Annotated in this window: 38 protein-coding genes and 1 pseudogene (1 of these 39 running past the window's edge); 12 read left to right on the top strand and 27 right to left on the bottom strand. The window is 70.7% G+C overall.

Annotated elements, in window-relative coordinates:
- Positions 1 to 242: 242 nt before the first annotated feature.
- Both ACI2L1_RS20070 and ACI2L1_RS20065 read right to left on the bottom strand, forming a co-directional pair.
- Complete coding sequence (locus ACI2L1_RS20070) at positions 243 to 425, bottom strand: hypothetical protein (RefSeq protein ID WP_404740672.1); 183 nt, start codon at positions 423 to 425, stop codon at positions 243 to 245.
- Positions 426 to 624: 199 nt separating this feature from the next.
- Positions 625 to 900 (bottom strand): hypothetical protein, encoded by a 276-nt coding sequence (locus ACI2L1_RS20065; protein ID WP_007380750.1) that lies wholly within the window; start codon positions 898 to 900, stop codon positions 625 to 627.
- 196 nt (positions 901 to 1096) lie between these two features.
- On the opposite strand from ACI2L1_RS20065, the gene ACI2L1_RS20060 reads away from it, so the two are divergent.
- The gene (locus tag ACI2L1_RS20060; RefSeq protein WP_404740671.1) at positions 1097 to 2512 is read left to right on the top strand and encodes a protein kinase; all 1416 of its coding nucleotides are present in this window, start codon (positions 1097 to 1099) and stop codon (positions 2510 to 2512) included.
- Positions 2513 to 2557: 45 nt separating this feature from the next.
- Here ACI2L1_RS20060 and ACI2L1_RS20055 read toward each other — a convergent pair whose 3' ends face one another.
- From ACI2L1_RS20055 to ACI2L1_RS20015, 9 genes are all read right to left on the bottom strand, one after another.
- On the bottom strand, positions 2558 to 3376 hold the full coding sequence (locus ACI2L1_RS20055) for an RNA methyltransferase (RefSeq protein ID WP_069761407.1): 819 nt from the start codon (positions 3374 to 3376) through the stop codon (positions 2558 to 2560).
- Positions 3377 to 3440: 64 nt separating this feature from the next.
- Positions 3441 to 4682, bottom strand: a complete 1242-nt coding sequence (cobA, locus tag ACI2L1_RS20050) for a uroporphyrinogen-III C-methyltransferase (RefSeq protein WP_404740670.1) — start codon at positions 4680 to 4682, stop codon at positions 3441 to 3443.
- A 167-nt stretch (positions 4683 to 4849) separates the two neighbouring features.
- Positions 4850 to 8881, bottom strand: coding sequence for a nicotinate-nucleotide--dimethylbenzimidazole phosphoribosyltransferase (cobT, locus tag ACI2L1_RS20045; RefSeq protein WP_404740669.1), 4032 nt, complete (start codon positions 8879 to 8881; stop codon positions 4850 to 4852).
- A 378-nt stretch (positions 8882 to 9259) separates the two neighbouring features.
- Entirely contained in the window at positions 9260 to 10471 is a 1212-nt protein-coding gene (gene cbiE, locus ACI2L1_RS20040) for a precorrin-6y C5,15-methyltransferase (decarboxylating) subunit CbiE (RefSeq protein ID WP_404740668.1), read from the bottom strand.
- Between the two features lie 94 nt (positions 10472 to 10565).
- Positions 10566 to 11201 (bottom strand): GNAT family N-acetyltransferase, encoded by a 636-nt coding sequence (locus ACI2L1_RS20035; RefSeq protein ID WP_404740667.1) that lies wholly within the window; start codon positions 11199 to 11201, stop codon positions 10566 to 10568.
- A 155-nt stretch (positions 11202 to 11356) separates the two neighbouring features.
- Positions 11357 to 12187 carry a MetQ/NlpA family ABC transporter substrate-binding protein gene (locus ACI2L1_RS20030; RefSeq protein ID WP_404740666.1) on the bottom strand — a complete coding sequence of 277 codons (831 nt, stop codon included), beginning with the start codon at positions 12185 to 12187 and terminating at the stop codon, positions 11357 to 11359.
- A 66-nt stretch (positions 12188 to 12253) separates the two neighbouring features.
- The gene (locus tag ACI2L1_RS20025) at positions 12254 to 12988 is read right to left on the bottom strand and encodes a methionine ABC transporter permease (protein ID WP_404740665.1); all 735 of its coding nucleotides are present in this window, start codon (positions 12986 to 12988) and stop codon (positions 12254 to 12256) included.
- Positions 12985 to 14016, bottom strand: a complete 1032-nt coding sequence (locus tag ACI2L1_RS20020) for a methionine ABC transporter ATP-binding protein (RefSeq protein WP_404740664.1) — start codon at positions 14014 to 14016, stop codon at positions 12985 to 12987. The genes ACI2L1_RS20025 and ACI2L1_RS20020 overlap by 4 nt, the downstream gene beginning before the upstream one ends.
- A 320-nt stretch (positions 14017 to 14336) precedes the next feature.
- On the bottom strand, positions 14337 to 14987 hold the full coding sequence (locus ACI2L1_RS20015) for an HAD family hydrolase (protein WP_404740663.1): 651 nt from the start codon (positions 14985 to 14987) through the stop codon (positions 14337 to 14339).
- Positions 14988 to 15056: 69 nt separating this feature from the next.
- Here ACI2L1_RS20015 and ACI2L1_RS20010 point away from each other — a divergent pair, with 69 nt between their 5' ends.
- Together ACI2L1_RS20010 and ACI2L1_RS20005 are read left to right on the top strand one after the other, a co-directional pair.
- Positions 15057 to 15416 (top strand): hypothetical protein, encoded by a 360-nt coding sequence (locus ACI2L1_RS20010; protein WP_404740662.1) that lies wholly within the window; start codon positions 15057 to 15059, stop codon positions 15414 to 15416.
- Complete coding sequence (locus ACI2L1_RS20005) at positions 15397 to 15822, top strand: hypothetical protein (protein ID WP_404740661.1); 426 nt, start codon at positions 15397 to 15399, stop codon at positions 15820 to 15822. The genes ACI2L1_RS20010 and ACI2L1_RS20005 overlap by 20 nt, the downstream gene beginning before the upstream one ends.
- A 94-nt stretch (positions 15823 to 15916) precedes the next feature.
- On the opposite strand, the gene ACI2L1_RS20000 is transcribed toward ACI2L1_RS20005, so the two are convergent.
- The 3 genes from ACI2L1_RS20000 to ACI2L1_RS19990 form a co-directional block, all read right to left on the bottom strand.
- Positions 15917 to 16414, bottom strand: coding sequence for a GNAT family N-acetyltransferase (locus ACI2L1_RS20000; protein WP_404740660.1), 498 nt, complete (start codon positions 16412 to 16414; stop codon positions 15917 to 15919).
- Positions 16415 to 16459: 45 nt separating this feature from the next.
- Entirely contained in the window at positions 16460 to 16966 is a 507-nt protein-coding gene (locus tag ACI2L1_RS19995; protein ID WP_404740659.1) for a sigma-70 family RNA polymerase sigma factor, read from the bottom strand.
- Positions 16967 to 17041: 75 nt separating this feature from the next.
- A complete protein-coding gene (locus ACI2L1_RS19990; RefSeq protein WP_404740658.1) occupies positions 17042 to 18211 on the bottom strand; it encodes a glycerophosphodiester phosphodiesterase in 1170 nt (389 codons plus the stop codon).
- A gap of 308 nt (positions 18212 to 18519) precedes the next feature.
- Here ACI2L1_RS19990 and ACI2L1_RS19985 point away from each other — a divergent pair, with 308 nt between their 5' ends.
- Entirely contained in the window at positions 18520 to 19254 is a 735-nt protein-coding gene (locus ACI2L1_RS19985) for a lysophospholipid acyltransferase family protein (protein ID WP_404740657.1), read from the top strand.
- A 79-nt stretch (positions 19255 to 19333) separates the two neighbouring features.
- Here the strand turns inward: ACI2L1_RS19985 and ACI2L1_RS19980 are convergent, their stop codons facing one another.
- The 4 genes from ACI2L1_RS19980 to argH all read right to left on the bottom strand — a co-directional run bounded on the left by ACI2L1_RS19980 (position 19334) and on the right by argH (position 24028).
- Positions 19334 to 20857, bottom strand: a complete 1524-nt coding sequence (locus ACI2L1_RS19980; protein WP_404740656.1) for an MFS transporter — start codon at positions 20855 to 20857, stop codon at positions 19334 to 19336.
- Positions 20854 to 21420, bottom strand: coding sequence for a TetR/AcrR family transcriptional regulator (locus ACI2L1_RS19975; RefSeq protein WP_404740655.1), 567 nt, complete (start codon positions 21418 to 21420; stop codon positions 20854 to 20856). The genes ACI2L1_RS19980 and ACI2L1_RS19975 overlap by 4 nt, the downstream gene beginning before the upstream one ends.
- A gap of 82 nt (positions 21421 to 21502) precedes the next feature.
- On the bottom strand, positions 21503 to 22474 hold the full coding sequence (locus ACI2L1_RS19970) for an aldo/keto reductase (RefSeq protein WP_404740654.1): 972 nt from the start codon (positions 22472 to 22474) through the stop codon (positions 21503 to 21505).
- Positions 22475 to 22603: 129 nt separating this feature from the next.
- Positions 22604 to 24028 (bottom strand): argininosuccinate lyase, encoded by a 1425-nt coding sequence (gene argH, locus ACI2L1_RS19965; RefSeq protein WP_404740653.1) that lies wholly within the window; start codon positions 24026 to 24028, stop codon positions 22604 to 22606.
- Positions 24029 to 24226: 198 nt separating this feature from the next.
- Between argH and ACI2L1_RS19960 the strand changes: the two genes are divergently transcribed.
- Together ACI2L1_RS19960 and ACI2L1_RS19955 are read left to right on the top strand one after the other, a co-directional pair.
- Positions 24227 to 25123: a hypothetical protein gene (locus ACI2L1_RS19960; RefSeq protein ID WP_404740652.1), complete on the top strand. Its 897-nt coding sequence runs from the start codon at positions 24227 to 24229 to the stop codon at positions 25121 to 25123.
- A 131-nt stretch (positions 25124 to 25254) separates the two neighbouring features.
- A pseudogene (locus ACI2L1_RS19955) lies at positions 25255 to 25842 on the top strand (pyridoxamine 5'-phosphate oxidase family protein).
- Between the two features lie 33 nt (positions 25843 to 25875).
- On the opposite strand, the gene ACI2L1_RS19950 reads toward ACI2L1_RS19955, so the two are convergent.
- Complete coding sequence (locus ACI2L1_RS19950) at positions 25876 to 27321, bottom strand: sensor histidine kinase (RefSeq protein ID WP_404740651.1); 1446 nt, start codon at positions 27319 to 27321, stop codon at positions 25876 to 25878.
- A complete protein-coding gene (locus ACI2L1_RS19945; protein WP_404740650.1) occupies positions 27318 to 28058 on the bottom strand; it encodes a response regulator transcription factor in 741 nt (246 codons plus the stop codon). The genes ACI2L1_RS19950 and ACI2L1_RS19945 overlap by 4 nt, the downstream gene beginning before the upstream one ends.
- 150 nt (positions 28059 to 28208) lie before the next feature.
- On the opposite strand from ACI2L1_RS19945, the gene ACI2L1_RS19940 reads away from it, so the two are divergent.
- The 5 genes from ACI2L1_RS19940 to ACI2L1_RS19920 all read left to right on the top strand — a co-directional run bounded on the left by ACI2L1_RS19940 (position 28209) and on the right by ACI2L1_RS19920 (position 33099).
- Positions 28209 to 29558 (top strand): ferric reductase-like transmembrane domain-containing protein, encoded by a 1350-nt coding sequence (locus tag ACI2L1_RS19940; protein ID WP_404740649.1) that lies wholly within the window; start codon positions 28209 to 28211, stop codon positions 29556 to 29558.
- Between the two features lie 10 nt (positions 29559 to 29568).
- On the top strand, positions 29569 to 30027 hold the full coding sequence (locus tag ACI2L1_RS19935) for an FMN-binding protein (RefSeq protein ID WP_404740648.1): 459 nt from the start codon (positions 29569 to 29571) through the stop codon (positions 30025 to 30027).
- Positions 30028 to 30105: 78 nt separating this feature from the next.
- Positions 30106 to 31488 (top strand): ferric reductase-like transmembrane domain-containing protein, encoded by a 1383-nt coding sequence (locus ACI2L1_RS19930; protein WP_404740647.1) that lies wholly within the window; start codon positions 30106 to 30108, stop codon positions 31486 to 31488.
- 29 nt (positions 31489 to 31517) lie between these two features.
- Positions 31518 to 32306 (top strand): FMN-binding protein, encoded by a 789-nt coding sequence (locus tag ACI2L1_RS19925; protein WP_404740646.1) that lies wholly within the window; start codon positions 31518 to 31520, stop codon positions 32304 to 32306.
- A gap of 55 nt (positions 32307 to 32361) precedes the next feature.
- Positions 32362 to 33099 carry an FAD:protein FMN transferase gene (locus tag ACI2L1_RS19920; protein ID WP_404740645.1) on the top strand — a complete coding sequence of 246 codons (738 nt, stop codon included), beginning with the start codon at positions 32362 to 32364 and terminating at the stop codon, positions 33097 to 33099.
- Positions 33100 to 33169: 70 nt separating this feature from the next.
- Here ACI2L1_RS19920 and ACI2L1_RS19915 read toward each other — a convergent pair whose 3' ends face one another.
- The 6 genes from ACI2L1_RS19915 to ACI2L1_RS19890 form a co-directional block, all read right to left on the bottom strand.
- Entirely contained in the window at positions 33170 to 33715 is a 546-nt protein-coding gene (locus ACI2L1_RS19915; RefSeq protein WP_404740644.1) for an arginine repressor, read from the bottom strand.
- Positions 33716 to 33737: 22 nt separating this feature from the next.
- Positions 33738 to 34934 (bottom strand): acetylornithine transaminase, encoded by a 1197-nt coding sequence (locus tag ACI2L1_RS19910; RefSeq protein WP_404740643.1) that lies wholly within the window; start codon positions 34932 to 34934, stop codon positions 33738 to 33740.
- Entirely contained in the window at positions 34934 to 35833 is a 900-nt protein-coding gene (gene argB / locus ACI2L1_RS19905) for an acetylglutamate kinase (protein ID WP_404740642.1), read from the bottom strand. Before argB ends, ACI2L1_RS19910 begins: the two co-directional genes overlap by 1 nt.
- A complete protein-coding gene (argJ, locus tag ACI2L1_RS19900) occupies positions 35830 to 36981 on the bottom strand; it encodes a bifunctional glutamate N-acetyltransferase/amino-acid acetyltransferase ArgJ (protein ID WP_404740641.1) in 1152 nt (383 codons plus the stop codon). Before argJ ends, argB begins: the two co-directional genes overlap by 4 nt.
- A complete protein-coding gene (gene argC / locus ACI2L1_RS19895; RefSeq protein ID WP_404740640.1) occupies positions 36978 to 38006 on the bottom strand; it encodes an N-acetyl-gamma-glutamyl-phosphate reductase in 1029 nt (342 codons plus the stop codon). Before argC ends, argJ begins: the two co-directional genes overlap by 4 nt.
- A gap of 65 nt (positions 38007 to 38071) precedes the next feature.
- On the bottom strand, positions 38072 to 40693 hold the full coding sequence (locus ACI2L1_RS19890; RefSeq protein WP_404740639.1) for a YfhO family protein: 2622 nt from the start codon (positions 40691 to 40693) through the stop codon (positions 38072 to 38074).
- A 231-nt stretch (positions 40694 to 40924) separates the two neighbouring features.
- On the opposite strand from ACI2L1_RS19890, the gene ACI2L1_RS19885 reads away from it, so the two are divergent.
- Positions 40925 to 41347: a carboxymuconolactone decarboxylase family protein gene (locus tag ACI2L1_RS19885; protein WP_404740638.1), complete on the top strand. Its 423-nt coding sequence runs from the start codon at positions 40925 to 40927 to the stop codon at positions 41345 to 41347.
- 4 nt (positions 41348 to 41351) lie between these two features.
- On the opposite strand, the gene ACI2L1_RS19880 is transcribed toward ACI2L1_RS19885, so the two are convergent.
- A protein-coding gene (locus ACI2L1_RS19880; RefSeq protein ID WP_404740637.1) for an alpha-L-arabinofuranosidase C-terminal domain-containing protein crosses the window boundary here: on the bottom strand, positions 41352 to 41691 show its final stretch. The gene runs 2138 nt beyond the window's last position; 340 of the gene's 2478 nt are visible here — the last part of the coding sequence; its start codon lies off the right edge, out of view; the stop codon is at positions 41352 to 41354.

Below are 41691 nucleotides of genomic sequence, written 5' to 3'. Positions count from 1 at the left end.
CGCACGCGCTACACAAGCCCCCACCGAACCGAAACAGGCCGCCGCAGGCACATAGGGGCGCGGGGAACTGCGCAAAACGCCCGCCCCCACCCACCCCGCACAGGCCACCGCAGGACATGGCAATGCCGGCGCAGCTCCCCAGCTGCGCCGGCATTTTTGCCGTCCGCCGCACCCCCGTCCCCACGGGGTTTCATGGGTGGATGTCCCCGCCCGGACCGCTCTTCCGGGCCTGAGGTCGCCGCTCAGCGCCCCAGCATCACTCCCACGGACGACGCTTGTGTGGTCACTGTCTCCCAGCCGTCGAAGACGACGAGGAGCAGGACCGCCAGTGGAAGGGCCATGAGCGTCGCCACCAGTGGGTGGCGACGGCCCGTACGGCGGGGCTTCTGCATGCGGGACAGTGTCCGCGGTGCCGTAAGAGCCATGGTCCCTCTCCTGACCGTTCTGACGTTGTCTTTGGCAGCGGCGGGTGTCTGACCTCGGGGGACGAGTGCTGCACCCGCCGCTTGACCTCAAATCTAGGCGTCACGGCCTCCCCGCACGTCATGCCCTCGTACCGATTGCCGGGCCTCCCCGAGGATGAGCCATGACCAGCGGAGTACTCCCGTGGGTGGAGGCGAGGACCTAGGTCTCGGGGTCTTCCCGGAGGGGCCGCCCGGTCTGCCCCGCTTTCTCCGAGCTGTCCTCCCGCGGCACCGGCTGCTCGACCAGCGCCAGCACCCGCGTCGCCATGAAACGGGCCGTCCGCACCACCGAGCCGTTCCGCGTGACTTCGCTCACTTCCACGACACCTCGTCGTACCGCCGTCTCCACCCGGCGGCCCGCCCTGCTCGCCACCACCTCGTACGTGCGCGTCGTGTCCCCTGCGTCCACGACTATCTCCACGCGATCACCCTTCACGGGTTCAATCCCCCTTCTGCGACGGGTGGTTGGAATCACACTCGCAGCGAAATCGCCCTCTCCGCCGATCCCCTGACCACCCCTCAAGTCTCCCACCCGGCACTGACAATCCACCGGGACGAGAGGGCGCGGCCTCTGCGCGCGGCGGCCCGTGGAAACGTAAGCTGTCGCTCGTCACACGGACCGGGCAGCGGGGATGAACATGGCGATGATGCGCCTGAGGCGCGAGGACCCGCGCGTCGTCGGCTCGTTCAAGCTTCACAGACGGCTCGGCGCGGGCGGGATGGGCGTCGTCTACCTGGGCTCCGACCGCAAGGGACAGCGGGTCGCGCTGAAGGTCATCCGGCCCGATCTCGCAGAGGACCAGGAGTTCCGGTCACGGTTCGCGCGCGAGGTCTCCGCCGCCCGGCGGATCCGCGGCGGGTGCACCGCACGGCTCGTCGCGGCGGACCTGGACGCGGACCGGCCGTGGTTCGCCACCCAGTACGTGCCCGGCCCTTCCCTGCACGACAAGGTCGCCGACGAGGGCTCCCTGGTCGCGGCCGAGGTCGCCGCGATCGGCGCCGCCCTCTCGGAGGGGCTCGTCGCCGTGCACGAGGCAGGTGTCGTGCACCGCGACCTCAAGCCGTCCAACATCCTCCTCTCCCCCAAGGGTCCCCGGATCATCGACTTCGGCATCGCGTGGGCGACCGGAGCCTCCACCCTCACTCACGTCGGCACCGCCGTCGGCTCCCCCGGCTTCCTCGCGCCCGAGCAGGTGCGCGGCGCGGCCGTGACTCCTGCCACGGACGTGTTCTCGCTGGGCGCGACCCTGGCGTACGCCTCGATGGGCGACTCGCCCTTCGGGCACGGCAGTTCCGAGGTGATGCTGTACCGCGTGGTGCACGAGGAGGCGCAGCTGCACGGCGTGCCCGACGCGGTGGCCCCCCTCATCCGCGCCTGTCTGGCGAAGGACCCCGAGGAGCGGCCGAGCACGCTCCAACTGTCGCTGCGGCTCAAGGAGATCGCGGCCCGCGAGACCCAGGGACTGCCGGATCTGCGTCCGCCCGGGCCGCGCGGCGGCGAGGCGGACCGGCCCACCGGACGGATCGCCGACACCTACCCGGACCGGGCCACGCAGCGGCGTCCGCAGGGGCAGTCCGGCACGCCCAGTTCCCCGGGGACTCCTCCGGCACGCGGTACCGGACCGGTCCGCGGTCAGGCCCCCGCACGGGGCGGAGTCCCCTCGCGCGGCGGCAGCACCCCGCGCGGCAACGGTGTGCCCTCCTCCCGTCCTGGCTCCCGCCCCGCCCCGGCGTCCTCGCGGAACACGACCCGCTCCGGGAGCGGAAGCCGTCCCGCGCCGCGCAGCGGAACCGGACGGCCCGCGCCCAGGAACACCAAGACGGGGTTGCGTCCCGCGAACCCCCGCCTGCTGCGCCAGCGTCTGTTCGTGTTCGTCGTCGTGACCCTGCTCGTGGCGCTCGCCATCGCCGCCGCCCAGGGCTGCCAGGGGCCGCCGCGTGGACTGGGCGTCGACAGCGGGGTCGTACGGGAACAGCACCAGGGGCAGGTACGCACTTCGCCGGAGCACGAGCCGCCGATGCAGTCGGTCGGCGACAGGACGGACTGAGCACGTCACCGGGACGGCCGTGACCGTGGGCACGACCGGGGCCGTTCAGCCCTGTGGCCGCCCCGTCGCCACGGCGTAGAAGGCGACCGCTGCCGCCGCTCCCACGTTGAGGGAGTCGACGCCGTGGGCCATCGGGATGCGGACCCATTCGTCGGCGGCGACCAGGGCCTGGGTGGTCAGGCCGTCGCCCTCGGCGCCGAGCATCAGGGCGACCCGGTCCATCCTGTGCGGGGCGGCCTCGTCGAGGGTCTTGGCCTTGGCGTCCGGGGTGAGGGCGAGGAGGGTGAAGCCGGCCTCGCGGACCGACTCCAGGCCCTTGGGCCAGCTGTCGAGGCGGGCGTAGGGGACGGAGAAGACCGCGCCCATCGAGACCTTGACGCTACGGCGGTACAGGGGGTCGGCGCAGTCCGGGGACAGCAGGACCGCGTCCATGCCCAGGGCCGCCGCCGAGCGGAAGATCGCGCCGATGTTGGTGTGGTCGTTGACCGACTCCATGACGACCACCCGGCGGGCGGTCTGGAGGAGCTCGGCCGCCGTGGGCAGGGGTTTGCGCTGCATGGAGGCGAGCGCGCCGCGGTGCACGTGGTAGCCGGTGACCTGTTCGGCGAGCTCCGGGCTGACGGCGTACACCGGGGCCGGGAGCTCGTCGATGACGTCGCGCATGACGTCGACCCACTTGGCGGACAGCAGCATGGAGCGCATCTCGTAGCCCGCGTCCTTCGCCCGCCGGATGACCTTCTCGCCCTCGGCGATGAAGAGGCCCTCGGCGGGTTCGCGTTTGCGGCGCAGTTCGACGTCGGTCAGGCCCGTGTAGTCGTGCAGGCGTGGGTCGTCGGGGTCCTCGACGGTGATGAGATCGGCCACAGGGTGATACTGCCTTGTCCTGGGTGCGGTGCCAACGGCTGGGAACGGACTGTGTTACCCCGGGTTACGCCAGTGGCGCCGGCGACTGCGGTCCCACGGCCACGACCTCACCGACGACGATGACCGCCGGGGGCTTCACGTCCTGGGCGACGACCACCTCACCAACCGTCGCCAAGGTGGCGTCGACCCGGCGCTGGGCGGCCGTCGTGCCCTCCTGGACCAGGGCGACCGGGGTGTCGGGCGACTTGCCGTGGGCCACGAGGGTCTCGGCGATCCGGCCGATCTTGTCGACGCCCATGAGGATCACCAGGGTGCCGGTGAGCCTGGCGAGCGACGGCCAGTCGACCAGGGAGCGCTCGTCGTCGGGGGCGACATGACCGCTGACGACCGTGAACTCATGTGCAACCCCGCGGTGGGTGACCGGGATGCCGGCCGCGCCCGGGACCGAGATGGAACTGGAGATGCCGGGGACGACGGTGCAGGGGATGCCGGCCTCGGCGAGGGCGTGCAGCTCCTCCATGCCGCGGCCGAAGACATAGGGGTCGCCGCCCTTCAGCCGTACGACCGACTTGCCCTGCCTGGCGTGTTCGATCAGGGCGTTGTTGATGGCCTCCTGGGCCATGAAACGCCCGTACGGGATCTTCGCCGCGTCGATCACCTCGACGTGCGGCGGGAGCTCGGCGAGGAGGTCGCGGGGACCGAGGCGGTCGGCGATGACGACATCGGCCTCGGCGAGGAGGCGGCGGCCGCGGACGGTGATCAGGTCCGGGTCGCCGGGGCCGCCGCCGACCAGGGCGACACCGGGGGTGCGGGTGCGGTGGTGGGGGGCGACGAGGGTGCCGTCGCGGAGGCCCTCCACGACCGCGTCCCGGATGGCGGCGGTGTGGCGGGGGTCGCGGCCCTTCACCCTCGTGGTGAGGACGGCGACCGTGACGCCCTCGCTGTGGCCCGTCGCCGGGGTCCAGGCGGTGGCGGCGTCGGCGTCGTCGGAGCGGACGCACCATACACGGTGCCGCTCCGCTTCGGCGGAGGCACGGGTGTTCGCGTCCGTGTCACCCGTGGCGATGAGGGCGTACCAGGCGTCTTCGAGGTCGCCTTCCCGGTACGGCCGCTGTGCCCAGGTGATCTCACCCGCGTGCGCCATCGCCTCTACGGAGGGGGTCGCCGAGGGGGATACGAGGAGAATGTCCGCGCCTGCCGCGATCAGGGCCGGGAGGCGGCGCTGGGCCACCTGGCCGCCGCCGAGGACGACGACCTTGCGGTCGGTGAGGCGGAGGCCTACGGGGTAGGCGGGGTTCTCGGCCATGAGGGGCGGCTCCTCTGTACGGCGGTGCAGTGGCCCTGACGTGCGGATTTTACGGGGTGGGTGGGGCGGGCGGCGCAGGTGTCCGGTGGCTGGGCCTGCTTGCCGGGCACGGACTCACGTGCGAAGGGACTCGGAGACAGCGCGTCCCCGAGTCCCTCGCTCAGGTCCTACTTCTCTGTCACCCCGGCGGAGTCGAACGTCGCCACCTCGTGCATCGCCCGGGCCGTGCTCTGGACCAGCGGCAGGGCCAGCAACGCGCCCGTGCCCTCGCCGAGGCGGAGGTCGAGGTCGACCAGGGGGCGGAGGCCGAGTTTGTTCAGGGCTGCCACGTGGCCGGGTTCCGCACTGCGGTGGCCCGCGATACAGGCCGCGAGGACCTCGGGGGCGATGGCGCGGGCGACCAGGGCGGCGGCGCCCGCGCTGACGCCGTCCAGGATGACCGGGGTGCGCAGGGAGGCACCGCCCAGGAGCAGACCGACCATCGCCGCGTGTTCGAAGCCGCCGATCGCCGACAGCACGCCGATCGGGTCGGCGGGGTCAGGCTGGTGGACTTCGATCGCGCGGCGGACGACCTCGGTCTTGCGGGCCAGGGTCTCGTCGTTGATGCCGGTGCCACGGCCGGTGACCTCGGCGGGGTCGGTGTCCGTGAACACCGAGATCAGGGCAGCGGAAGCGGTGGTGTTCGCGATGCCCATCTCACCGGTGAGGAGTGCCTTGTTGCCGGCCGCGACCAGGTCGCGGGCGGTCTCGATGCCCACCTCGATGGCCTGCTTGGCCTCCTCGCGGGTCATCGCGGGACCGGTGGTCATGTCGGAGGTGCCCGCCCGAACCTTGCGGGGCAACAGGCCGGGCGTGGCCGGGAGTTCGGACGCCACACCGACGTCCACCACACACACCTCGGCGCCCACCTGACCGGCGAAGGCGTTGCAAACGGCCCCGCCGCCGAGGAAGTTGGCGACCATCTGGGCGGTCACCTCCTGCGGCCAGGGGGTGACGCCCTGGGCGTGCACGCCGTGGTCACCGGCGAAGATCGCGACGGCCGCGGGCTCCGGGATCGGCGGCGGGCACTGCCGCGAAAGCCCGGACAACTGCGCGGAGATGATCTCCAGCATGCCGAGCGCGCCGGCCGGCTTCGTCATCCGCTTCTGCCGCTCCCAGGCCTCGCCGAGCGCCTTGGCGTCCAGCGGGCGGATCTGGGCGACGGTCTCGCCCAGCAGGTCGTGCGGCTCCTCGCCGGGCAGGGCGCGACGGCCGTACGTCTCCTCGTGCACGACCCAGGACAGGGGGCGGCGCTTGGACCAGCCGGCCTGCATCAGTTCGGGCTCGTCCGGGAACTCGTCGACGTACCCGACGCACAGGTAGGCGATGACTTCGAGGTGCTCGGGCAGGCCGAGCGCGCGGACCATCTCCCGCTCGTCGAAGAAGCTGACCCAGCCGACGCCGAGGCCCTCGGCGCGGGCGGCGAGCCAGAGGTTCTCGACGGCGAGCGCGGCGGAGTACGGGGCCATCTGCGGCTGGGTGTGCCGGCCGAGGGTGTGGCGGCCGCCGCGGGTCGGGTCGGCGGTGACGACGATGTTCACCGGGGTTTCGAGGATGGCCTCGATCTTCAGTTCCTTGAACTGCTTCGCCCGGCCCTTGGGCAGAGACTTGGCGTACGCCTCGCGCTGGCGCTGGGCCAGGTCCTGCATCGCGGCACGCGTCTCGGCGGAGCGGATGACGACGAAGTCCCAGGGCTGCGAGTGGCCGACGGACGGGGCCGTGTGCGCGGCCTCCAGCACGCGGAGCAACACCTCGTGCGGGATCGGGTCACTGCGGAAGCCGTTGCGGATGTCACGGCGCTCACGCATGACCTTGAGCACGGCCTCGCGCTCGGCGTCGTCGTAGGCGGGCGCGGCGGGGCCTGTGGACTGTTGTCTTTCCTCCACGGCTGCCGTGCTCGCTTCTTCCGGTACTTCCTGGTCTTCCTGATCGGCCGCCCTGGTGTCCAGGTCGTCCGCCTGCTGTACGAGTTCGGGGGCGCCGTCGGCCTCGCGCGGGGCCGGGACCACGGGTTCCTCCCTCTCGTCCGTGGGGACCGACAGGGGGTGCGGCGGGGTCGGCGCGAGATGCGGGGTGGTCGGCACCGAGCCGTCCACCGGCACGAACTCGCCCAGAGGCTGGTCCGGTTGGGGCTCCAGGGGCACAGCGGAGGGCAGTACAGCGGGAGCCTCGGCGCTGCCGGGGAACGCGAACTGGGGCTGGGCGTCGGGGAGTTCGGCGGCGAGCGGCTGGGGGGCCGGGGACTGGGGGCCCTGCGGGGGCTGGTTCGGAGTGACCGCCGGGTCCGGCGGCTGTACCGCGGTCGGCTGTACGCCGGTGTCGTCCGCGTCCGCCGCGACGGGCTCCGGCGCCTCCTGGGCGAGGGTGGCGACCGCCGCGTCCACGAGGAGCGGCCCGCCGACGGGGCCCTGCGGTGCCTCGACGCGCTGGGGTGCCGGGGCGGGTTCCTGGGCCTGCTCCGGCGCCGGTGCCGCCTGCTCGACGGGGGCGGCTTCCTGCGCGGCGAGCGGCTCGGGAACCATGGTGTCCGAGTCGGCCTCGGCGGGAGCGGCGGCGTCGACCTCGCTGGTCGCGGTGGCTTCGTCCGTCGCCTCCGCAGCCTGCTCGGGCTCCGGCGGAGTGACGGCTTCGGAGACGTCCGGGGTGACGGTCTCCTCGACGGGCGGCGCGGCGGCTTCCGGAGCGGCGAGGGCTTCCTGTGATGCGTCGGCGTCCTGAGCGTCGCCGTCCTCCGACACGACGGGCACGTCCTGGGCGACGACCTCTTCCGGCGCGGTGTCCTCGGCGGGCTGGGCGATGTCAGTCGCGGAAGCCTCGCCGTCCATGGCCGGCTCGGCGCCCACGATCTCCGCCTCGGGCACGAGGGCCTCGCTCTCGCCTGCGGGCACGATGCTCTCGGCGTAGGTGGCCGGCTCGGGAGTCTCCACGACAGGCACGGCCTCGGGCGCGGGTTCCTCCAGGGCGGCGGCGGGCACGGGCTCAGCCGCCTCGTAGGTCTGCCCGTCCTCTGCCACCGGTACGGCTTCGGCGGCGTCGACCTCGCCCGGAGCAGCAACCGTCTCCGCTTCGGCGGCATCGGCGGCATCGGCGGCTTCGGCGGCTTCGGCGACGGGACCAGTGCCCGGCGCCTGCGCGTCGTCGACGGCTTCCGCGACGCCCTGCGCGCTGTCCACGGCAGGGCCGGCATCGGGGACCTGAGCCGCGTCGGGCACCGATCCGTCCACCAGGTCCAGCCCCGGGTCCAAGTCGCCTTCGGCGGCTGGGGCGACCTCACCGCTCACGATCTGAACCGCATGGGGCAGGACACCGTCCCCCTGCACCTGCCCGGCGCCGAGGTCGGCACCGGCGACAGGAGCGGGCTCGCCCTCGACGGTCGGAACCCCGCCCGCCCCGGAGCCGTCACCCAGGACCTGAGCCCCGTCACCCAGAACCTGACCCACGTCGGCGACCGGAACCTCCACGGCCTCCGGGGCGTACCCGCCCTCCGGAACCTGCCCGGCATCCGCCACCGGGGTCACGGGAACCTCGTACCCCGCGGCCTCCGTCTCGGAGGCGAGGCGGGCCATCGTCGCCTGTGCCGCGCCCGCCGGCTCCTGGGCTGGAACAACCGTTTCGGCAGCCTGGGCCACCGTGCTCACCGGCGTCTGGACGGCGGCCTGGGCGGGGGCGCCCCACGGGACCGCGCCCTGCGGCTGCGAGGCGTCGTAGTACTCGGGACCGGTGGCCAGGGCCGGACCGGGCTGCCGTACCGGAACGCCCGCGGGGCCGCGGTCCGCGAGGGAGCGGACCGGGCTGGCGGAGGTGTCGGGGATCGGCGGCCCGAGGTGCAGGGGCCGACGAGGGGTGATGGGCGGGATCGGCATCGAGGGGGCCTGCAGCTGGGGCGTACGGACCGCGCTGAGGTCGTGCGCACCGCTGTCGCGGCCGGACATCTCGTGCGGTCCCGGCTCGTGGACGGTCTCGACGACCGGCTCCGGCGCCGGTGGGGCGACCTCGTTGCCCCAGGGGCTCTGGGCGCCCGGCAGCAACAACAGGTCTTCGTCCTCGGCGGTGGTCTCGGAGAGGTAGGTGTACGCACCCGGCGTGGGGACGCCCGGCTGTTCCACCATGCCTGCGTTCTCCGGCAGCCCGTCGCCCGGAACCTGGCCGGTGTCGGTCATGCGTACCCCTCGCCCATCGGTTAGTGCTTCTACAACCAGCTCACCGGGGACGGCGCACCGACCGCCCCCCGTAGTGAAGAACGAGCGTGCGTGCCCAGCGGCACGAACGGCCCGCCGAGAAAGACGACAAAGCCATTAACTGGCATTGTCCCGGCCGTTGCTCCGTCGCGACAGGTTGATCCGCGACGGTCCGCTGTGGACTGCGCCACGTTGCGCGTCCTCCGGTTCTGCCGTACCACACCCACCCCAAAACGGGCGCGCTTTCCGGACATTGACGAACGAATGCCGAGTCACCCGGTGCGGTACAACGGTCGGCCAGCCTACCGCGCGCAGTACGACAACAGGATCACGGGGACGGCGAAGCAACGACCGGCGGTGTCAGGCCGTGCGGTCCGAAAGAACCCCGCTGAGCAGGAACGCGACACTCCGTTCTGTCTCCGCCCAGGCCCTGGTGTCGAGTTCGACGGACTGGAGGAGGGCGCACTCGACGCGGTAGCCGTGTTCGGTGAGGTCCCGGCCGACGAGTTCGGCCTCGTCGCGGGTGGCCGCGTGGGCGACGATCCGCTGTGGGCGCCGGTCGGCGACCGCGGAGACCACGGCCACTCCCCCGCCGCCGACGCGGACGACGTCCGGTTCGGGGAGGTTCTCCAGGACGTGCGGGGCGGTGCCGTAGACGATCTGGACCTGGACTCCGAAGGCGCGCGCGTTGGACTCGGTGCGCTCGCAGGCCCGCATGTCGCGGTCGACGGCGATGACGGCGGCCCCGGCCCGGGCGGCCTCGGTGGCGAAGGCACCGCTGCCGCAGCCGATGTCCCACACCAGGTCGCCGACGCGCGGTCCCAGCCGGACGAGTTGGGCCGCGCGCAGCGGTTCCAGCTCGCCTTCGCCCATGAGACCGCCGTAGGACTCGGCGGGCAGTGTCCAGCCGCGCGGCGCGGCGGCCGGGTCGCGCCCCGCGATCCATCCGCCGTCCTCCGTCACGGCGGCGGTGCCGCCGATGACGATGACGAGGTTGGGGTCGCGCCAGGTGTGGTCAGCGGCCTTGTCGGAGGTGACGACGGTGACCTGTTCGCGGTCGGTGCCGAGTTCCTCGCAGATGACGAAGGTGCGGTGGACGCCCTCCATCAGCAGGCCGAGTTCGGCGGGCCCTGCGCCGGGCGAGGTCAGGACGGCGACCTTGGTGTGGGCTCGGCACACATTCACCGCGCGTCGGAGGGTGCGGCGGTGTGCGACGACCACCTGGGCGTCGTCCCAGGGCATACCGGCACGGGCGAAGGCGGCGGCGACCGAGGAGACGCCGGGGACGACCTCGACCTCCAGGCCGAACTCGGGTGCGCGCAGGGCCCGTACGACTCCGAAGAACCCGGGATCGCCGTCGGCGAGCACGACCGCGGTGCCGCGGTGGCCGGTGATGCGGCGGGCGGCGAGGGCGACACTGCCGAGGCGGATGCGTTCGGCGGTGGGCGGCACCTCGGGGAGCGCCAGGTGGTGGGCGGCGCCCGCCACCAGCGTGGCGGCGCCGAGGGCGGAGCGTGCCGCGGCGGTCAGCGGCGAGCCGTCCCAGCCGATCACCGTGACCCGGTCGGCCATCGTGTCTCAGTCTCCAGGGGTGTGCGCAGGTGGTCGTCGGGAGGGTACCCGGTACGACGAAGAAGCGCTTTCGCCGACCTCGGTCCGAAGCCGGTCAGTTCCATTCGGAGTACGTCGTGAAGTCGCCCGTGTCCGCCAGTTGCTCGTCGGCGCCGTCGATGTCCTCGGGCAGCAGGCTCCACACGATGAAGTCGGTGCGGACGTCGCTCCAGGTGCCGTCCTCGGCGCGGACATGCGCTATGCAGGCGTTCCGCAGGACGCCCTCGCTGATACAGCCGATCTTCTGCGCGACCTGCTGGGAGGCGGTGTTGTCAGCCGCGGTGCGCAGCTCGATCCGCTCGAACTTCTGGTCGGTGAACAGCCACTGGGCGGTGGCGAGGGCGGCTTCGGAGGCATAGCCCTCGCCACGGGCCCACGGGGCGACGATGTACGACAGCTCGGTGGCGCGCACACGCCAGTCGGCCTTGGTGAGCTGGACGATGCCGACCAGGCGCTGGGTGAGGAACTCCGTGACGGCGAGGTCGAGTCCGCGCCCCGCCGCCCGCTCGGCCGGCGCGTACTCGGTGATCCAGCCGCGCGCCCGGTCCTCGCCGTACGGCTGGGGAACGTCGGTCCAGGCCCCGACCTGCTCGTCGTTCATCATCGCGGCCAGCGCGGGTACGTCGTCCTCGTCGAGGGGGCGCAGCACCAACCGCTCCGTGCTGATGGAGATGTTGGGGAAGCCAGTCATGCGCCACTCCGTAACCGTCGGAAAACCTGAGGGCCTGCGAACTGTCCAGCATGCAGCATGAAAGCAGCGAACCGCACCGCGGGGTCCACACCTCGTGACCGTGTGGACCCCGTGCGTGGCGATACGTCGTATACGCGCCGGTAACCCCGTGCCGCTCAGAAGGACGCGATGACGGAGCCGGCGTACTTGTCCTCGATGAACTTCTTGACCTCGGCGGAGGTGAGCAGCTTGGCGAGCTTCTTCACACGCGGGTCGTCCTCGTTGCCCTCCTTGACCGCCAGGAAGTTGCCGTAGGGGCTGTTCTTCGCGGACTCCAGGACGAGGGCGTCCTCGGCCGGCTTGAGGTCGGCGGAGATGGCGTAGTTGCCGTTGACGACCGCCGCGTCCACGTCGTCGAGGGAGCGCACGGTCTGGGCCGCCTCGACCTCCTTGAACTTGAGGTTCCTCGGGTTCTTGGTGATGTCCTGCGGGGTCGCCTCGCTGCCGGCGCCGTCCTTGAGCGTGATCAGCCCGTTGGCGGCGAGCAGCTTCAGGGCGCGGGCCTCGTTGACGGCGTCGTTCGGGACGGCGACGGTCGCGCCGCTCTTCAGGGCGTCGGCGCTCTTCACCTTGTGGGAGTAGAGGCCGAGCGGCTCCAGATGCACCGTGACGACGGGCACGATGTGCGTGCCGCGCTTCTTGTTGAAGTCGTCGAGGTACGGCTGGTTCTGGAAGTAGTTGGCGTCCACCGAGCCGTCCTCGGTCGCCGTGTTCGGCACGATGTAGTCCTGGAACTCCTTGACCTCCAGGTCGAGCCCGGCCTTCTTCGCGAGGTTCTCCTTGACGTAGTTCAGGATCTCGGCGTGCGGGGTGGGGCTCGCGGCGACGACCAGCGGTCCGCTGGTGTCCGAGGCGGAGTCCGAGCCGGACGAACCGCAGGCGGAGAGCCCGAGGGTGAGGGCTCCGGCGGCGAGGACGGCGGTGGTGAGCTTTGCGGTGTTACGCACGAAAAGTGCCTTTCCTTTTGGGTGCGGCGATCCCGTGAAGGGGTGCACGGGAGGATCCGGGGTGTCTCAGACGGTCTTGGTGTCCGCCGTGGCGGCCTTCAGCAGCCGCAGTTTCGGCGCCGGCCCCGAGCGTCCGCCGCGACGGTGCAGCGAGCGGGCCGCGTAGTCGCCGGCGAACTGGATGAGCGAGATGACAACGGCGAGGATCGCGACGGTGATCCACATGAGCTGGGTCTCGAAGCGTTGGTAGCCGTAGCGGATGGCGATGTCGCCGAGGCCGCCGGCGCCGACCGTGCCTGCCATCGCGGAGTAGCCGATGAGGGCGACGATCGTGGTCGTGGTGCTGGCGATGAGGGACGGCAGGGACTCCGGCACGAGCACCTTGCGGACGATCGTCCAGGTGTTGCCGCCCATCGACTGCACGGCCTCGACGAGCCCGCCGTCCACTTCGCGGACAGCCGTCTCGACGAGACGCGCGAAGAACGGGATCGCGCCGATGGCGAGCGGCACGATGGCTGCCTCGCGGCCGATGGTCGTGCCGGTGATCGAGCGGGTGAAGCCCATCAGCGCGACCATCAGGATGATGAACGGCATCGATCGGGCGACGTTCACGACCTGCCCGATGACCTTGTTCGCGACGATGTTCTGGAGCAGACCGCCCCGGTCGGTGAGGACGAGGAGGACGCCGAGCGGAAGGCCGCCCACGACGGCGATGAGCGTGGACCAGCCGACCATGTAGAGGGTGTCCCAACACGCCTGCTCCAGCAGGGGCTGCCTCGTCGAAAAATCAGTCCAGGTCACTGGACACCTTCCTTCACCAGCTGCGGCTCACCGACGACGTCGATCTGGAGGCCCTGTTCGCGCAGGAAGCCGACCGGCACCACGTTGTCCTCGTAGCGGCCGGGGAGTTCGATGCGCATCCGGCCGACCTGGAGGCCGCCGACGGTGTCGATGGCGGCACCGAGGATCGATATGTCGATGTTGTAGGTGCGCGAGAGCTGGGAGATGACGGGCTGGGTGGCGGCCTCGCCCTGGAAGGTGACGTCGAGGACGGTCCGGTCCTCGCCGGTGACCTCGCCGCCGACGGGGAAGAGCGCGGAGGCCAGCTCGGAGCCGGGGGTCGCGAGCAGCTCGCTGACCGTGCCGGACTCGACGATGCGCCCGTTCTCCATGAGGGCGGCCGAGTCGCAGATCGACTTCACGACGTCCATCTCGTGGGTGATGAGCAGGACGGTGAGTCCCAGCTGCCGGTTCAGGTCGCGCAGCAGCTGGAGGATCGAGCGGGTGGTCTCCGGGTCGAGGGCGCTGGTGGCCTCGTCGGACAGGAGCACCTTGGGGTCGCCGGCCAGGGCGCGGGCGATGCCGACACGCTGCTTCTGGCCGCCGGAGAGTTGGGCGGGGTACGCCTTGGCCTTGTCGGCGAGCCCGACGAGGTCGAGGAGTTCGCGTGCCTTCCGGGAGCGCTCCCTGCCGGAGGTGCCGAGGATTTCGAGCGGCAGCTCGACGTTGTCCTGGACGGTCCGGGAGGAGAGCAGGTTGAAGTGCTGGAAGACCATGCCGATACGGCTGCGCGCGTGCCGCAGCTCCTTGCCGGCCCGGGGGCCGCGCCCCGCGAGGGCGGTGAGGTCCTGGCCGGCGATGGTCACCGTGCCGGCGGTGGGGCGCTCCAGCAGGTTGACGCAGCGGATGAGCGAGGACTTGCCGGCGCCGGACTGGCCGATGACGCCGTACACCTCGCCTTCGCGGACATGGAGATCGACGCCGTCGAGGGCGGTGATCTCGCGACCGCGTGAGCGGTAGACCTTCGTGAGGCCTGAGGTCGTGATCACTGGGTTTCCGTCACTGTCGAGTACGCGGGCGTGGGTGTGCCCTGGTACGGGAGAGAAGTCGTGCGCGGGCACATGGGTCACGTACGGCGGTCACGGCGTACGGACATGCCGGGGCGGCTCGCTTCGGGGCGCGAGGCTCAGGGGGTGGTGCGGGGGCCCTCTAGCAGGCGCACATTCGACACATACAACGAGCACCGGGCGTCATGGTCGCCTCGGTCGCAGGGGTGCGGCAGCTCGTCGTGGTCATGCGATCAGTAAAGCAGACCCATGGGAACGACCAAGAACCCGCTGTCCGTATGACGGACAGCGGTGGACAGGTGTCAGCTCCGGACGGAGATCTCCACGGTCCCGGCGGTGACCAGTGCCGACAGGGCCGACAGGTCCTCGACCACGAGGTCGGCGTCGAGCTCGTGGGCCTGGTGCGTTGTGGTCAATGCCACGGTGGTCATGCCGGCGGCACGGCCCGCGCGGAGGCCCGCGGGAGCGTCTTCGAAGACGACACAGCGTGCCGGGTCGACGCCTAGTTCGCGGGCGGCGAGCAGATAGGGCTCCGGGTCGGGCTTGCCGCGGGTGACGTCGTCGGCGGTGACCAGCGTCTTGGGCAGGATGCCGACCGCTTCGAGGCGGGCCTCGGCGAGACGACGGGTGGCGGAGGTGGCGACGGCCCAGCGGTCGGCGGGGAGGGAGTCGAGAAAGGCCTTGGTGCCGGGCAGCAGTTGGACCCCGCCGTTGGGTACGTCCTCCACCTCCAGCTGCTCGATCCGCGCGAGGGCCGCCGGTACGAGGTCGGCGGGGAGCAGGTCGGCGGCTATCTCGACGGCCGGGCGGCCGTGAAGTTCGACCCTCGCGAAGGCCTCGGCGGTGATGTCGAACTCCTCGGCCCAGCGCGTCCAGCAGCGATGGACGGATTCGAGGGAGGAGACCAGGGTTCCGTCGTTGTCGAACAGGAGGGCTTCGGCATGGATCTTCATGTCCTCGACCCTACGGTGCGCGGCGGGGGCGGCCGCATCAGGCCTTTTGAACCGTAATAGGCTCGCCGCATGTTTGATGCCCTGACGCTGGTGACCGGCGTCGCCGCGCTGCTGCTGGCCGCCTGGTGCGGCTGGGCCGCGTACCGTGACCAGCCGACCAAGGACTGGCACTTCATCGGGATGGCCGTGGTGTCGGTGCTGGCCCTGGTCCAGTTGGTGATCGGGGTCGTCCAGCTCGGGCGGGGCGAGAAGCCGGAGGAGGGTACGACGATCTTCGTCGCCTATCTGCTGGGGGCGTTCGCGTGTGTGCCGGCGGCGGGGTTCATGTCGCTCGCGGAGCGGACGCGGTGGGGGTCGGCGACGGTTGCCGCCGGCGGTGTGGTGCTGGCCGTTCTGGAGGTGCGGCTCTATGACATCTGGGGAAGCTGACGTGAGCCGACGGTTGACCAGTGGGCCGGGGACGCTGCTCGTCTGGCTGTACGGCGTGATGGTGGTCGGGGCGGTGTCGCGGTCGGCGGTGCAGATCTCCACCGAGTTCGACCGGGCGCCACTGGCGTACTCGCTGTCCGCGGTGGCCGGTGTGGTCTACGGGTTCATCACGTACTCGTTGGTGCGGGGTGGCGAGACTGCGCGTAAGGCGGCGCTGGTGTGCTGCGTCGTTGAGCTGTTGGGTGTGCTGACCGTCGGCACGTGGACACTGGTGGAGCCCTCTGCGTTTCCGGATGCCACGGTCTGGTCGGACTTCGGGATCGGGTATCTCTTCATCCCTGTGCTCTTGCCGCTTTCCGCCATTTATTGGTTGCGGAAAGGTGCGCCTAAGGGGGATGCCGCCTGAGGTCGTGTGGGCGGCATCCGGCCGTATGTGGCTGATCGCGCCCGCGCGGCGGAGCCGCACATCGACACAGCCCCGCGCCCCTGGAGACAAAAACTCAAGCCGTAGCTGCGTATGTGCCCGCGGGCTTCTCCAGGACGATCATCGGGACTCCGTCCGCACCCTCCGACGTGCCCACCGTCTGGTAGCCGACCTTGCGGTAGAGGCGGAGGTTGCCCTCGCTGCGGTGGCCGGTGAAGAGGCGGAAGCTCGTTGCCCCCCGCTCTTCGGCCAGGGCCGATTCGGCTGCCCGCAGAAGCCTGGCGCCGATTCCATGGCCCTGGAGGCGGGGGTGAACGCAGAGTTTGCCGATGGCGGCCGAGCCGTCCTCGGTGACGCGGCCGCGGACCGAGCCGACCACCTCTTCGCCCAGGCGGGCCACGAAGACGCAGTCCGAGACCACCTCCGCACGGACCGAGTCCAGGCTCTGGACCAGCGGATCGATGCGGTAGTTGCCGTACAGCGCCGCCTCACTCTGGAAGCACAGGTACTGCAGCCTGAAGATCTGCTCCGCGTCCTGCTCGGCCGCCGCAGAGATGGTCACGCTCATGCCCATGTGCGCACGCCTCCCGCTCACCTGATCGCCTGTCGTCCCCCACTCCTATCCCCGCGTTCGGCGTGTCGCAACCTCCGGTGCAAGCAGTCGTCGCAGACATCCCAGGCATCTGGAACGTTCCGGACCGAGACTGCCCTGTGAGATACCCAACTCCCCCGCGATCTCCCGGTAGGTGAGGTCCCTCGGGGAGAGCAGGGCGGCCATGAGGGAGGGGCAGCGGCCGGGCAGTCGGCGCACCGCGTCGTGCAGGGCCCTGCGGCGGGCCGCGGCGAGGGCGAGCTGCTCGGGGGTGCGGTCGTCGTCGGCCACGGGTTCGGTGTCGTACGGCCGTTCGCGGCGGGTCGTACGACGGGTGCGGCGGGACTCGGAGCGGACGGCGCGGCGGAGCCAGCCAGGCGGATCGACGGGTGGGCCCTGCGTCTCCAGGTGTTCCAGGAGGCGGAGCCAGACCGCCTGCTCCAGGTCGGCCGGTTCCGTATCGGTGGCGTGTGCCTCCGCGGAGGCCTCGGCGGTGAGCAGCGGGCGCAGGGTGGTGACCAGGTCGGGCGTCATATGCGGTACGACACGGCCGCCCGGGTTCTGGGTTGCCCGGGCGGCCGTAAGTCACCCCGATCGGGGGCCGGCGGCTCAGCCGTTGACGAAGTCCTGGCGGGCGAGGACGCCGGTGTCCGCGTTGTCGGTGAAGACGCCGTCGATACCGGTGGCGAAGTACCTCTTGAAGGCGCCGAAGGCGTCTCCGTAGGCGTCCGCGTCCGTGCCCTTGCGGTATTCCGTCGGCAGGAAGGGGTTCTCGTTGCGCATGGTGTAGGGGTGCAGGATCAGCCCGACCTTGTGCGCGTCGGCGACCAGGGTGGTCTCCTGGTCGAGGCTGCCGTCCGCCTTCTTCGTGATGACCAGGTCGAGGGTCGGGCCGATGCCCTGGGCGTAGCCGGCGATCTCCCTCAGGCCCTTGGGCGTGATCAGGTCGGCGACGGTACGCGGGTCGCCCGACTCGACGAAGTCCCAGGGGCGGGTGGTCGCGGCGGACAGCAGTACGACGAGGGGGTTGTCGACCAGCTTGTTCAGGCGCTGGATGCTGGTCGGCTCGAAGGACTGCAGGATGACCGGGGAGTTCCGCCTGTCCTTGCCGTGCTTGTGCAGGAGCTTGGCGACCCGCCCCTCAAGACCCAGGCCGAGCTTCCGGAAGTAGGTGGGGTGCTTGGTCTCGGGGTAGATCCACACCTGCTTGCCGCGCTTGCGGGTCTGCTCGTCCTGCCACTTCAGGACCTCCTCGAAGGTGGGGATCTCCCAGCGGCCGTTGTAGAGCGTGTTGTGCGGGCGGTTCGCCGGGATGCGCTCGATCGCGCGGAGCGTCTTCAGCTCGGCGAGCGTGAAGTCCTCGGTGAACCAGCCGGTGGTGGAGACGCCGTCCAGGACCTTGGTCTTCTTGCGGTCGGCGAACTCCTTGTGGTCGGCGACGTCGGTCGTCCCGCCGATCTCCGGCTCGTGGCGGCAGACCAGATGACCGTCCTTGGTGGGGACGAGGTCACCGGCCTCGACGATGTCGGCACCCAGGTCGAGGGCGAGCTGGTAGGAGCCGAAGGTGTGCTCGGGGCGGTAGCCGCTGGCGCCCCGGTGGCCGATGATCGTCGGCACGGGCAGGCTCTTCAGCCCGCCGCCGCCATGTCCGGCGGATCCGGCCTCGGCTGCTCTCGCCGTACCGGAAAGGCCCAGGACCGCTCCCCCGGCGCCGAACATCGCGGCCCCGAGAAGTGCCCGCCGTCCGGTGCTGCCCGCCTGCTCGTCCTGCGAACCCATGTGGACCCCTCCTGCCGTCGCCGCTTCGATGCGGGCCGATCGTAGGTGCGTGTCCATGACGGACGGGAGACCTCGGGCGGAACAAGCGGGTGACTCGGGATGTCGTATGGGAACAGATGTCTGACGACACGTCGGCTTCATGGCGGTAGGCCGGGGTACGCGTGGTTCGGGGCGACCTCCGTCACATCGTTCCGCCCGGGTTTCCGGCCCGCGACGGTGCCGCACCGCAGGTAAACAAGTGTCAACAGTGCGTAAGACCTCGGTGAACCCGCGGCGCTCGATGTGCACGATCCCTCGCGCCGCGAGTAATGTCCTCACCTGCACAGACTCATACAGTTTCCCTCGCCGTTCACTTGACACCGGAGGGCCCGTTGTCCCGCTTCACGCTCGTCAAGGCAGTGCTCGGACCGATCATGCGCCTGATGTTCCGCCCACAGGTGGAGGGCGTGGAGCACATTCCGGGCGACGGTCCGGTCATCCTGGCCGGCAACCACCTGACCTTCATCGACTCGTTGATCCTTCCGCTGGTGTGCGACCGGCAGGTGTTCTTCATCGGCAAGGACGAGTACGTCACCGGGCAGACCCTCAAGGGCAAGCTGATGGCCTGGTTCTTCACCGGAGTCGGCATGATCCCGGTGGACCGTGACGGCGGTCGGGGTGGCGTGGCCGCGCTGATGACCGGGCGGCGGGTCCTTGAGGAGGGGAAGGTCTTCGGGATCTACCCCGAGGGGACGCGGTCGCCCGACGGACGGCTGTACCGGGGGCGTACGGGTATCGCCCGGCTGACGCTGATGACGGGGGCGCCTGTCGTCCCCTTCGCGGTGATCGGCACGGACAAGTTGCAGCCGGGCGGGGCGGGGATGCCCCGGCCGGGGCGGGTCACGGTTCGGTTCGGTGAGGCGATGGAGTTCTCTCGGTACGACGGGATGGGCCGGGATCGGTATGTGCTGCGGGCGGTGACGGACTCGGTGATGGCCGAGGTCATGCGGTTGTCCGGGCAGGAGTACGTGGACATGTACGCGACCAAGGCGAAGGCTGCCTGAGGGTTCGTTGTCGGGTGCGGGTGCGCGGGGCTTCTCGCGCCCGCGCGGCGGAGCCGCATATCAATACAGCCCCGCGCCCCTAAATGCCCTTGTCCAACCGTTGGTTCTTCAGCATGAACCAGGCTGCCGCTGCCGTTGCGAGCAGGACCGCTGCTCCTGCTCCCGCGGCGATGGTGAGGCCGTCGACGAAGGCCTCTCGCGCTGACGACAGCAGGTCCTGAGCTGTGTTCGACGGCATCCCGGACGCCGCCGCCACCGCACCGCCCAACGACTCGTGTGCGCCTTCCGGGGTTCCCGCCGGGGCCGCGAAGCCGCGGTACACGCCTGTCACGATCGAGCCCAGTACCGCGATGCCCAGGGCCGCGCCCAGCTCGTACGCCGTTTCGGAGACCGCCGATGCCGCGCCTGCCTGTTCCTTCGGGACGCTCGACAGGATCACGTCGGCCGTCACCGTGAACGAGAAGCCTGCACCTATGCCCACGCCCAAGAGGGCAGTCCCCAGCATCGGGTAGCCCGTGGACTGGTCGAGCAGGGTCAGTGAGGCCAGGGCCAGACCGATGGCAGCCAGGCCGCCGGAGACCACCGCGCGCACCGAGTAGCGGCGCGCCACCGTACCCGCGACCAACCCCGCCGCCACCGCGCCCACCGCCGCCGGGACTTCGGCCAGGCCCGCCTCCAGCGGGCCCCTGCCCTGGACCAGTTGCAGGTACTGGGAGAGGAAGAAGACCAGGCCCGAGAGGCCGAGGATGGTCAGCAGGTCGGCCAGGACGGCGCCGCTGAAGCCGCGGTTGCGGAAGAGGCGCATGTCCAGGAGGGGGGCCGGGAGGGCGAGTTGGCGGCGGACGAAGCCGTACAGGGCCGCTCCGCCCAGGAGGCCCGCGGTGAACGTCTCCCACGTGAGGCCGTGGGTCGCGGCCTCCTTGACGGCGTAGACGACGGCGATCACGCCGACCAGGGACAGCGCGACGCTGACCATGTCCCACGGGCCCGGGTTCGGGTTGCGTGACTCCGGCAGCAGCCTGATGCCGACGAGGACCAGGACCGCCATCACCGGCAGGTTGATCAGGAAGACCGAGCCCCACCAGAAGTGTTCGAGGAGGAAACCGCCGACGATGGGGCCGATGGCCGTGCCGGCGGAGGCGGTCGCGCCCCAGATGCCGACGGCGAGGCTGCGTTCGCGCGGGTCGTGGAAGAGGTTGCGGATCAGGGCCAGGGTGGCGGGCATGAGGGTCGCACCGGCGACGCCGAGCAGCGCCCGCGCCAGGATCATCAACTCCGGTGTCGTGGCATAGGCGTTGAGGATCGACATCGCGCCGAACGCCGTCGCGCCGATCAGCAGGATCCGCTTGCGGCCGATGCGGTCGCCGAGGCTGCCCATCGACACCAGCAGGCCCGCGATGACGAACGAGTAGACGTCACCGATCCACAGGAGCTGGGTGCCGGTCGGCCTCAGGTCCTCGCTGATGTACGGGGTCGCGAGGCCGAGGACGGTTGCGTCGACGGCCACCAGCAGCACGGCGAGCACCAGGACGGACAGCGCGAGCCAACGGCCCTGGCGCTTCACCGCCTCGGTCGTGGTCGCCGGCTGCAGGGTGCTGGTCATGATTCCTCTCTCGGTTGTTCGGAATGACGCAGTGCGCCGCCGAGCAACAGCTCGACGGTCATGTGGTGGAAGTCCTTGGGGGCGCCCTTGCCGCTCTGCACCATCCAGGCGGCGGAGGCAAGCAGGCCGAACAGGGCCTCGGTGAGCCAGGCGGGCGTCAGGTCGATGCGGAACTCGCCGTTCTGCTGGCCGCGCCGGAACAGTGCGGAGATGCGGGCGTCGATCCGGGCCCAGCCGTCGTTCTGCTCCTCACCCTCGAACAGCTGGTTCTCCGTGTAGAGGAAGGCGAGGAGGCCGGCCGCGGGCTCGATCTCGCGCACCAGACGCCGTACCGCTTCGCTCGCCGGCGCCTCGTCCAGGCGGGCGGCGTCGAGCGCGGCCTCGCACTCCGCGATACCGAGCAACTCCAGCGCCCGGACGAGCGCGTCCCGTCCCGAGAAGTGGCGGTGCAGCGTGGCCCTGCTGATCCCCGCGGCCTTGGCGACCTCGTCCATGGTCGAGGTGGATTTGCGGGTCAGGAGGGCCGCGGCACTGCGCAGCACGTGATCACGATCGACAGCCATGAGACAAGAGTACCTCGTGTGAGACATTCACGTCTCACACGAGGTACAGGCGTCTCACCTACCCTCGTCGGCCGGGCTTTCGTCAGTGCCAGGGCAGCTGCCCCCGCCGCTCCCAGTAGACCTGCGGGTCCTCCACCAGCTCCGCGAGCCGGGCCAGCTGTTCGTCGTCCAGGTCGACCACGGCGGCGTGGAGGTTGGAGGCAAGCTGATTGGTCGTGGCGGCTCCGGACAGGACCACTCCGGCCCAGGGCTGCCTGAGGACGAGCGCGAGGGCCACCGAGTCACAGCCAAGAGACGTTTCTTCGGCTACGGCCTTCAGGGCGTCCGGGGCGTACGCCTCGGCGAGCCTGCCGTTGGCCATCCCCTCCTTGACGATCACTGTGAGGCCCGCGTCGTGGGCCTCGGCGAGGGCGGGGGCGGCCGAGGTCTCCAGGGCGTTGTACGTCGACTGGACGGTACGGAAGAGGGGCTCGCCGTCGACGGTCACTTCCAGCGCGGCGCGGATGGCGTCGGCCTGGGCCGGGCCGCTGGTGGAGAAGCCGATGGTGGTGCCCTGGGCGGCCGACTCCGCGAGCCTCGCGTGGAGTTCCTTGTCGGTGAGGGCCGGGCTGTCCGGGGTCACCGAGTGGATCTGGTAGAGGTCCAGGCGGTCGCCGAGCAGCTCGGCGGTCTCGGCGCGCTGACGGTCGTACGTCTGGACGCTGTGGTCCTTGACCTCGTGCTTCTCGGCGTCGATGGTCCAGTCGGCGGTGTAGGTGTAACCCCATTTACTGCCGATGACCACGTCGTCGATACCGGGGTTCTTGTGGAGCCAGTCTGCGAGGAACTCCTCGGAGCGGCCGTAGGAGCGGGCCACGTCGAAGTAGCGGACGCCCTGGAAGTAGGCGGCGTCGAGGAGTTCGTGGGTGCGGGTGCGGAGCGCTTCTACGCTGCGGTTCTCTCCGAGGTCCTCGTCTCGGCCCAGGTTGATGTAGCCGGGGCGGGCGATTGCGGCGAGGCCCAGTCCGATGTGGCAGGTGGGGGTGGTGGCTGTGGCAAGGCGGGCGAAGGGCATACCGACAACGTAACTCGGGATGCCCTTCGCCTCAGGGGATGAGTTGTGCGGTGCGCTGGCGGGTGCCGCGGCGTCGTGGCTTGTCGCGCCCGCGCGGCGGAGCCGCAGATCGATGCAGCCCCGCGCCTCTTAACGGCGTTCTGCCCACTCGTGTTGAGCCGCCAGGTCCGTCTTCACTTCCGCCAGCTGGATCGCCACCGCGCTCGGGGCCGTGCCGCCCCTGCCGTTCCTGGAGGCCAGGGCGCCCGGGACGTTCAGGACGGTGCGGACCTCCGGGGTCAGGTGGGCGCTGATCTTGGCGAACTGGTCGTCCGTCAGGTCGTTCAGTTCCTTGCCCTCGGCCTCTGCCGCCTTGACGCACTCGCCGGCCACCTCGTGGGCGACACGGAAGGGGACGCCCTGCTTGACCAGCCACTCGGCGATGTCGGTGGCGAGCGAGAAGCCGGCCGGGGCCAGTTCCTCCATCCGCTCGCGGTTGACCGTGAGGGTCGCCATCATGCCGGTGAAGGCGGGGAGCAGGACCTCAAGCTGGTCGCAGGAGTCGAAGACCGGCTCCTTGTCCTCCTGGAGATCGCGGTTGTAGGCGAGGGGAAGGGCCTTGAGCGTGGCCATCAGGCCCGTCAGGTTGCCGATCATGCGGCCGCTCTTGCCGCGGGCCAGCTCCGCGATGTCCGGGTTCTTCTTCTGCGGCATGATCGACGAGCCGGTGGAGAACGCGTCGTGCAGGGTCACGAAGGAGAACTCCTTCGTGTTCCAGATGATGATCTCCTCGGCGATCCGGGAGAGGTTCACGCCGATCATCGCAGTGATGAAGGCGAACTCCGCCACGAAGTCACGGGACGCCGTGCCGTCGATCGAGTTGCCCACGCTGCCGTGCTCGAAGCCGAGGTCCTTCGCCACCGCCTCCGGGTCGAGGCCCAGGGAGGAGCCCGCCAGGGCACCCGAGCCGTACGGCGACACCGCCGTGCGCTCGTCCCACTGGCGCAGTCGCTCCGCGTCCCGGGACAGGGACTGGACGTGCGCCAGGACGTGGTGCGCGAACAGGACCGGCTGGGCGTGCTGGAGGTGGGTGCGGCCGGGCATCGCGACGTCCGGGTGGGCCTCCGCCAGGCCGACCAGGGCGTCCTGGAGTTCGGCGATCAGGCCGCCGATGATCCGGGCGTGGTCCCGCAGATACATGCGGAAGAGGGTCGCGATCTGGTCGTTGCGGGAGCGGCCTGCGCGCAGTTTGCCGCCGAGGTCGGGGCCGACGCGCTCCAGCAGACCCCGCTCCAGGGCGGTGTGGCAGTCCTCGTCGGCGATCGTGCCCACGAAGGAGCCGTCGGCCACGTCGGCCTCCAGCTGGTCGAGTCCGGCGATCATGCGCTGGAGCTCGTCCTCGCTCAGCAGGCCCGCCTTGTGCAGCACGCGCGCGTGAGCGCGCGAACCGGCGATGTCGTACGGCGCGAGCCGCCAGTCGAAGTGGACGGACGCGGACAGCTTCGCCAGGGCCTCGGCGGGGCCGTCGGCGAACCGGCCGCCCCAGAGCCGGACGTCACCGCTGTTGCTGCTCACTTGCGTTGCTCCTCACCGCTGCACTCAACCTTATGCATGATTATGCAGAGTCCTGCATGATTCGTCAATCCGAGCCCGGGTCGGTGAAGAATTTGCGGTCCTTTGAACACCGGAAACCGCTTGCTCGTATTCCTCGCCGAACGCAGGCGCCGCGTTTGTAGACGCAGACCACTTCCCGACCCCGAGTGAGGCATCCGCATGTCCAGGGCTCTTCCGAAGTACAACAAGCGCCGCGTGGCGATCATCGGCGGCGCCGCCGCCGTGGCACTGACCGGGGCCATCGTCGCCGGTACCGCCCTCGCCGGGGAGACCTCCAAGAGCAGCACCTCCACCGCCCGCACGCTGGCCGACCCCGGCAGTATCACCTGCCCGGACGTGGCCTCCCAGCTGCCGGAGATCCCGGCCACCGCGCAGGCCGAGGTCGACCGCAACCTGGCCCTGCTCCAGACCCAGATCGACGAGGCCAACCAGCGGCTGATCGACACCGTCGGCCAGGGCGGGGCCAACTTCGTCCAGAACGCCATCCTCGGCCCGCTGGAGGACAAGCGGATCGCGACGGTCAACCGCATCGCCACGGCGATCGGCCGTACGGCCGACAAGCCGCAGGGCCTGGACGCGCTGGCCCCCTGCACCCTCAACGCCGGCGGCGCGGCCGACACGGGCGAGGAAGCGGGCGCCGGCGAGGAGGCCGGAGCCGGTGAGGAGGCGACTGCCACCCCGAGCGAGACCGCCTCGGAGGCGGCCGGCGCCGAGGACACCGGCAATGCCGGAGACACGGGCGACACCGGTGACGCGGCCGCGGAGGGCGCGATCTCCTGCCCCGACGTGGCCTCGCAGCTGCCCGCGATCCCCGCCACCGCGCAGGCCGAGGTGGACCGCAACCTGGCGCTGCTCGACACGCAGATCGCCGAGGCGAACAAGCGGCTCGTCGACACGGTCGGCCAGGGCGGACCGAACTTCGTCCAGAACGCGATCCTCGGCCCGCTGGCCGACAAGCGGAAGTCGACCATCGACCGCATCGCCATCTCCATCGGCCGCACCGCGGAGAAGCCGCAGGGCCTGGACTCCCTGGCCACCTGCACAGTCACCCAGTGACGTGACAGGTGCTGTGGCCGCCCCGTGTGAGCGCCGGCCGGGGCGGCCATGGGCGTCCGCCTGAGTCTCCGCTCAAGTGGACGCCCGAATTCCTTAGACAGGCGAAAGGCCCGCACTCATAATCGTTGGACATGGGAAAGACCTATGAGCGCATAGACGGCCGGCTCCGCACGTTCATCGAGGCGCAGCCCCTCTTCTTCACCGCGTCCGCCCCCCTGTCGGGCGACGGCACGGTCAACCTCTCCCCCAAGGGGCTGCGCGGTTCCTTCGCGATCCTCGACGAACTCACCCTGGCCTACCTCGACTTCGCCGGCTCCAACGCCGAGACCGTGGCGCATCTGCGGGAGAACGGCCGGATCACGCTCATGTAGTGCGCGTTCCAGGGGCCGCCCAACATCGTCCGGGTGCACGGGCGCGGTGAGCCGGTCTTCCGGGACGACCCGCGTTTCAAGGAGCTGCTCTCCCACTTCCCGGACATCGATCCGGCCGAGCACGGGCTGCGGGCGATCATCGTCGTGACGGCCGAACTGATCCGCGACTCCTGCGGTTACGCGGTCCCGTACATGGCGTACGAGAGCGACCGCGAGCTGCACGCCAAGCGGTTCGCGCGCGAGGACGACACTTCGCTCAGCGCGTACTTCACCAAGAAGGAGCACATCGCCACGAGCCTGGACGGACTGCCCGGGCTGCCGCTGCCGCTGCCGCCGTCCACGGTCTGAGCCATCCGGCGGGACGGTACGGGCGTACGGCGATCACGCGCTGCTGAACCGGACGGTGAAGACCGTCGATCCCGGTCTGCTCTCCATCGCCATGTTGCCCCCGTGCGCCTCCACCACCGCCGCGACGATCGACAGGCCCAGGCCCGCTCCTCCGGTCTCCGCCTTGGTGCGGCGGTCGGCGCGGGTGAAGCGTTCGAAGACGCCTGGCTGGATGTCCTCGGGGATGCCGGGGCCGTCGTCGTGGACCTTCAGTGTGGCTCCCTCGCCCTCGGCCTCCAGGGTCACCGTCACCTTGGTGCCGACAGGGGTGTGCAGGCATGCGTTGGACAGGAGGTTGGCCAGGACCTGGTGGAGGCGGTGTGCGTCGCCCCGCACCGTCACGGGATTCTCGGGGAGGTCCATGGACCAGCGGTGGTCGGGGCTCACCGCCCTCGCGTCCGTCACCGCGTCCAGGACCAGGTGGGTGAGGTCGACGGGCCGGGACTCCAGCGGACGGCCCGCGTCCAGGCGGGCCAGGAGGAGCAGGTCGTCGACCATCGCGCCCATGCGGGTCGACTCGGCGGCGATGCGTTCCAGGGCTCGGGTGATCTCGGGCGGGACCGGGCCGGGGTGCAGCAGAGCGAGTTCGGCGTGGCCGCGTACCGAGGCGACCGGGGTGCGCAGTTCGTGACTGGCGTCGGCGGCGAAGCTGCGCAGCCGTTCCTCGCTGGCGTGGCGTTTGGTGAGGGCGTCCTCGACATGACCGAGCATGCGGTTGAAGGCGCCGGCGACCCGGCCCACCTCACTGCGCGGGTCGGACTCGGGGGCGCGGGGCGGCAGGGCCACCTCTCCGCTGGCCAGCGGGAGTTCGCTGACCCGCGTGGCGGTGGCGGCGACCCGGCTGAGCGGGCGCAGGGACCAGCGCACCCAGAGGGCGCCCGCGACCCCGGCGGCCGTGAGGGCGGCCGCGAGGACGATCCCGGCAACCAGTTCGAGGCGGTGAACGGCGGCTTCGACGGGCTCCAGGGGCAGGCCGGTGATCAGGACGTCGCCGTCCAGGCCCTCGGAGGCGATCACGCGGTAGTCGTCCAGGGCGGAGAGGTCGACGCTGTGGCCCCGGCCGTCGGCGGGGATCGCGGCGAGCCGTTTCCGGTCGGCGGCGGTGAGGTCGACGTTCAGGGTGCCGGTGGAGCGGACGACCGCGGCGTTGGTGACGGTGCCGTCGACCAGCCGGGCGCCGAAGGTGCCGGTGGCCTGGCGGCGGGTGTCGCCGTGCTCGTCGCCGTCGTGATCGTTCTTCGCCGCCGGCTCCCCCTTGTGTTCCAGGCTGACCGCGAACCTGTTCCCGGCCTCGGCCAGCTGCTCGTCGAGCCGGCTGGTGAGGAAGCCGTTCAGCTCCACCACGGCGGCCACCCCCACGGCGGCGCAGCTCACCGCCAGCAGCACCACCAGGCCGAGGGTGAGCCGGGCCCGCAGTGTGCGCGGCCGCGGGATCCTCATGACGTCACCGGTTTGATCACGTACCCGGCCCCGCGCACGGTGTGGATCATCGGCTCGCGACCCGCGTCCACCTTCTTGCGCAGATACGAGATGTACAGCTCCACGACATGGGCGCGGCCGCCGAAGTCGTAGGACCACACCCGGTCGAGGATCTGCGTCTTGCTGAGCACCCGGCGCGGGTTGCGCATCAGGAAGCGCAGCAGCTCGAACTCGGTCGGGGACAGCTCGATCAGCTCGCCGCCGCGGGTGACCTCGCGGGCCTCCTCGTCCATGACCAGGTCGCCGACGGTCAGCCGGGGGCCCTCGTCGAGCTGCCGGGCCATGCCCGCGCGGCGCAGCAGTCCACGCAGCCGGGCCACGACCTCCTCCAGGCTGAACGGCTTGGTGACGTAGTCGTCGCCGCCCGCGGTGATGCCCTTGATGCGGTCCTCGACGGCGTCCCGGGCGGTCAGGAAGAGCACGCAGACGTCCGCCTTCACGGTGTGCAGGGCGCGCAGGACCGCGAAGCCGTCGGTGTCCGGGAGCATCACGTCCAGGACCACGGCATCGGGCAGCAGCTCCCTGGCCGCGGCCAGCGCCGAGGCACCGTCGCCGGCCGTGCGGATCTGCCAGCCCTCGTAGCGCAGGGCGCCGGAGAGGACCTCGGCGAGATCCGGGTCGTCGTCGACGACGAGGACGCGCAACGGGGTGCCGTCGGGGCGGGTGAGGGCGGGGCGGCCGGAGCGGGCGGTGTTCATGTCCCCTCCAGGATCACCCCTGGCCGGGGCTGCGAGGGCCTCGGAAAGCTCTGAGTTTCCTCTGAGTCCACTCTGCGGGACGCCGGTTCAGAGCGGGCTGAGAGCTTCGGCCCGCACAGTTGCGTCCCTGACGGCAGAGAGGACGTACTCATGACCACCCTGTACGAGCGGCAGGCACCGCCCGTGCCGCTCGCGACCCGGCGCTCCCCGGCAGGGCCGCTGCTCGCCCTGCTGTGGGGCGGGGCCGCGGCCGTGATCGCGCTGTGGTGGGCGGACACCGGTTCCGTGGTCGGTACGGCGGGGTGGCTGACCGGGGCCGGACGGATCGCCGGGCTGCTGTGCGGGTACTCCTGCGCGGTGCTGGTGGGTCTGATGGCGCGGGTCCCGCTGCTGGAGGAGCGGGTCGGCTCGGACCGGGTGGCCCGGTGGCACGCGATGGCCGGCCGCTACACGGTCTGTCTGCTGCTCGCGCACATCGGACTGATCCTCTCCGGATACGCGGCCCAGGACAGTGCCTCGCTGTGGCACGAGACGGTGACCGTGGTCCTGGACTATCCGGAGATGCTCAAGGCGACCGCAGGCACGGTGATCCTCCTCGCGGTCGGGATCACCTCGGCGCGTGCGGTGCGCCGCCGGACCGGCCACGAGTTCTGGTACTACGTCCATCTCCTCACGTACGCGGCCGTGTTCCTCGCCTTCGGCCACCAACTGGCCCTGGGCAACGACCTCAGCGGGAACGCCGTGGCCACGGCCGCCTGGTACGCGCTGTACCTGGGCGTGGCCGCCCTGGTGCTGTGGTTCCGGGTCCTCGCCCCGGTGCGGCTGAACCTGCGGCACAAGCTGCGGGTGGAGTCGGTGCACCAGGAGGCGCGGGGCGTGTGGTCCGTCGTCGTCGGCGGGCGGGACCTGGACCAACTCGGCGTGCGGTCCGGGCAGTTCTTCCGCTGGCGGTTCCTCGCCGAGGGACTGCGGTGGACCTCGACGCCGTACTCCCTGTCGGCGCCGCCCCGATCCGACCGTATGCGGATCACGGTCAAGGCGCTCGGCGACCACAGTACGGCCGTGGCGTTGCTGCGGCCCGGCACGCGCGTGTGGGCGGAGGGGCCGTACGGCTCGCTGACCGGGGACCGGCAGACCTCGTCGAAGGCGCTGCTGATCGCGGGCGGGGTCGGTGTCACCCCGCTGCGGGCACTGTTCGAGACGCTGCCGGGCGAGGTCACCCTCCTGTACCGGGCCCGCACGGTGGAAGACCTGGCGCTGGGCGGGGAGTTGGAGTCCGTCGCCCGGTGGCGCGGGGCGAGGGTGCACTACGTGCTCAACGGGCCCGACGGACAGCGGCCACGCATCACCGCCGACTCGCTGCGCGCGACCGTCCCCGACCTGGCCGGGCACGACGTCTACCTCTGCGGACCGCACGGCTTCGCCCAGGAGCTGTACGAGGAGCTGCGCGCCGCGGGAGTTCCGGATCGCCGTATCCACCACGAATCCTTCGAGCTGTGAGGCCTCACACGTGCACGCGTTGAAGAAGAACCGCCCGCTGCGCCGGATCGTGCTGGCGAGTGCCGCGACCGTCTCCGGGATGGTGCTGTTGCTGTCGCTGAAGCCGCACACGTCCCCGGCGGCCGCGCTGGCGCTGCCCGCGCCCTCCGGCGGTGCGAGCGCGTCGAGCGGCACCGGGTCTGCCACCACCGGTACGAAGACCGTCACCGGCGACACGATCCAGACCCGCTGGGGGCCGGTCCAGGTCCGCATCACCATCAAGAACAGCAGACTCACCGAGGTCACGGCGGTCACCTACCCGACGGACAACCCCCGGGATCAGGAGATCAACAGCTATGCGATCCCCCGGCTGCGCACCGAGGCCCTGGAAGCGCAGAGCGCGGACATCGACACGGTCTCGGGGGCCACCTACACGAGCGACGGTTACCGCCAGTCACTCCAGTCAGCGCTGGACTCCGCGGGCAGCTGAACACACCGGCGTCACGGCACGTATCTGAGGACCAAGGGACCCACGCCCACCCCCCTTGCCCCCGTCCCCGGAGGAAACGTGACCACCACGCTCGCAGGCGGCCGCGCCGCCCGCCGCCAGACGATGCGCCGCATCCGCCCGCGCCGTTCCCCGGCGACCGTCCTGCTGCTCGCCGTATGGGCGGGGGCAGTTGGTGTGCTGTGGCTGTGGTGGCACAACACGCCGTCCGTGGCCGACGACAACAGCAAGATCCTCAACGCCGGTCGCATCACCGGTCTGCTGGCCGGGTATCTCATGGCGCTCGTGGTGCTGCAGATGGCCCGGGTGCCCGCGCTGGAGCGCCGGGTAGGCTCCGACCGGGTCGCCCGCTGGCACGCGATGAGCGGCCGCTACACGCTCTGTCTGGTCGTCGCCCACGTCTTCCTGATCATGTGGGGCTACGCCCTCCAGGCCGGCAAGGGCCTCGGCGACATCGTCCAGCAGACGATGGACTCCATCAACCAGCTGCCGGACATGGGCAAGGCGGCCATCGGCACCGGTCTGCTGTTCTTGATCGGGCTGATCTCGATCGGCGGGGTGCGCCGCCTGATTCCGTACGACACCTGGTACCACGTGCACCTGCTGACGTACGCGGCGGTCTTTCTGACCTTCTGGCACCAGCTGACCACCGGCAACGACTTCGCGGTCGAGCCGGTCGCCAAGACCGTCTGGTACGGGCTGTACGGCACGGTCACCGCGCTGGTCGTCTGGTACCGGATCCTCACGCCGATCCGGCTCAACCTGCGTCACCGCATGTATGTCGAGGCCGTCGTCGAGGAGACCCCCGGCGTGGTGTCGGTGCTGATCGGCGGGCGCAAGCTGCACCGGATGGGCGCGGAGGCGGGCCAGTTCTTCCGCTGGCGGTTCCTCGCGCCGGGGATGCGGTTCAGTTCGCACCCGTACTCGCTGTCGGCGGCGCCCCGGCCGGGCATGCTGCGGATCACGGTGAAGGCGATCGGCGACCACAGCGAGCGGCTGCGGGAGCTGGTGCCCGGTACCAAGGTGTGGGCCGAAGGACCCTACGGCGCGATGACCGCCCAGCGCCGCAGCCGCGGCAAGGTGCTGCTGGTGGCCGGCGGTGTCGGTATCACGCCGATGCGGGCCCTGTTCGAGACGCTGCCGGGCGCGGCCGGTGACATCACCCTGCTGTACCGGGCCAACACCACCCAGGATCTGGCCCTGTGGGACGAGCTCGCCGCCATCGCGGAGGAGCGCGGCGCCCGGCTGATGTACGCGGTGAACAGCCCGGACGGGGAGCGCCCGGACATCTCCGCGGAGTCCCTGCAGCGCAAACTCCCCGACATCGACAAGCACGACGTGTTCATGTGCGGGCCGAACGGCTTCGCGCAGTCCGTGTTCGAAGCACTGCGCGGCGCGGGTGTGCCCGCCCGCCGCATCCATCACGAGTCGTTCGAGATGTGAGCGACGGGAATCCAGGAGCTGTTGAAGCGATGAGGAAGTCTCACCCCGTCCGTCGAGTCGTGCTCGCGACCGCCGCCACCGTCTCCGGTGTCGTGCTGATGCTGTCGCTGAAGCCATCCTCGGACCCGGCGTCCGCCCAGGCGGGCGGCACGCTCCCACAACAGACGGCGGCGGCCCAGGAGTCGGCCCAGGGCGGTGCCGGGGCGGCCGCCGGCGGCACCGTCACCGGGGACGTGGTCCAGACCCAGTACGGTCCGGTCCAGGTCCGGATCACCGTCAGCGGCAACAAGATCACCAAGTCCGAGGCGGTCCAGGCGCCCAAGGGCGGCGAGAGCGACGCGAAGACCGCCCTGTCCGTTCCGAAGCTCAACCAGGCCGTGGTCACCAAGCAGAGCCCGCAGATCGACACGGTGTCCGGGGCGACCTACACCAGCGAGGGCTACAAGAAGTCGCTCCAGTCGGCGATCGACAAGGCGAACGCCGCCTCCCAGGCGCAGCCGTCGGCCCAGCCGTCCCAGACGGCGGGCGGCAGCGCCGAGGCGGCCGCCAAGACGGTCACCGGCGCGGTCTCCCAGACCCAGTACGGCCCGGTCCAGGTCCGTATCACGGTCAGCGGCGGCAAGGTCACCAACGCCGAGGCGGTGCAGGCGCCGAAGGGCGGGACCAGCGACCAGAAGACGGCGCTGTCCATCCCGAAGCTCAACCAGGAGGCCGTGGCGGCCGGCAGCGCGGACATCGACTCGGTCTCCGGGGCCACCTACACCAGCGAGGGCTACAAGAAGTCGCTCCAGTCGGCGCTGGACCAGGCCGGTGGCTGACACGGTGGCAGAGCCGGCACAAGCTCCCGCCGCGGTACGTCACGCGGAGGAGGTCATGGGGACGGTCTTCTCCTTCGACGTCCGTGGCGGGGAACCCCTTGCCGTACAGACGGCACTGCGGGAGGCGGTGGCAGGACTGCACCGCGTGAACGAGGTGTTCAGCACCTACCGCGACGACAGCCAGGTCTCCCGCCTGGCCCGCGGTGAGCTGACGATCGACGACTGCGACCCCGAGGTGGCCGAGATCCTCGAACTCGGCGCCGAGGCCGAGCGGTTGAGCGACGGTTGGTTCAGCACGCGCTACGAGGGCCGCCTCGACCCGACGGGCATCGTCAAGGGCTGGGCGACGGAACGCGCGGCCCGCCGGGTCGCCGAGTCGGGCGCGACAGGCGTCAGCGTCAACGGCGGCGGAGACGTACAGCTGCTGGGCGTACCGGGCCCCGAACGCCCGTGGCGGGTAGGGGTATCGGACCCTCTCCGCCCGGGCGGCCTGGCGGCGGTGGTCTCGGCGGCGGGCGCGGCGGAGCTGGCGGTGGCCACGTCGGGCACGGCCGAGCGGGGCGCCCACATAGTCGACCCCAGAACGGGCCGCTCAGCGGTCACGGATCTGGTTGCGGTGACGGTAGTGGCCCCGACCCTGACCTGGGCGGACTGCTGGGCGACGGCAGCCTTCGCGATGGGCTCGCGTGAGGGCCTGGCATGGCTGGAGAGCCTGCCGGACGTGGAGGCACTACTGATCACAGCGGGCGACGAGGTCAGGTGTACAGGGGGCCTCGCAGCTCGACTCGGGTGAGTGTTCTGCTTTTAGGGGCGCGGGGAACTGCGCGACCAGCCCCCACGCACCCGCACCCAACAGACAACCGCTAGTGCCCGTTCTGAGCCAACCGCAACAGATGCTCGGCCAGCGCCTGTCCCCCCGTGGGGTTCCGGCTGATCAGCATCAACGTGTCATCACCGGCAATGGTCCCCAAGATGTCATGCAGCTCGGCCTGATCAATCGCCGACGCCAAGAACTGCGCAGCCCCCGGAGGAGTCCGCAGCACCACGAGATTCGCCGAAGCCTCCGCGGAGATCAGCAGCTCCTGCGACAGCCGCCGCATCCGCTCCTCCTTCGCCGACTCCCCCAGCGGCGCCCGGGGGGTCCGGAAACCCCCCTCGCTCGGCACCGCGTAGATCAGGTCGCCGTCGGTGTTGCGGATCTTCACCGCGTTCAGCTCGTCGAGGTCCCGGGAGAGCGTCGCCTGGGTGACGCTCAGCCCGTCGTCGGACAGCAGCTTGGCCAACTGGCTCTGCGACCGCACCGGTTGCCGGTTGAGGATGTCCACGATCCGGCGGTGGCGCGCGGTACGCGTCTGCGGCACGGCGGGCCCTGCGGCCCCGTTCTGCTCGTGATCCTGCGCATGACTCATCGTCGTCGTCTCATTTTCCGGATCATCCGACCCCGTTGGCCCCGTCCAGGATGCCGGGCAGCGCCTGAAGAAGCGCGTCCACTTCGTCGTCGCCGAGGTTCAGCGGCGGCATCAGCCGTACGACATCGGGGGCGGGCGCGTTCACCAGGAAACCGGCGTCCTGAGCCGCCTGCTGCACCTTCGGCGCGAGTGGCTCGGTGAGCACGATACCCAGGAGCAGCCCCGCGCCCCGGACATGGGAGATCAAGGGGTGACGTGAACTGCCGTCGGCGCCCTCGATTCCGTCCCGGAGCTTCTCGCTCTGCCGCTTGACGTTCTCCAGCAACCCGTCGTTCGCGATGGTGTCGAGAACGGCGAGACCGGCGGCACAGGCGACCGGGTTCCCGCCGAAGGTCGTCCCGTGCTGCCCCGGCTGGAGCAGCTCCGCGGCCCGCCCGAAGGCGACGGTCGCGCCGAGCGGCAGTCCGCCGCCGAGCTGCTTGGCGAGCGTGACCACGTCCGGCAGGACGCCCTCGTGGGCCTGGTACTCGAACCAGTGCCCGGTACGGCCGATGCCGGTCTGCACCTCGTCGAGGACCAGCAGCGCGCCCTTGGCCGCCGTGATCGCCCGGGCCGCCTTGAGGTAGCCGGCGGGCGGGACCACGACCCCGTTCTCGCCCTGGATCGGCTCGATGACGACCAGCGCGGTCTCCTCGGTGACCGCGGCGTCCAGCGCCTGCGCGTCGCCGTACGGCACATGCGTGACCTCGGCGGGCAGCGGCAGGAAGGGAGTCTGCTTGGCGGGCTGGCCGGTGAGCGCGAGGGCGCCCATGGTCCGGCCGTGGAAGCCGCCCTGGGTGGCGACCATGTGGGTGCGCCCGGTCAGCCGGCCGATCTTGAAGGCCGCCTCGATCGACTCAGCGCCGGAGTTGCAGAAGAAGACCTTGCCGTCCCGGCCGAAGAGCTGGAGCAGCCGTTCGGCGAGGGCGACGGTCGGCTCGGCCATGAAGAAGTTGGAGATGTGGCCGAGGGACGCGATCTGCCTGCTGACGGCCTCCACGATCGCCGGGTGGGCGTGGCCGAGCGCGTTGGTGGCGATACCGCCGACGAAGTCGAGGTACTGCTTGCCCTCGGTGTCCCAGACCTTGAGGCCCTCACCGCGGACGAGGGGCAGCCGCGGGGTGCCGTAGTTGTTCATGAGCGAGCCCTGCCACCGCTCGGTCAGTTCCTCGTTGCTCATCACGCCCCCTGTCCGTCCGGCACGACCATCGTGCCGATCCCCTCGTCGGTGAAGATCTCCAGCAGGATCGAGTGCTGGACCCGCCCGTCGATGACCCTGGCCGTGGTCACGCCGTTGCGCACGGCGTGCAGACAGCCCTCCATCTTCGGGACCATGCCGGAGCTCAACTCCGGCAGCAGCTTCTCCAGTTGGGCAGCCGTGAGACGGCTGATCACCTCGTCGCTGTTGGGCCAGTCCTCATAGAGACCCTCGACGTCCGTGAGGACCATGAGAGTCTCCGCTCCAAGAGCAGCAGCGAGTGCCGCAGCCGCCGTATCAGCATTGACGTTGTAGACATGTCCGTCGTCCTGGCTACGGGCGATCGACGAGACGACCGGGATACGGCCGTCGGCGAGGAGTGCCTCGATCGCGCCCGTGTCGATCGCGGTGATCTCGCCCACCCGCCCGATGTCGACCAACTCGCCGTCGATCTCGGGCTGGTGCTTGATGGCGGTGATGGTGTGCGCGTCCTCGCCGGTCAACCCGACGGCGAGCGGCCCGTGTTGGTTGAGCAGCCCGACCAGTTCGCGCTGGACCTGTCCGGCGAGCACCATCCGTACGACGTCCATGGCGTCCTCGGTGGTGACGCGCAGGCCGGCCTTGAACTCGCTGACGATGCCGTGCTTGTCGAGGGCAGCGCTGATCTGCGGCCCGCCGCCGTGCACGACGACCGGCTTGAGACCGGCGTGGTGCAGGAAGACGACGTCCTGGGCGAACGCGGCCTTCAGGTCCTCGTCGATCATGGCGTTGCCGCCGAACTTGATGACGACGGTCTTGCCGTTGTGGCGGACCAGCCAGGGCAGCGCCTCGATGAGGATCTGGGCCTTGGGGAGCGCGGTGTGCTTACGAGTAGTGCTCATGACGAGTACGCGCTGTTCTCGTGGACGTAGTCGGCGGTGAGATCGTTGGTCCAGATGGTGGCGGTCTCGGCGCCGGCCGCGAGGTCGGCGACGATGTGCACCTCGCGGTAGCGCATGTCGACCTTGTCGCGGTCCTCGCCCACGCCGCCGTTCTTGCAGACCCAGACGCCGTTGATGGCGACGTTGAGCTGGTCCGGCTCGAAGGCGGCCTTCGTCGTGCCGATCGCGGAGAGCACGCGGCCCCAGTTGGGGTCCTCGCCGTGGATCGCGCACTTGAGGAGGTTGTTGCGGGCGATGGACCGGCCCACCTCGACGGCGTCGTCCTCGGTCGCGGCGTTGATCACCTCGACCTTGATGTCCTTGCTGGCGCCCTCGGCGTCCCTGATGAGCTGCTGGCCGAGGTCGTCGCAGACCTGCCGTACGGCCTCGGCGAACTCCTCGTGTTCCGGGGTGACTTCGGAGGTGCCGGAGGCGAGCAGCAGCACGGTGTCGTTGGTGGACATGCAGCCGTCGGAGTCGACGCGGTCGAAGGTGGTCCGGGTGGCGTCCCTGAGGGCCTTGTCCAGCGTCTCGCTGTCGAGATCGGCGTCGGTGGTGAGGACGACCAGCATGGTCGCCAGACCCGGCGCGAGCATGCCCGCGCCCTTCGCCATGCCGCCGACCGTCCAGCCGTCCTTCGTCGCGACGGACGTCTTGTGGACGGTGTCGGTGGTCTTGATGGCGATGGCGGCCTTCTCGCCGCCGTGTTCGGACAGCTCGGCGGCGGCGGTCTCGACTCCCGGCAGCACCTTGTCCATCGGAAGGAGCATGCCGATGAGGCCGGTGGAGGCGACGGCGACCTCGATGGCGCCGATGCCGAGGACCTCGGCGACCTTCTCGGCGGTGGAGTGCGTGTCCTGGAAGCCCTTCGGTCCCGTACAGGCGTTGGCGCCACCGGAGTTGAGGACGACGGCCGTCAACCGGCCGTCCTTGAGGACCTGTTCCGACCACACCACCGGCGCGGCCTTCACACGGTTGGAGGTGAAGACGCCGGCGGCGGCGCGGCGGGGCCCGGTGTTGACCACGAGGGCCAGGTCCGGGTTGCCGTTCTCCTTGATTCCGGCGGCGATGCCCGCCGCCTGGAATCCCTTGGCTGCCGTGACGCTCACGGTGCGACTCCGATCGTGGAAAGACCGAGCTCCTCGGGCAGGCCGAGGGCGATGTTCATGCTCTGGACGGCACCACCCGCGGTGCCCTTGGTCAGGTTGTCGATGGCGCTGATCGCGATGATGCGGCCCGCGGCCTCGTCGAGGGCGACCTGCACCTGAACGCCGTTCGAACCGTAGACGGACGCCGTGGCGGGCCACTGGCCCTCGGGCAGCAGATGGACGAAGGGCTCGTCGGCGAGGGCCTTCTCGTAGGCGGCGCGGACGGACTCCCCCGTCACTCCCCCGACGGCCTTCGCGCTGCACGTGGCGAGGATGCCGCGGGGCATCGGCGCGAGGGTCGGCGTGAAGGAGACGGAGATGTGTTCCCCCGCCACCCCGCTGAGGTTCTGGATCATCTCGGGCGTGTGCCGGTGGCCGCCGCCGACGCCGTACGGCGACATGGACCCCATGACTTCGCTGCCCAGCAGGTTGGGCTTGGGCGCCTTGCCCGCGCCGGAGGTGCCGGAGGCGGCGACGATCACGGCCTCGTGCTCGGCGAGTCCGGCGGCGTAGGCGGGGAAGAGGGCGAGGGTGACGGCGGTCGGGTAGCAACCGGGCACCGCGATGCGCTTGGACCCTTCCAGGGCGGTGCGGGCACCCGGCAGTTCGGGAAGGCCGTAGGGCCAGGTGCCGGCGTGCGCGGAGCCGTAGAACCTCTCCCAGTCGGCCGCGTCCTTGAGCCGGAAGTCGGCGCCCATGTCGACGACGAGGACGTCCGGGCCGAGCTGCTCGGCGACGGCGGCGGACTGGCCATGGGGCAGCGCGAGGAAGACGACGTCGTGTCCGGCGAGGACGTCGGCCGTGGTCTCCTGGAGTACCCGGTCGGCGAGCGGCAGCAGGTGCGGCTGCAGCGCGCCGAGCTTCTGTCCGGCGTTGGAGTTGCCGGTCAGGGCGCCGATCTCGACCTCGGGGTGCGCCAGGAGCAGCCGCAGGACCTCACCGCCCGCGTATCCGCTCGCTCCGGCCACCGCCGCACGTACCGCCATGTCATCCTCCTCCTGGATGGCATGACTATACGTTTCGCTGCACGTTTATGCAACCACATGCATACTCACGCCCTTCGTCGACGCACGGCCCCGAAAGTCGCGAGCCCGGCGAGAGCGAGGAGCGCGCCGCCCCCGACCGCCGTGCCCAGTCGCAGACCGGGCGGGTGGAAGTCGCAGGTGACACTGGTCGAGGTGCCGTCGAGGGGCACGGCGATCAGGCCGTGGTACTCCCTCGCGGGGACGGTCTCGGCGTCACCGGCGGCGCAGCGCCAGCCGGCGATCCGGGGCGCCGCGACGACCGCGATGCCCTTGCTGCCCGCCGGGAGTTCGGCCCGGATCGTGCCGCCGGAGCCGGAGACGGTCACCTGGGTGGCGCCGGTGGCCTTGAGGTGTCGTACGACGGCGTGCAGTCGCCCGGTGTCCAGGCAGCCGACCGCCTGGTCCGGCACGACACCCATCCGGTGCGCGGACAGCTCGATCGTGAGGCGCCCGGAGTCCGGGACCGTGCCGAGCCGCTGCATGGCGGCGATCTTGGTGAGGGGGCGGAAGTCGGCCCTGAAACGTCCCGTCAGGCCGTGGGCGGAGGGCCCGGTGAGCCGTGCGGTACCCGCGAAGTGCGGTGCCCAGAGGTAGACCTCGCTGCCCGCCCTGCACTGGGCGGTGATCGTCGCCTTTCCGCCGATGCGCACGCCCTGCCTCTGGTCGGTACTGCGGTCAGGCCGCTTCCCCGCGCTGTTGAGGACCGTGGCGCGGGGCAGGGTGTAGACGCGGGCGCCCAGCAGGAGCTCCTGGTTGCGGTACGGCGACGGTCCGAAGGCGCCGGTCGCGGCGGACGGCCGTACCGTCACCAGGGGCGGTACGGCCTCCCTCGTCACGGTCACCCCGCTGCCGTCCTGCGGGAACCAGTTCTGGTGCGGGTCCGGCGGGGAGTGCACCCGGGCGCCGACGGAGAAGAGGGCGTCCGTGACCGCGTTGTCCAGGCTCTGGAGGCTGCGGCCGCCCGAGGTCCAGCCGTACCCGAGGGCGGTGAGCGTACCGCTGAGCACGGCGGAGGTATGGCTGCTGTAGTACTGGGCGCCCTGTCCGCCGACCTCCAGCGGGTCGTTGCCGACGGTCTGTTCGCGGCCCGGGTCGGTGCGGTGGCGGGGCCAGCCGTCGGCCTGTGCGATCGCGTCCGCCTGTTCCTGCTGCCGCTCGCCCCAGGGGGCGTAGTCGTCCATGTGTCCGAGCCGCATCCGGGTGGCCACGGCGGAGGTGGCGGTGGCCTCGCCGAGCTGTGCTCCGACGAGCAGTACGGCGGCGAGTGCGGCCGGGGCCATGCGCAGCACGGGGCGTTGCCGGCCGAGCAGGATCAGCCCGAGCAGTGCGCTCACGGCCGCCGTCAGGAACACCGGCCAGGCGAAGAGACGGACCAGCGGGCTGCCGCTCGCGACGACGGCGATCAGGGCGAGGAGTCCGACGGCCGCGCCCAGGGCACGCCGGTCGAGGGGGCCGTACGACAGCGTGTGCCATGCCGCGATGACCAGCAGTGCGCACACGACGAAGGTCTGCCGGTATGAGCTGCCCTGCGGGGCGGCGAAGGCGTGCCAGAGCAGATGGGTCGGGCCCCACTGCATGGACAGGGTCACGACGGCGACCAGCAGAGGCCACCCGGCGCGCACCCGGCGGGGCGCCGCCCGGTGGAAGGGCAGGGCGAGGGCGAGCAGCAGGGCCGTGGTGCCGACGAAGAGCGCCGGGGAGCCGAAGCTGTACGTCGTCGGCAGCAGCCGGGCCAGCAGCTCCTCCGTGCCCACCGGCGCGAACCGGGTGAATCTGCCCTCGGATGCGTGCGCGCTGCCGAAGTACACGACCGTCACCACGGGTGCGGCCAGGCCCATGCCGAGCGCGAAGGTCAGGACGGCCCGGCCCACCGCGGCGAGCGCGCGGCGGCGCGGGACGCCGGCGAGCCACAGCCTCAGCAGGAAGACGAGAGCTGCGGCGAGGGTGGCCATGTACGCCGTGTAGAAGTTGGCGACCCAGGCGGCCGTCACGACCAGCACCCCGAGCAGCGGGCGTCGGCCGCTCAGGATCCAGTCGCCGACCAGACAGAGCAGCGGCAGGGCGATCAGCCCGTCGAGCCACATGAGGTTGTACGAGGCGGTCGCCACGGTCCATCCGCACAGGGCGTAGGACGCGCCCAGCAGCCCTGCCGCCCACCAGAGCCCGGGACGCAGCCTCAGCAGCAGCCAGGCCATGGCGGCGCCGGCGCAGGCGATCTTCAGCACGGTGATCACATACACCGCGAGATCGATCTCATCCCTCGGGAACACCGCCACGAGCAGGGCGAACGGGCTGGTGAGATAGGTGCCGAGGTCGGGCAGGAAGCTGGTGCCGTACCCCGACTGCCAGTTGACGAGGAGTCCGCCGGTGCCCCGCCCGTGCAGCAGGTCCCACAGGTGGGCGTGGAACGGGACGTACTGGTTGCCCAGGTCGTTGACGTTCCGGGTGCGCGGGCCGAAGGGGTAGCTGCGGGCGACGGCGTCGGCCGCGCAGAGCACGACGACGGTGATCGCCGCCGCGAACAGGGCGGCCTGGCCCGGCCCCGGCGGCGAGCCGGGTACAGGCAGGGGCGGCCGGACCCCGATGAGGTCGTCCGCGGTCTTCGGTTGGGGCGGGATGGTCAGTCCCACACCCTGTTCACTTGTCACGTCAAGCCCCCGTCCGGGGTGTTCACCCCCGTGCGTTGTCGCTGCGCCGATTTAGACGGAGGGTGAATACGCTTGGTTGTGCGCCCAGCGTTGACAGCGAAGTGAATTCCGAACCACACCGAAGCAAATGGAAAGTGCAGCTCAGGCCAGCGTGATGCGGCCCTTCCCGGCCACTCAGGAATACTTCGGACGGTGACCACCTCAAGCGCGGCCGACGATGGAGGAGCCGACATGAGTGAGAGCACCACCCGCGAGGAGCGTTTCGAACGGGGGCTGGAGATGTTGCGGAGCGTGAATCCCGAGGTCGGGCAGCGGGTTGTGGACTCGCTCGCCGATGTCAGCCCGGAGATGAGTCATCAGCTTGTCGCCTGGGGGTTCGGCGAGATCTACTCGCGGCCGCAACTGGAGCCCCGCGACCGGCAGTTGGTGACCCTGGGCATGCTCACCGCGCTCGGCGGTTGTGAGACCCAGCTGGAGGTGCACGTCCACACGGCCCTGAACGTGGGCCTGGCCCCCGAGCAGATCGCCGAGGCGCTGCTGCAGTCGGCCGGTTACTGCGGCTTTCCCAGGGCCCTGAACGCCATGGGCGTGGCGAAGAAGGTGTTCGCCGAGCGTGGGCTGCTGCCCGTCGGACAGCAGCCCACGACGGACTGAACGGCTACCTCTGCCTGATCCTGAGGAACGTGACCGAGTTCGCCGGGAAGGTGTACGAGAACTTCCCGGCGACGCCGTCGAAGGTGGATGTCACCGGGGCGACCGCGGTCGAGGTCTCGCTGTTCACGGCAGCGGGGTCGGCCGCCAGGGTGGTCACCCGGGCCTTGGACGCCACCTTGGCGCCGCCCAGGTCGATCGCCGTACGGGCCGCCGAGTCCTGTGCGTTGACGACCTTGACGATCAGGTCACCGGTCTTCTTGTCCTTGGTGACGACCTGACGGAACGGCTCGGCCGGCTTGTCGTCGGTGAAGCTGCCCCACTCCTGGCCGTCGAGGTAGAGGGTC

Source organism: Streptomyces sp. NPDC019531 (genome assembly GCF_044903305.1).
Lineage (GTDB): Bacteria > Actinomycetota > Actinomycetes > Streptomycetales > Streptomycetaceae > Streptomyces.
The sequence above is the reverse complement of the archived record's forward strand: the minus strand, read 5'-3'. Positions and strand labels throughout refer to the sequence as shown.

Coding starts and splice junctions, on each gene's coding strand:
- ACI2L1_RS20005 (WP_404740661.1), top strand. CDS start 15,397: ATGACATCTGGGGAAGCTGACGTGAGCCGACGGTTGACCAGTGGGCCG.
- cobT (WP_404740669.1), bottom strand. CDS start 8,881: ATGACCGACACCGGCCAGGTTCCGGGCGACGGGCTGCCGGAGAACGCA.
- cbiE (WP_404740668.1), bottom strand. CDS start 10,471: ATGGCCGACCGGGTCACGGTGATCGGCTGGGACGGCTCGCCGCTGACC.
- ACI2L1_RS19885 (WP_404740638.1), top strand. CDS start 40,925: ATGAGTGAGAGCACCACCCGCGAGGAGCGTTTCGAACGGGGGCTGGAG.
- ACI2L1_RS20070 (WP_404740672.1), bottom strand. CDS start 425: ATGGCTCTTACGGCACCGCGGACACTGTCCCGCATGCAGAAGCCCCGC.
- ACI2L1_RS20060 (WP_404740671.1), top strand. CDS start 1,097: ATGAACATGGCGATGATGCGCCTGAGGCGCGAGGACCCGCGCGTCGTC.
- ACI2L1_RS19975 (WP_404740655.1), bottom strand. CDS start 21,420: ATGGCTGTCGATCGTGATCACGTGCTGCGCAGTGCCGCGGCCCTCCTG.
- ACI2L1_RS19920 (WP_404740645.1), top strand. CDS start 32,362: ATGGGGACGGTCTTCTCCTTCGACGTCCGTGGCGGGGAACCCCTTGCC.
- ACI2L1_RS19980 (WP_404740656.1), bottom strand. CDS start 20,857: ATGACCAGCACCCTGCAGCCGGCGACCACGACCGAGGCGGTGAAGCGC.
- ACI2L1_RS19995 (WP_404740659.1), bottom strand. CDS start 16,966: ATGACGCCCGACCTGGTCACCACCCTGCGCCCGCTGCTCACCGCCGAG.
- cobA (WP_404740670.1), bottom strand. CDS start 4,682: ATGGCCGAGAACCCCGCCTACCCCGTAGGCCTCCGCCTCACCGACCGC.
- ACI2L1_RS19970 (WP_404740654.1), bottom strand. CDS start 22,474: ATGCCCTTCGCCCGCCTTGCCACAGCCACCACCCCCACCTGCCACATC.
- ACI2L1_RS19915 (WP_404740644.1), bottom strand. CDS start 33,715: ATGAGTCATGCGCAGGATCACGAGCAGAACGGGGCCGCAGGGCCCGCC.
- ACI2L1_RS19925 (WP_404740646.1), top strand. CDS start 31,518: ATGAGGAAGTCTCACCCCGTCCGTCGAGTCGTGCTCGCGACCGCCGCC.
- ACI2L1_RS20000 (WP_404740660.1), bottom strand. CDS start 16,414: ATGGGCATGAGCGTGACCATCTCTGCGGCGGCCGAGCAGGACGCGGAG.
- ACI2L1_RS19910 (WP_404740643.1), bottom strand. CDS start 34,934: ATGAGCAACGAGGAACTGACCGAGCGGTGGCAGGGCTCGCTCATGAAC.
- argB (WP_404740642.1), bottom strand. CDS start 35,833: ATGAGCACTACTCGTAAGCACACCGCGCTCCCCAAGGCCCAGATCCTC.
- ACI2L1_RS19945 (WP_404740650.1), bottom strand. CDS start 28,058: ATGAACACCGCCCGCTCCGGCCGCCCCGCCCTCACCCGCCCCGACGGC.
- ACI2L1_RS20015 (WP_404740663.1), bottom strand. CDS start 14,987: ATGAAGATCCATGCCGAAGCCCTCCTGTTCGACAACGACGGAACCCTG.
- ACI2L1_RS20010 (WP_404740662.1), top strand. CDS start 15,057: ATGTTTGATGCCCTGACGCTGGTGACCGGCGTCGCCGCGCTGCTGCTG.
- ACI2L1_RS19990 (WP_404740658.1), bottom strand. CDS start 18,211: ATGGGTTCGCAGGACGAGCAGGCGGGCAGCACCGGACGGCGGGCACTT.
- ACI2L1_RS19950 (WP_404740651.1), bottom strand. CDS start 27,321: ATGAGGATCCCGCGGCCGCGCACACTGCGGGCCCGGCTCACCCTCGGC.
- ACI2L1_RS19960 (WP_404740652.1), top strand. CDS start 24,227: ATGTCCAGGGCTCTTCCGAAGTACAACAAGCGCCGCGTGGCGATCATC.
- argC (WP_404740640.1), bottom strand. CDS start 38,006: ATGGCGGTACGTGCGGCGGTGGCCGGAGCGAGCGGATACGCGGGCGGT.
- ACI2L1_RS20035 (WP_404740667.1), bottom strand. CDS start 11,201: ATGACTGGCTTCCCCAACATCTCCATCAGCACGGAGCGGTTGGTGCTG.
- ACI2L1_RS19940 (WP_404740649.1), top strand. CDS start 28,209: ATGACCACCCTGTACGAGCGGCAGGCACCGCCCGTGCCGCTCGCGACC.
- ACI2L1_RS19985 (WP_404740657.1), top strand. CDS start 18,520: ATGTCCTCACCTGCACAGACTCATACAGTTTCCCTCGCCGTTCACTTG.